This is a genomic window from Pedococcus sp. P5_B7 (genome assembly GCF_054049895.1).
In genome coordinates this window covers 57,672-113,710 of record NZ_JBFULM010000004.1, presented here as the reverse complement: position 1 = coordinate 113,710, position 56,039 = coordinate 57,672, and the positions used below count along the sequence as shown (strand labels likewise).

The window sequence follows — 56,039 nt, the reverse complement described above, 5'->3', positions numbered from 1 at the left end:
CGATGAAGGCGCGGGTCACCCGTCCCGCCCCGACCTCCGCGGACCTGGTCGGCGACGCCGACACCGAGTACGCGGCATACGACGAGGCTCCTGAGCGACGCGTCGCCGGCGCCTGACGCCATGATCGAGATCCTGAGCTCCGCCGAGCTGGTGCGGGCCAAGGAGAGTGGCGCCCTGGTCGCCGACATCCTGCAGGCGGTCAAGAGTCGCGCCACGGTCGGCACGAACCTCCTCGACATCGACCGCTGGACCAAGGCGATGATCCGCGAGGCCGGGGCGCAGTCCTGCTACGTCGACTACGAGCCGTCGTTCGGGCGCGGACCGTTCGGCCACTACATCTGCACGTCGGTCAACGACGCGGTGCTCCACGGCCTGCCCCACGACTACGCGCTGGCCGACGGCGACCTCCTGACCCTTGACCTCGCCGTCCTCAAGGCCGGGGTGGCCGCCGACTCCGCGATCAGCTTCGTGGTGGGTGGGTCGAGCCAGCCGGACAGCGTCGCGTTGATCGAGACCACCCAACGCGCTCTCGCGGCCGGCATCGCGGCGGCCCGTCCCGGCGCGCGCATCGGCGACCTCTCGCACGCCATCGGCACGGTCCTCTCCGAGGCGGGCTACCGGGTCAACACGCAGTTCGGCGGTCACGGCATCGGGTCGACGATGCACCAGGACCCGCACGTGTCCAACACCGGGCGTCCGGGTCGTGGCTACCGGCTGCAACCCGGGCTGCTGCTCGCCCTCGAGCCGTGGATCATGGCCGACACCGACGAGCTCGTCACCGACGACGACGGGTGGACCCTGCGCAGCGCCACCGGGTGTCGCACGGCGCACAGCGAGCACACGATCGCGATCACCGACGACGGGGCCGAGATCCTCACCCTGCCGACGGCGCCCCCCTCTGTTGGAAGCGAAACTGCCGGATAGCCGGTAGTTCTCACTCCGACTCGGGGCTCCTGACCCGCACCGTCTTCCTACCTGCTGCCCCAGACGGCGCGAGCGCCCGAGTCGCCGGTGAGCGCGACGATGGTCGCGGTGCCGATCGCGCTCGCGATCACCAGCACCGCGAGCGCGACCCGCGGCACGGTGGTCGCGCCGCCGCGACGCAGGTAGAGCCACTGAACGAGCGTGGTCACAGCCAGGGCGGTGGCCCAGGGCAGCACCATGCCGCCGAAGTTCTCGTGCTTGTCGATGAAGGGCGGGTTGCCGAGCTTCTTCGCAAGGTCCTCGCCGGCGCGTGTCGTGATGGGCACGGCGAGGGCACCGACCGCCGCTCCCAGGGGGACGAGGAAGGTCAGCTTGCGCTGGGCGGCCGGCCACGCGCTCACGACGATGGCTGCCACGGCGGTCAGCGGCAGCAGCACGACGACGAGGTGCACCAACAGGGCGTGTGCGGGAAGTCCGTTGATCTCCATGTCGGAGGAACGTAGCCGAGGCCACTGTAGTTCACCTGCTGGGCTCACCCGGTGAACCCGGACGGGTCGTGTCTCGTCCTTTACGGAGACTTCCCCGACCGGGGAGGATCGGTCGTGTCGGGATCCGTGGTGTCGGTGCCAGTCGTGGTGTCGGCTTCCGAGGGTCGAAGGAGTGGGTAGTGGCGGCGAGCCAGCGGGAAGCAGCCCTCCAGGGCCTGCACGACCGCCATGCCTCGGAGCTGTGGCGGTTCGCGCTGCGGCTCACCCGAGACCCGCAGGTCGCCGAGGACGTCGTGCAGGAGTCGCTGCTGCGGGCCTGGCGCGACCCCGCGCTCGGCACCCGCTCCGAACCACAGGCCCGCGCCTGGCTGTTCACGGTCGTGCGCAACCTCGTGGTCGACCGCTGGCGCAGCGCAGCGTCCCGTCACGAGGTGGCCGGCATCGACTTCGTCGAGGTGGGCGTGGGGGACCGGTCGGGCGAGGTCCTGGACCGGTGGTTGATCGCGGACGCCCTGGGTTCGGTGTCGCGCGAGCACCGCCAGGTCATTTCAGCCGCGTACTACGAAGGGAGAACGGTGGCCGAGATCGCCGCCGAGCTGAGGGTGCCCGAGGGGACCGTGAAGTCACGGCTCCACTACGGGCTGCGCAGTCTGCGTCTCGTCCTGCAGGAGAAGGGGGTGACGAGCCCATGAGCAGCACCGACGACTACACCGACTGGGACGCCGCCTACGTCCTCGGAGCGTTGCCGGTCGCCGAGCGGCGCGAGTACGAGTCGCACCTCGCCGGTTGCGCCGCCTGCCGGTCTGCGGTCGCCGAGCTGGCCGGCATGCCCGGCCTGCTCGCCCAGCTCCCACCCGGGGAGGTCCTCGCGATGGACCTCGACGGCGGCGCCGACCTGCAGCCGCCCGCGTCACTGATGCCCGTGCTGCCCGTTGTTGCCGCCGAGTCGCGTCGTGAGCGGTGGCTGGCACCACTGGCCGCGGCCGCCGCCGCCCTCCTCATCGGAGGCGTCGGTGGGTATGCCGTGTCGACGGCGGGGCGCGACGGTTCACCTGACCCCGGGGTCACCGCTGGTTCCACTCACACCACTGGGCCCATGACGGCTCCCGGCCGCTTGGCGTTCACGGCAGTCGAGCCGTCCCTCATGACGGCCGTCGTGGATGTCGTGCCGATCGCGAACGGGACCGAGCTGCGGGTGGAGTGCCAGTACGCGCGGCAGACCGGTGGGCCCACCACGTCTGGGCCGACGACGACCAGACCCACGAGCGGTGCTGATCCCGGAGCATCGGGTGGCGACTACCGGATCGACTACGCCATCTGGGTCGTCGACCGCGCGGGCCAGGCCACCGAGCTGCGCGACTGGACGGCCCGGCCGGACCGGATCATGCACCCGGTCGGGGTGTCCGCACTGCGGGTCACCCAGATCGCCTCGGTCGAGATCCGCCAGGTGAACAACGGCCACACCGTGATGCGGGCGAGCCTGACCTGACCGTTTTCCGTCGGGCCCGGTGCTGGTGTTATTGTTTCGTCCGCATCATGGGGCTGTGGCGCAGTTGGTAGCGCGTCTCGTTCGCAATGAGAAGGCCAGGGGTTCGAATCCCCTCAGCTCCACAACGCAGGAGAGGGACCCACACGCTTTTCGTGGGTTCCTCTCCTGCGTTTTCTGGTGACGCGCGGGGATTCGGGCCGAGCCCGTCCGCGCGAAGCGCTCCGTCAGCGACGGCTCGCCTCAGCGCTGAGTGCTGCGGCTCAACTTTCGACGCCGGTGGCGGTGTTCGATGTGCCGACGGGTTTGGACTCCGGCGAGCCGCGTTCGCGCAGATAGATGCTGAGCACGACCATGCTGGCCACCGCGAGGAACTCGGACTGCCAGTTCTGGAAGGTGCGGTTCCAGAAGTCGGGCGCGGCGAGGTACTGGGACCAGGTCAGTGGGTCCTGCAGGTCCTGGAGCTGTTCGGCGTTGTAGGCCGAGCGGCCGGCGATGAACTGGGCGGCCCACGACCCGATGAACACTGCACCCATGGTCAGGCCGAGAGACCGGGAGAACAAAGCCGTGCGCCACCCGCCGACGGCAGCCCAGCGCGGCGAGTCCTTGTCGGCGTACGGGCCGACCTTCTGGTCCTTGTCGGACTCGCGGCCGGCGGAGTCCAGTGGTTTGGACTCCGGGGAGCCCTTCTGCAGCAACCACACGGTGAGAAGGATGTAGAGCAGGAACTGCAGGTACTCGGACTGCCAGTTCTCGGCGACGTCGACAGTGAACTGCGAAGACGTGACGTATTCGAGGATGGTCAGAGCCGGTAGACCGGCGTCGGTGGCAGCTTCGTTGTACGAGGCCTCTCCCGTGAGGGCCTGCCCGACCAGGGCGACCAGGAGCAGGGCGGTGAAGGCGAGTGCGAGGCCGTTCTCGCGCAGGGTCCTTTTCATCGGTGGGCAACACCGATGGCGATGCAGTAGGCGAGGCCGCCCACGATGAACACGAGGTAACTGGCGAACAACGTGCGCATCTCAGTTCCCCCTGATCGTGCAGTCGTAGGGTCGGCCGGGGCGTGGAGTGCAGCCCGCTGCGGTGACGCGCCATCCGGCGGTGAACCTGGCCAGGAAGATGGTGTCTGAGCCGAGGTGGACGATGGCGTCCTTGCCGTAGACCTGCACCGCCGTGGCCGGACCGTCGTTGGGTTGGACCAGCTGGGGGAGGGTCTCGGCGCAGTCGCCGCCGCTGTCATCCAAGGATTTGAGCGTCTCTGGAGCGAGTAGCGCACACGCTCTGGTGGGAGTGGCGGCGACCGATTCTGCGAACTGCTGGGCGGCTGTTTGTGCGTGGTGGTTCTCGACGTTGCCCTGGCCCGCGCACCCGGCCAGGGCGAAGAGCGCTGCGATCGAGGAGACCGCTCGGGGCAGGGGACGCAATCGGAGCACGCTGTGACCTTAGCCATCCCGACGTCGACGCGTTCCATGGGTCTCTGGGTAGGTCAGCGACTCGTGCGCTTCGCGGGTGTTGCATACCCGGACAATTCCGGGGTAGATGTGGACCGAAGCCCAGCCGCACGTGGAGGACATCCTGGTCATGAAACCCATCCCGGAAACACGACTCGTCCTGACGGAGATGTCCCGCTTCCAGGATGAGGACATGACAGAGCGGTTCAACGCGATGGCCAACGTGGTGGCTGGCCTCGCCCCTGAGTGTCTGGGGATGACCCTGTCGTTTCTTCAGGAGGACTTGGCCTTCACGTGGGCGGCTACCAGCCTGGACGTCGCGGCACTCGATGCGGTGCAGTACCTCAGCGACGGGCCATGCGTGCAGGCCATGAAAGAGGGAGCGACCGTCGGGGCCACCCGTGCCGACCCGCTCGACGAGACCCGGTGGCTCGAGTTCTCCCGCGCCGAGAACTCGGCGGGTGTCGAGAGCACCCTGTCCGTCCCGCTGGTGGAGGGCAAGGCGGTGGTGGGTGGGGTCAACTTCTACGGAGGCACCCCCACGACCTTCGATGGCCTGCACTCCGAGCTGGCAGCAGTCTGTGGCGCGTGGCCGGGTGCGGCCGTGACCAACGCCGACCTGTCCCTGTCAGGAGTGCGACGCGCGAAGCGGTCACCCCAGAAGATGCGCGACCGGTTTGCGACCGACCAGGCCATCGGCATGATCATGGCAGCACATCGAGTCGACGCTGACCTCGCGGCACAACGCCTCACGGGGGCCGCGGAGCGAGCCGGCATCCCCGACGCCGACCTCGCCCACCTCCTGGTCAAGACGCGCCTGCTCCGGTCGCCCTGAGCAGAGGCGCACGACGAGCGGGACGAACGCTAGCCCAGGTGATGGGTTGGTCGATCACTCCGGCGTGCTGGTGCGACCTGTCGCCTCGGCCAGGAAGCTGCCCAGGACCTCAGCGAGTTGCTGGGGATTCTCCTCCGCCATGTGGTGCCCAGTGTTGATGCGCGCCGTGTCCATCGGACCGTCGACCCAATCCCTCCATAGGGCGGCGGGGTCGCCGTAGAGCTGCTCCAGGTCGTCATGGATGGACCACGCCACGAGGGTCCTGCACCTGATCCTGTGCCCCCGGTCGCGATCGACCAGGTCGGTGGCGTGGTCCACGGAGAGGCCGGCCCGGTAGTCCTCCAGCATGGCGCGGACCGTGTGAGGGTCGCGCAGGGCGGCCGCGACGTAGTCGAAGTTCTCCGCACCCATCGCGCCGCGTGCCTGGTCGTCGAGCCCGTACCAGGCGACGGGGTCGGCCGTGATCACGCGTTCGGCATGAGGCGAACCGGCGAAGAAGAACCAATGCCACCACTGGGTGGCGAACCGAGCATCGACTCGTTCCACCGCCTCTGCCAACGGCACCCCATCAAGAACCGCCAGCGCGCGCACCCGGGAGGTCGGGACACACGACCAGGTAGCCCTGTGCCGCCAGGAGCGGAGCCACCCTGTGCCACGTCGTGTGGGCGCGAGGGTGGCCGTGCAGCAGCACCACGGCCGGACCGGTGCCTCCCGAGCGCCCGTGCACGCGAATGCCCGTGGAGACGTCTCGGTCCCACTCGTCAAAGCCGGGGAAGAACAGGCCCCGTGAACCGGTCTGAAGCTCCTGGGCAGGTGACGTCTCAGTCAACGTCTTGGTCTCCTCCGCGGGTGGCGCGCAGGCGGCGGCCGCGCTCCACGTCCTCGGCGTCCTTCGCGTCGGCCTTGTCCGTCCCCCGGGTGTCACGGGCCGGCAGGTGCAACGTCTTCTCCGCGGCGATGCCGGACTGCAGCTCCCGTCCGCGCTCCAGCTCGGCGTCCAGCTCGGCGCCGAACAGCAGCGCCAGGTTGGTGATCCACAGCCACAGGAGGAAGACGACGACACCGGCCAGCGCGCCATACGTCTTGTCGTAGCTGGAGAACGTGCTGACGTAGAAGCCGAAGGCCACCGACGCGACGATCCAGACCACGATCGCGACCACCGCGCCCACGCTCACCCAGCGGAAGTGTGGCTGTTTCACGTTGGGGGTGACGTAGTAGAGGATCGCCACGACCACGACGACCACCAGCAGGATGGCCGGCCACTTGGCGATGTTCCAGACCAGCAGGGCGGTGGAGCCCAGCCCGATGGCGTCACCGACGGCCTGCGCGGCGGGACCGGTGAGCACCAGGGCCATGGCCACCAGCGCGACGAGGATGACCGCGACCAGGGTCACCGCCAACATCACGGGGCGCAGCTTCCAGAAGGGGCGACCTTCGCGGATCTCGTAGATCCGGTTCATGGCCCGCCCGAACGAGCCGACGTAGCCCGACGCCGACCAGAGGGCGGTCGCGAGCCCCACGACGAACGCGACCCCAGCGGCTCCGTCCCGCTCCGCCATGGAGGTCAGGGTCGGTCCGAGCGTGTCCGCGGCCGACCCGGCCCCGAGGTCCCGGAGGATCCCCAGCAGCGTGTCGACGGTCTGCTGGCTCTGGCCGAAGAGGCCGACGAGGGACAGGAGGGCGATGACTGCGGGGAAGAGGGCCAGCACGGCGTAGTAGGTCAGGGCCGCCGCGAGGTCGGTGCACTGATCCTTGCTGAACTCGCGTAGCGTCTTGCGCGCGATGTACCGCCACGACTCACGCGTGACCTCCGTCGGCGAATCCGGAGCGTCGGAATCCGGCCCTTGGGGAGAGGTTTCAGGCGCGGTGGTCTCGTGGGTATGGGCCCGTGCGGGCATGGCGCCTCCTTGGTTGGGTCCCTCACTCATGCCCGCTGTGGGTGTCCTTCAACCCTCGGGTCCTTCACGTGTCGAAGAGGGGCACTCTCCACGTGTCGTCCGGGCCGGAGCGCCCGCAGCCGGCCACACACCGGCGGAGGGGGGCCATGGTCGGACGTTTGCGGTGCGGCGACGGTGGGCACGAACAGCGGTGTCAGCAGCGCTGGCCCCGTCATCTCGACCGAAAGGCGTGCTCATGTCTGGTGTCATCACCCTGATCAAGGACGACCACAAGAAACTGGAAGCCGTGTTCAAGCAGCTCGAGTCAGCCGAGCCCTCGGACACCCCGCCCTTGCTGCGGCAGGTCCAGGAACTGTTGGTTCCGCATTCCAAGGCCGAGGAGAAGGTGGTGTACCCCGCCATCAAGTCCACGGCGCCCGACGAAGAGGCGGATGTGGACGACGGAATCGCGGAGCACCACCACGTGGAGGAGACCTTGGAACAGCTGCTCGCCACCGATCCGGAAGAGCCCGGTCTGGACGGGCTGATCGCGGCGATGATCGGCGAGGTACGCCACCACGTCGAGGAGGAGGAGAACGAGATCCTTCCCAAGTTCGCACAGGAGGCCAGCAACCAGCAGCTCAGCGAACTCGGCGAAGCCTTCACGCAGGCCAAGGACCAGGAACTCGCGCGGCTTCGCCAGGACAACACGGGCACGGATAGCTCGTCAGGACTGTCTGGGTGACCGACGGATGGCGTGCTCCCAGGCGAGCAGTCCGGCCGTCCACTGGTCCACCCGGTCTGAACCAGACCGGGTGGACCTCTGGTCATCGAGTTGGCGCGGGGTGACGATGGGCTCATGGCAGCACAAGCAGCGCTCGAGCACGAGCTGGTGGACCGGCCCACCTGTTGGTGTTGCGGCAACACGTTCGACGAGGCGGAACTGAGCCGACTGGGGTCCCACCCAGAGGTGGGGGTGTGCGCCGGGTGCGCGCAGTGGCTGCACCGGCGCGCCCGTTCCGCAACCGAGACCGGCCGCCGCAACCCCGGCTCTGTCCTTCGTCGCGCGGTCGCGGCGGTCCGGCGTCGGGTGATGCGTGCCGGCGCGCAGGACTGGCCTGTCCTCGGGTCGCTGCTGCGCCGTCTCGACCGTCACCTCCCTTGATGTTCTGCGACGTCCCGTGAGCGCGAGGGAGGGCGCCCGGGAAGACGACGCGGCCGCGGGGGCGGACCGGGGCGCCATCGTCGCGGACCTGACCGGGTGCCGCGACGACCTACACCGCCTGCTGGCGACCGCGACCCCTGGCCGGCTGGGCGCGCGGACCACCGGGACCAGGTGGAGCAACGAGCAGCTGCTGTTCCACATGGTGTTTGGCTTCCTGGTCGTGCGTCGACTCCTGCCGCTGGTGCGGCTGATGGCGGTGCTGCCGCCATGGGTCGGTCGCGGCTTCGCCCGGCTGCTGGACGCTGGCCGGGTACCGTTCCACTGGGTGAACTACGCCGGTTCCTGCGGCGGCGCACTCGTGTTCAACCACGCCCGGATGGGCCGACTGTGCGACCACACCATCAACCACCTGGTCGCCAGCCTCGAGCGGGAACCAGAACGGCGGCTGGGTCGGGGGATGCCATTCCCGACCAGCTGGGACCCGTACTTCCAGCCCTTCATGACACTGGCCGAGGTGTACGCCTACCCGGGGCTGCACTACAGGCACCACCGCGCCCAGCTCACGCTGCGCGCGCGCTGACGACGGATGGGTGCCAGCCCGCTGGTGAAACAAAGCCCGGCGCGAAGCACTCGGTCAGCGACGGCCCCCTCAGCTCCCCTCAGGACGCCGGCCACGGTCCTACGGAGCCACGTTCGATGAGCTCGGTCGGCAACCGTCGATGCGCCACCGCCCCCCCTGCTCCCTCAATGCGTGACAACAGCAGGCGGCACGCTGCCACCCCGATCTCGTAGGTCGGCTGGGCGACGACCGTCAACGCCGGGCTGACCAGGTCAGCCCACTCGGTGTCGTCGAAGCCGAGCAGGGACACGTCCTCCGGGCAACGAATCCCCGCGCGCGCTATGGCGTGGAACGCCCCGAGCGACTGCATGGCATCGAAGGCGAGGATCGCCGTGGGCCGGTCCTCCAAGGCGAGCAGTCTGGCCGTCTCAGCCTCGCCGTCCTCGCGCCGGTAGCCACCGGAGGAGATCAGCTCCGGTCGGATTTGGACACCGGCCGCTGTCATCGCGTCGCGGAACCCGGCCGCGCGGGCGCCGACTGTCGTTGCCGAAGCCCGCTCGACGCCTTTCATGTCGGGGCGCAGCATGCGTTCAAGCATCGCGTGCGTTCCACCGGTGAGGATCGCGATGTCGCGGTGGCCATGGGCCAACAGGTGCTCGGTGGCAGCTCGCGCCGCCTTGCGGTTGTCGATACCGACCGTGTCGGCTTGCAGGCCCGCCACGCTCCGGTCCAGCAGGACCACGGGGATGCCAGCTGCAATGACGTCGCGGAGGTGGGACCTGTCGCCACCGTCTGCGGGGCACACGACCAGGCCGTCGACGCGTCGCTCGGTCATCACCCTGACCGCGGTCTCCTCCTTGTCGAGCTCCTCGTCGGTGTTGGCCAGCAGCACCTCGAACCCCTGGGCCCGCGCCGTGTCGGCGATGCCGCGCAGTGAGCGACGGAAGAAGGGATTCTCGATATCGGACATCACCACGCCGAGGGTGCGCGTCGACCCGGTGATCATGCTGCGCGCGAGGCTGTTGGCTCGATAACCAAGCTGTTCCGCCGCGGCCAACACGCGTTCCCGGGTGCTCTCGCGCACCGAGCCGTAGCCGCCGAGCGCCCTGGCCGCGGTGGCAGTGGAGACTCCCGCTTCACGCGCGACATCCGGCACCGTGGCGATGCCGCGCGGTTCAACGCTTCTGCTCACCGTGCTCCTTCAAATGCGTGTCGTACCAACGGTTTTGGCGGTCTGCCGAGCATTTCGGTATGCCGGTCGCTCCCGGCGGGCGCGCGGGTCCCGGGTGACCCGTCGGCGGCTCACGCCCGCCGAGTTCCTGGCCTGACCCTAGCCGGTGTCGGCCTGCTCCGCCGCACCGGATCTGACCAGTTTCCGGGAACCCTCTTGACAGCAGCCCATCAGATTGAGAACGTTCTCACTCATCAGGTTGAGAACGTTATCAAAGCAAGTCACTCGCGGATTGGAACCAGGAGCACCGATGACCGAAACCCTTCCCCTCAAGCCGATCGACGCCGACATCGTCGACAAGCTGACGGCCACCGTCGCGGAGCGTGATGCGATCGCGACCGTGGTACGCGACGTCGTGGAGCGCGGGCTGCGCAACGTGTACTTCGTCGGTGCCGGCGGCTCGATCATCTGCAGCTACCCGGCCCACTACCTGCTCCAGCAGAAGGCGTCGTTCCCGGCCTTCCAGCTGCAGAGCGACGAGCTCAACACCTCGGTCCCGGCCATCATGGGTCCGGGCTCGCTCGTCGTGCTGGCCTCCTACACCGGCACCACCAAGGAGACGGTGGCCGCCGCCAAGACCGCCAAGGCCACGGGCGCGACGGTCATCGCGGCCGCCAAGGCCGGCAGCCCGCTCGCCGAGGCTGTCGACGCCGCGTTCACCGGCAAGAGCGACCTGTTCGAGCTGGTCGTCGCCTTCGAGCTGCTGGCCGCCACCGGCGCTGAGCTGGACACCGACGCGGTCGACCAGGCCCTGGTGGCGCTGCCCACCGCGGTCCGGCACGCGGTCGAGCAGGCTGAGCCGGAGCTCGCTGGCATCGCCGAGGCGTTCAAGGACGAGCCGATCACGTACGTCCTGGGGTCCGGACCCAGTTTTGGCTGGGCCTACGGCCTGGCCATGTGCTTCCTGCAGGAGATGCAGTGGAAGCACGCGGCGGCCTTCAACTCCGGCGAGTTCTTCCAGGGAGCGTTCGAGATGGTCGACCACGACACCGCGGTCCTGCTGTGGGTCGGTGACGACGCCTCGCGGCCCATGGGGGAGCGGGCCAAGAGCTTCCTCGACCAGTACTGCAAGAAGGCCCAGTACGTCGACGTGCGCGACCTCGAGCTGCCCGGCATCCCCGAGTCCGTCCGTGGCGAGGTCTCGCCGATCGTCGTGGGAGCGCTGGCCAACCGGCTCGCCCAGCACTACGAGTCGGTCCGCGGTCACGACCTCGAGACGCGCCGGTACATGTTCAAGGTCGAGTACTGAGCATGACCCCTGACCTGCTCAACTTCGACCCGGCGCGCTACCTGCGCATCCAGTCGGGTGCCGTCGGCCTGGCCGACCAGATCGATGCCGTGGCGGCTGACGCCCTCGGCGCCGGCGTGACCAACGTGGTCTTCGCCGGGGCCGGCGGCGCGGGCATCCTCATGCAGCCCGCGGCCGCCCTGCTCCGCGACCGTTCGACCTTCCGCGCGGACGTCGTGCTGCCGGCCGAGCTCGTCCTGACGGGCTCCGCCACGGTGGGTCGGGACACCTTGGTGGTCATCCCGTCGCTGTCCGGAACCACCGCCGAGAGCATTGCGGCCCTCGAGTTCGTCAAGGCTGCCGGCGCACGGGTGCTGGTCCTCACCGGCCACCCCGACACCCCGCTGGGCATCAAGGCCGACGTCAGCCTGGTGAACTTCGCCGAGGACGACACGTCCTGCGAGTCGTTCTACCTCCAGTCGCTCCTGCTGTCGCTGTCGATCCTGGCGCGCACGGGCGGGCTCGAGGACCACGCAGGGGTCGTCGCCGAGCTGGTGCGCCTGCCCGAGCTCCTCCTCGACGCCAAGGGCGCCTTCGAGCCGCGAGCGCACTCGCTCGCCGAGGCGATCGCGGCGGACCCGTGGCACATCGTCACAGGGTCGGGCACCACGTGGCCCGAGGCCTTCTACTACGGCATGTGCATCCTGGAGGAGATGCAGTGGATCCGGACGCGTCCGGTCCACGCCTCCGACTTCTTCCACGGCACGCTCGAGCTGGTCGAAGCTGACGTCAGCGTGCTCCTCCTCAAGGGCGAGGACGCCACCCGACCCGTCGCCGACCGGGTGGAGCGCTTCGTCTCCGGACTGACCGAGAAGCTGCTCGTCCTCGACACGGCCGATGTGGAGCTGCCCGGGATCTCGCAGACCACCCGCGCCCTCGTGTCGCCGGTGATCCTGTCCGCCCTGCTGGAGCGGGTGAGCGCTCACCTCGAGGTGCTGCGCGACCACCCCCTGACGACCCGTCGCTACTACCGCCGCATGGCGTACTGAAGGACGGCCTCATGAACGTCACCCTGCTCACCCTCGGCGACAACGTCGTCGACCGGTACCTCGAACGGGGGGTGCTCTACCCCGGAGGGAACGCGGTCAACGTGGCCGTCCACGGGCGTCGGTGCGGCGCCGGCGCGGCATACATCGGTGCGGTTGGCACCGACCTCGCCGGGCGCGCCGTCCTCGACGCGCTGGTGGCCGAGGGGGTGGACACCTCGATGCTGAGGATCGTCGAGGGCCCCAACGCCTCGGCGGACGTGCGCGTCGTCGATGGAAACCGCGTGTTCGACCACGGGGACCCGGGGGTGTCGAGGTTCGTGCTGACACCGGCGGACTTCGCAGCCGTCGCAGCGGCGACCATCGTGCACACCGGTGAGTGCTCCATGGTCGAAGACCAGCTGGCCGACGTCTCCGCAGCTGCATCGCGGCTATCGTTCGACTTCTCCGAGCGCCCGCACGCCTACATCGCCGAGTACGCACCGCTCGTCGACATCGCCATCCGCTCAATGCCTTTCGCAACTGTCGACGACGCGGTCCACGAGGCCCGGCGCATTCGGGACCTCGGCCCGAGCCTCGTCGCGGTCACGATGGGCGCCGGCGGGGCGGTGGCGCTCCAGGGTGAGCTGGTCGTGCATGCCCAGGCGCCAGCCACTCCCGTCGTCGACACCCTCGGAGCCGGGGACGCCTTCATCGGCCGACTTCTCACCGGCCTCATCGGCGACACGCCGCTCGCGACGCTCCTCGGCGCCGCGACGGCATACGCCTCAAGCACCTGCGCCACCTTCGGCGCCTTCGGGTACGAGACCTCACTCGAGGGACTCACTGCACCGCTCAACCCCATCCACAAAGGAGTGGACCTCACATGAAGCACACCACGCGCAGCGCATCCTTCGCCGTGCTCGCCACCGCGACCGCGGTGGCCCTGGCCGCCTGCGGCGCGCCCGGGACGGCCAACCCTGGTGCGGGAGGAGCCAGCAGCCAGAGCCTCACGGCACCAGCCGAGAAGTCGGGAACCATCACCATGGTCACCAAGTTCGCCGACCCCAAGTACGCCCCGTACTTCGAGAGCGTGACCAAGGCCTATGAACAGGCCAACCCCAAGGTCACCATCAAGCTCGAGCAGGTCGGCGACCAGCCCTACAAGGACAAGATCCGAGTGCTGTCGGCGTCCAAGCAGCTGCCCGACATCTACTTCTCGTGGGCCGGTGACTTCGCCAACAAGTTCGTCCGTGCCGGTCTGGCCGCCGACCTGACCTCGGTCATCGGGCCTGACACCGAGTGGGGCAAGACCTTCTCGCCGGCCGCCCTCAAGGCGTTCGAGACCAAGGGCAAGAACTTCGGTGTGCCGATCGACCTCGACGCGAAGTACCTGGCCTACAACAAGGCGGCCTTCACCAAGGCCGGGATCAGCGGCGCTCCGGCGTCGCTCGAGGAGCTCCTGGGGGACTGCGACAAGCTGAGGACGGCGGGTTACACACCCATCGCCTTCGGCAACCAGTACGGCTGGCCGGCGATCCACTACATCACCCAGCTCAACGCGTACAACGTCGCACCAGACACCCTCGCCAAGGACTACGACCCGGCCACGGGTGCGTTCACCGATCCCGGCTACACCAAGGCGGTCGACCAGTTCAAGGACATCGTCACGCACTGCTCCAGCAAGGACGCGAACGGTGTCTCGCACGAGGCCGGGCAGGCGAACTTCCTCAACGGCAAGGCCGCCATGCACTACCTGGAGTCGGTCGAGTTCCAGGTGCTGACCGCCAAGGGGGGTGCGCCGAAGGAGCTCGCCGACAACTGGGACTTCATGCGGCTGCCCGCACCCCAGGGCGCGGCCGGTGACGCCGGAGCCCTGACCGGTGCGCCGGACGGGTTCATGGTCAACGCCCAGAGCAAGAACGCGGCGCTCGCCGTGGACGTCCTCAAGTTCATGACCACCCAACAGAATGCCGCGAAGCTCACGGCTGACATCGGCTGGCTGAGTCCCGTCCAGGGCTCGGCGACCTCGGCGAACTCGTTCCCGCAGCTCCAGTCAGCACTCGCCGACATCAGCAAGGCCAACCAGTTCGCGATCTGGCTCGACACGGTGACCAACGCGGAGGTGGCCAACGCCTACCTCTCCGGGATCGAAGGTGTCATCTCCGGCTCGAAGACGAGCAAGGACGTCATGACCGGCGTCCAGGAGGCCGCCGCCAAGGCCAAGAAGCAGGCTGGCTGACCTCACACCCTGGTGGGGCGGGCGGATCATGGGACCTGCCCGCCCCGCCGACCAAGGACCACCCGGTCCGACCTCGACAGGGTCGGTCAGCGTCGACCGACCAACGCCCACCCGAGGAGGGCATGACATATGAGCACCACGTTGATGCGATGGCGGTCGCTGGCCTGGGTCCTGCCCGCACTGGTCCTGCTGCTGGTCTTCGTCTACTACCCCATCGTCGACAACCTGCGGCTGAGCCTGTTCTCCTGGAACGCGTTCTCGGTAGCGCCGACCTTCGTCGGGCTCGACAACTACCGCACGGCGTTCCACGACCCGATCTTCTGGACGGCACTGCGGAACAACACGGTGTTCGCGATCGTGTCGCTCGTCTTCCAGGTCGGGTTCTCGCTCGTCCTGGCGGCCCTGCTCGAGGAGTTCGTGCACGAACGGCTGCGTGGCATCCTCCGCACGATCTACTTCATCCCCGCCGTCATCTCGATCACGGTCGCGGGCATTCTCTTCTCGTTCCTCTACAACCCCGAGATCGGGCTCGTGAACCGCCTGCTCGGAGCAGTGGGGCTGGAGAGCTGGCAGCACTCGTGGCTCGGGGAGCCGGGCACCGCCATGGGCAGCATCATCGCGATGAGCCAGTGGCAGTCCATCGGTTACACCGCGATCTTGTTCGTCGTCGGAATCCAGCGGATCCCCAAGGAGTTCCACGAGGCTGCGAAGGTCGATGGCGCTGGCCCGATCCGGAGATTCTTCTCGGTGACCGTGCCCATGGTCCGCGAGATGACGACGCTCATCATCATCCTCACCGTCTCCGGAGCCTTCCTCGTGTTCAACGAGGTGATGGTCATGACCGCAGGTGGGCCCTCGAACTCCAGCCAGGTGTTGGGCACCTGGCTCTACCGCAACGCCTTCCTCAACGACGACATGGGATATGCGTCCGCCATCGCCACGGTCATCTTCGTGATCACGCTCGCGATCGGCGCCGTCCAGATCGTCGTCAGCCGCCGACGGAGGATCCAATGGTGATGTCCGCCTCCAGCCCCACCCCGACCCCCACCCGCCAGAAGGCGGCAAGTCCGACCCTGGCCCCGTCGGCGAACACCCCGGCAGTCGCGAGGTCGGCACGGGCAGCGCGTCGCGTCGGGGCCCGAACAACGCGCCTGGCAGTGTGGCTCGGGCTCGCACTGCTCGTCGTCGCCGTCCTCTATCCCTTGCTGTGGATGGTCTTCAGCAGCTTCAAGAGCAACCAAGAGGTCTTCGCGAGCCCATGGGGCCTGCCGGGCGACCTGCGCTGGGGCAACTTCAGCAGGGCCGGCAGCGCAGGAGTCGTGCGCTACTTCGTCAACAGCGTTCTGGTGACGTCCGCCTCGATCCTCACCACGGTCCTCTTCAGCGCCTGGGCGGCCTATGGGCTCGTGCGGCTGCGCGTGCCCTTCGGGGGGACGATCCTCGGGCTCCTGCTCGGCGGGCTCATGCTCGCACCGACCGTGGCCCTCATCCCCCTCTTCGGCCTGCTGCAGCAGCTGCACATCTACGACAGCTACTGGGCGCTCATCGTCCTCTACACCGCGTTCCGCATTCCCTTCACGACCTTCCTGATCCGGGCGTACATGATCGACATCCCCCCAGAGGTCGATGAGGCTGCCACGTTGGACGGGTGCTCGCCCACACAGGCCTTCTGGCAGGTCATCCTGCCGATGTGTCGACCGATCCTCGTCTCCGCGGCCCTGCTCCAGGCCCTCTTCGCGTGGAACGAGTTCGTGTTCGCGCTGGTCTTCATCAGCACCGGCGACCTCAAGACGCTGCCTGTGGGACTGATGGACATGCAGAGCCGACTGCTCACCGACTGGCCCGTCCAGTTCGCCGGGCTGACCATGGCCGCACTGCCCATGATCGTCCTGTTCCTCATCGGTCAGCGCCAGTTCCTCAGAGGGCTGACCGACGGCATCGGCAAGTAGCGTCCCCGACACCCCGCGTGCCGTACCGCGCGGTCCTGCGGCAGAAGCGTGTGCGAGCTCAGCGGGTCCCGGGTGCCGTCACCGGTCTCGCCTTCGACCCTTGGAGGGCCGGGAGGTGCAGCGAGAAGCGGCACCCGTCCGTGGTGTTGACGACAGAGACCGTTCCGCCGTGGGCCTTTGCGACACCGGCCACGATGGCCAGCCCGAGACCCGCGCCACCGCCGTCCCCGGGGGTCCGTGCCTCGGTTCCTCGGAACCCGGTCTCGAAGATGCGCGCGGCCAGACCTTCGGGGATACCGCCGCACTGGTCCTGCACCGTGACCAGGACACTTCCGGGCCCGTGTGTCGTGACGGTCGTCTCCACCTCGCCGCCGGACGGCGTGTGCCGGATCCCGTTGACCACCAGGTTCGCCACCGCACGCTGGATCTCGGTCGCGGCTACGGTGGCCCGCACGCCCGGGGTGGCCGACCCGGTGAGCCGAACGTCGCGGGCGCGGGCGAGCGGAACCAAGCCGGCCACCGCGTCCGAGACGAGGTCACCCACGTCGATGTCGCTCATCGTCAGGCCCGGGTCGTCGGCCTGGAGTCGGGACAGCGCGAGCAGGGCATCGACCAGGTCGTCCATGCGCATCACCGAGTCGCGCACCATCGCCATGGCGGTGGGGACATCCGCGGCCACCCCGTCCTCGACCGCCTCGCTGATGGCGCGGATTCCGGCCAGCGGGGTCCGTAGGTCGTGCGAGACCCAGGCGACGAGCTCGCGCCGGTCGGACTCCGAGCGGGCCTCGTGCTCCCTCTGCATTCGCTCTGCGGTGGCGGCCCGGTCGGCGGCGATGACCCGTCGGGCGACGAGGCCGCCCAGGCCGGCGGCGACCGGGACGGCCGCGAGCAGCACGAGGAGGACGGTGGTGGAGTCCTCGGGGCGCAGGAACATGGCACGTGAGCTCGCATAGACCCCGGCGGCGACGGAGATGACGACGACGACCGGTGCGGCGACCGCGGCCGCGCCCAGCGATCGCCGGGTGAGGGCCACCACCACGGCAACCCCTGCCAGCCCGACGGCGAGCGCGACGGCAGCCGACAGCCCTACCGCCGAGAGCTGGGCGGAGCTCATCGGGCGTCCGGGTCTGTGCGGTCCCACCGGTAGCCGACACCGAAGACCGTGACGAGGCGTTGCGGAGTGGAGGGCTCGTCCTCGACCTTCTCGCGCAACCGGCGGACGTGGACGGTGACGGTCGACTTGTCGCCGAACTCCCACTCCCAGACGTCGCGGATGAGCTCCTCGCGCCGGTGCACGATCCCCGGGTGTCGCAGGAACCAGTCGAGGAGGGCGAACTCGCGTGTCGTCAGCGCCAGCGGCGAGCCTGCCCGCGTAACCACGTGCGCGAGCCGGTCAAGGACGAGGTCGCCGTCGGTGACCCGTGCCGGGAGCGGGGCGGCCCTGTCGTCGGGCCGGTCGGCCGCGGACTGGCCAGCGGCCCTGCGGACGATCGCCTGCACGCGGAGGACGAGCTCGCGCGGACTGAATGGCTTCGTCACGTAGTCGTCCGCGCCGAGCTCGAGGCCCTCGATCCGGTCGGTCTCCCCGCCCCGCGCCGTGAGCATCACGACGGGGACCTGTGGCTGGTCACGGCGCAGCCGTCGGCAGACCTCGAGCCCGTCCATCCCGGGGAGCATGAGGTCCAGCACGACGACGTCCGGCGCGGTCCGGGCGGCGAGGTCGAGCGCGGTCACCCCGTCGGAGGCGCGGTGCACGTCGAACCCGGCACGGGCCAGGTACGCACCGACGACGTCGCCACCATCGGGTCATCATCGACGACGAGGGCGCTGACCATGGTTCGAGGATAGGTGCACCCCCACCGTCGGGCGTCACCCTGGAGGGCGCTCGTCAGGACCTCGTAAGGAGGGCGTAACCGCCACGTCATGGCATGTCGGGGCAGTGGCCCGCTTGACTCGACCCAGAGCCGCCACCGTGGCGGTGGGAAGTGAGGAAGTTCCATGAATCGCAAGGCATTCCGCATCGTCGGTGCGATCGCGACGGGTGGTGTCGCGGTGCTGGGCCTGGGGCCGGCGGCATACGCGTCCGGGGTCTCCGGACCGGCGATCTATGTGGACCACGTCCTCTACCGGACGGTGGCGACACCGACCGAGCTGTCCGGGACAGGGGCGCCCGCGCAGAGCTGGGACACCATCTACAACTTCTTCGGCGCGCAGCCCAGCGTGGCCACCGCGGCGCCCGGCGACCCGGGCTTCAACGGCGGCCGGTGGCAGGTGCACAAGGTCTCCACTCCGGACGGGTATGGAGCTGCGCTGGCAGCCGGAGACCTCGACGGCAACGGCGTCCTGGACTCGGCCTCGGAGATCCAGGCAGCCTTGGCGTCCGGTGCCCTCGTCGACGACGGCATCGTGAAGTACTTCGTCTGCACCCTGAACAAGGTGCCCGCCCGCCGCTGAGCGAAGCGCCGCTGGTGCAGCCCGCGTGGCCGTCCCGGTTCACCGCCCAGGCGAACCGGGACGGCTCCGCCCTTCCCCCGTCCGCTCAATACTCGGTATGCCGTGTGGGCAGCTATGCGAGGTCGGGCTTGGTCAGGATCGACCGTTCGTCTGCGGCGTCCACCACGGCACCGATCCGGTCGTACGTCGCCAGTGCCGCTTCGTGCTGGGCGCGGGCCCGATCCAGGTCGCCCCCTGACTCGTAGATGCGTCCGAGCAGCGAGGAGACCCGGGCCGCCTCGTACGTCAGGTCGATCTCGGTGAAGAGCCGGTGCGCGTTGCGTGCCGCCCTCTCGGCGTCGGCGAGGTCGTCCTGGGCGAGGAGGACCGCGGCCTCGCCGGCGTCGGCGACCGCCCGCAGGGCGGGTGTCCCGTGGTGCGACGCGATCTCGGCCAGTTCGGCCGCGGCCGTCCGCGCCGTCGGGAGATCGTCAAGCATCAGGGCGACCTCGAGCTGAGTGGGAAGCAGCTTCGCTCGCTCCAGTGCACCCAGGCCCTGGCTGCCGAGCATCCGCCGCAGGCCTGTGGCGGCGGCCCCCGGGCGACCCCGCTGGACGAGCGCCCGGGCGAGACCCGGCTGCGGCGTCACGCCCATCTCCTCCGCCTGCCGGAAGGCATCCTCCGCCGCGTCGAGCTCACCCAGCTTGAGCCTGACCTCGCCCAGCTCCCGGAAGGCGAGCGCGGAGAAGGTCAGGTTGAAGGAGCCCAGCTCTGTCGTGGCGGTCAGAGCCTCGTCCTCCGCCTCGGCCAGGAACCCTCGCAAGCGGAGGATCTCGGCCCGGTGGACCCGGCAGACACCGGGGAAGCCGTTGATGGCCTGCCGGTTGCACCATCGCGTGGCTGCCTCGGTCCACCGACCCGCGGCCTGCCAGTCGGCGACCTGTGCGTTGACCGCGATCATCATGCAGTAGATCATTCCGGTCGCGCGGGCACCCAGGTCGCCGGCCACGGCGCCTTGCGTCGCCTCCTCCACCATGCGAAGGCCCCGGTCGGGGTCGTCGGAGTACACCAGGCCGATGCCGTGGAAAGCATGTCCCAGTGCGTACAGGTCCTTGTCGCCATGTCGTGCGCCCAGGTCCTCAGCCTTCTTGGCACATTCGACCACCGCACCGAGGTCGCCGATGTCGCGCGCGGCGATGCTGCGCGCGAAGCTGAGCCACCCGTGCTCGGCGTTCTCGGGTTGTCCCTCGAGCAGCCGAGCAGCGTTCTGCAGCCACCCCGTGGCCGTGCCGCGCTCACCGAGGTCGCCGTAGTGCTGGGCGAGGTCGATCGCCACGTGAGCCGCCCGGCTGGGGTTGCCCTGCTTCCGGTGCGTCTCGTAGGCGCGCTCACGAAGCGCCATGCAGTGGCGCATCTTGCCGATCCACCAGGCGCACTCGGCCATCTGGTCGAGCTCGTCGGGACCGAGCGGCGCGACAGCATCCGCCGCCGCGAAGAGCTGAAACGCCTCGCCCCACGCGTAGCGCGACACGGCGTCGCTGGCCTCGGGAAGCGTCGAGGGCTCGGTCATGATGTCAGTGTCCAAGAAAGTCGGGCTCGTCGCTACGAATCCGTGACGTCACAATGGGGGCGTGGCCCCCATCCCGGCTCCGCGAGACGTCGACCCACCCGAGCGACGTCCGGTCATCCTGGCTGTCGACGACGACCCGGACGCCATCGAGCTCCTGGGCGAAGAGCTGAACGACCGTTACGGCCGCGCCTACCAGATACGGACCGCCCGCGCGGCGACCTCGGCGCTGAACCAGCTGACCGCTCTGCGGGAGGCAGGGGAGCGGGTGGCCCTGGTCCTGTCCGACCAGTGGCTGCCCGACGGCACGGGGTGCGAGCTCCTGGCCCAGGCCAGGGAGCTCTTCCCCCACTCCCGCCGGCTCCTCCTGATCTCGTGGGGCGAGTGGGCGATGGATGCCACAGCCCACCCGCTGCGCCGAGGCATCGGCCTCGGACAGATCGACTACTACGCCATCAAGCCGTGGCGGGCAGCCGACGAGCTGTTCCACCGGACGGTGACCGAGAACCTCCACGAGTGGGTCGGCTCAGACGCGTCGCTGTCGCGGGAGCTGTCGATCGTCGCCGAGGCAGGCAACGCCCGGGCCTCAGAGCTGCGCAGCCTGCTCAGCCGAAACCGGGTGCCCTTCGTCTTCCACCCGACAGGGTCGCCAGCGGGCAGGCTGATCCTCGACGAGGTCGGCGAGGCCGACGCCGCCGTTCCCGTCGTCGTCCAGCGCAACGGGCGGGTTCTGGTCGACCCGACCAACATCGAGATCGCCGAAGCGTATGGCGCGCGCACCCGCCTGCAAGGCTCCCGTGAGTACGACGTCACCGTCGTGGGCGCCGGGCCCTCCGGGCTCGCCGCGGCCGTGTACGCCTCGTCGGAAGGGTTGCGCACCCTGGTGATCGAACGCGAGACGATCGGCGGTCAGGCCGGGTCGAGCTCACTGATCCGCAACTACCTCGGCTTCCAGCGTGGAGTCACGGGTGCCGACCTCGCCACCCGGGCGCACCAGCAAGCGTGGGTGTTCGGGACGACGTTCTTACAGATGTGCCAGACCCAGGAGATCCGCAGCGACGCCGACCGGCTGTACCTGACCACGTCGAACTGTGCGGAGATCGCGACTGGCGCCGTCGTCCTCGCCATGGGGGTCAGCTACCGCCGGCTGGGCATCCCATCCCTCGACGACCTGGTCGGACGGGGCGTCTTCTATGGTGCCTCCGCCTCGGAGGCGGAACGGTTCACCGGACGGACCGTCTTCGTCGTGGGGGCCGGCAACTCGGCCGGACAGGCGGCCGTCCACCTGGCCGCGCACGCGCGCAAGGTGACCATCCTGGTGCGACGCACCACGCTCGCCGAAACGATGTCGCGCTACCTCATCGAGGAGATCGAGGGACAGCTCAACATCGACGTTCGCTACCGAACCGAGATCGTCGACGGGACGGGCGACGGAGAACTCGAGAGCCTCACCCTGCAGGACTCCGGGCGAGGTGCCATCGAGACAGTGCCGGCCGATGCTGTCTTCATCCTGATCGGTGCGAAGCCGCACACGGACTGGCTGCCCGAACAGGTCGCCCGCGACCGCTACGGCTTCGTCGTGACGGGGGCCGCAAGCAACGGCTGGTCGCCAGCCCGAGCGCCCTTCGTGTTCGAGTCGTCGATGCCGGGGGTCTTCGCGGTGGGAGACGTGCGTTCGGGGTCAGTCAAGCGCGTGGCATCTGCCGCCGGAGAAGGGTCCGTCGCGATCCAGGAGGTGCATGAGTACCTGCAACAGGTGGACTCTGCAGGGGGTTGACAGCTGCTCACCTCATCCAGAAGCGGTGTGTGTGACGGCGCTGGTACCGCCGTCGCGGTTCGCGTCGCGGGCAGGGGCACCACGGCGCCCATGGGCAAGGCAGGATGGGCGCGGTAGTCGGGCGCCCGCTCGGGGCGACCGTTCGTCGAGCGATGAGGAAGACTGGTGGCGGGACGGCACGCACACCCCCACGCGCACGCCAGCGGACTGAACACGTCACCCAAGGTGCTCCTCGCGGTGGCAGTCGTGCTCTGCGCGGTCGCGCTGGCGATGGTCTGGCTCTGGCCGGACAGCACCGCGGCTGTGGCCGGCGCCCCGGACACAAAGCAGGTCAACGGTGTCGTCACGACGATGGACGTCGAGCCCTGCCCGCCCGCCACGGACCAGCTGCAGCAGTCACAACCCCCAGCGGCGACCACCTTGCCGTGTGGCAGCGCCCAGGTGCGGCTGACGACGGGTGACCAGGCCGGCAACACGTTCACGGTCCCGCTGCCGACCGGCGTCGGGTCACCCACGGTCCACGTCGGTGACAAGGCGGTCCTGACCTACTCGCCCGGCAACGACGCGGCTTCCCGCTACGCGATCATCGACCACGAGCGAGGCACCCAGCTGTGGGCGCTCCTCGCGGCGTTCGTCCTGGCGGTGCTGGCCTTCGGGCGTTGGCGCGGTCTCACCGCGCTGCTCGGGCTGGGCTTCACCTTCACCGTCATCCTCGGGTTCGTGATCCCGGCGATCCTCGACAGCAAACCGCCGTTGCCGGTGGCCATCGTCGGCTGCTCGGCGATCGTGCTGGTCGTCCTCTACCTCACCCACGGGTTGGGACGGACGACCACGGTGGCGCTCGCGGGGACCTTGGCGAGCCTGCTGCTGACGGGACTCCTCTCGACATTGGCCGTCGGGGCCATGAGTCTCTCCGGCGCGGGCGACGAGAGCTCGTTCATCCTCGGCCAGTCCCACGGGGTCGACCTGCGGGGGCTGCTCCTCGCCGGCATCCTGATCGGCTCCCTGGGCGTCCTCGACGACGTCACCGTCACCCAGGCGGTGACGGTGGAGGAGCTCGCCCGGGCCAACCCGGAGCTGGGTGGCAAGCAGCTGTATGCCGCCGCGACGCGAGTCGGGCGGGCCCACATCGCGTCGGTCATCAACACCATCGTGTTGGCCTACGCGGGCGCGTCCCTGCCGCTGCTCGTGCTCATCGTCGCCCTCGACGACCCCCTCGGCCAGGTGCTGTCAGACCAGCTCGTTGCGACCGAGCTGGTCCGTAGTGCTGTCGGCACCATCGGACTCATCGCGGCGGTCCCCATCACGACCGCCGCCGCGGCATACGTCGCCCGCTCGCGCCGGACACCTGCGTGAGGCTTGGTCCGCTGCCGTGACGACCGGGTCCAGCTCGCGCGGGACGCCTTGAGGGCTGGTGCATGACGCGGAGCGCTGGTCAGCCGCGACCACGCCTCCCGCACGGCGTAGGGCCAGTTGAGCGCAATTGAAGCCCGCGCCTCTCCCTGATCTCCCGTCATGCGCGCCCTGGGTGGGGGTCTTCAGTACGTGCCACGACCGGGCGCCAGCACCGCACGAGAGATGGGCTGGCGAGCCGGACCGGGCACGACATCGCAGGTCCATCAGCGGGTGCCCGACAGGGAGCCCCGGGAGGAGAACCCATCATGTTGCAAGCGAAGTCAGCACGAACCGGTGACCACACGGCAGGCATGGTGCGCAAGAGGTTCACCACGCGCGTCGTGGCCATCGTCGCGGCGGCCACCGTCGCAACCACTGGTCCGCTCCTCGTGGGCTCTGCGCAGGCCGCCTCACCTCACGCGGGTGCAGCGAAGGCGGCCCACTCGACGACGAGCGCGGGCAAGGCCTGGAGCTACCAGGGGACGTGGACCGACAAGAAGGGCCGGACCGGGGCCGCCACGGTGGACATCGTGCCGCAGAAGTTCTGGAGCTCCGGCGACAAGCTGATGATGCGCAGTGCCGTCACGACCACGCTGCAGGGCGCCCGTGGCTCGGTGCCGCACACCAAGACGATGAACCTGCCGGTGCAGCAGGCGACCACCGGCGCCATGGGCGCTGGCGTGATGGCCGCAAGCTGCGACATCCTGAACCTGGTGCTCGGCCCACTGGACCTGAACCTCTTGGGGCTTGAGGTCCACCTCGACCAGGTGGTGCTCGACATCATTGCCACGACCGGGGCGGGCAACCTCCTGGGCAACCTTCTCTGCGCGGTCGCCGGCCTCCTCGACGGCGGCGGTCCGCTCGGCCAGATCGCGGGCCTGTTGAACCAGATCCTCGCCATCCTCAACGGACTGGGGGTCTGAGCGCTCCAGCCTCGAACCCTCGCGGGCAGTGGCGCCCTGCGCGCGACGAGCGGCGCCACTGTCGGGCGAGGCGAGACCCGGAGGACCGGCGGGGGCCAGCTCCTCCGGGTTTCGCCCGGCCCGAGCCGGGGTAGGTACCTGGAGGCGGCAGACCCCGCCCCGGGACCGTCACGGAGCACTGGTGCACATCGGCACACGTCCGGACGACGATCTTGTCCAGGCCCCTTTCAAGGAGGCACACATGAGCAGCACGCACGAACCGCGCGGTACCGAGCAGGACGAAAGACGCAGCACTGACCGCGACCTGGCAGACAGCGATCGGCGTGACGGCAGGCAGGCAGAGCGGCTGGACGACCGCGACCGCATGGCCGACCGCGACCGGGTGGCCGACCGCGACCGGGTGGCCGACCGCGACCGGGTGGCCGACCGCGACCGGGTYGSCGACCGCGACCGGGTCGSCGACCGCGACCGGGTCGGCGACCGCGACCGGGTTGCCGACGGCGACCGCCTGGCCGCGGTCCAGGCGGACCGGTTCGGTGGGGTGAAGATCGGCTCGGCCTTCTTCGGCTGGCTCACCGCCATGGGCATGGCCGTCATCCTCACTGCTCTCCTGGCAGCCGCCGGGACGGCGGTGGAGCTGGGCACCGGGACGGACGCGGGCGAGGCTGTCGACGCCGCTTCCGAACAGGTGGCCACCGTGGGAGTCGTGGGTGCCCTTGCCCTCGCGATCATCCTCTTCGTCAGCTACTACTGCGGCGGGTACGTCGCCGGTCGGATGGCTCGGTTCAACGGCGCCAAGCAAGGTTTCGCCGTGTGGCTGTGGGCGCTCGTCGTCGCCGTGGTGGTGGCGGTCGTCGGAGCCGTGGCGGGAAGCAAGTACGACGTCCTCGGACAGCTGAACAGCTTCCCCCGCCTGCCGGTGAGCACGTCAGAGCTGAACACCGCTGGTGTGGTGGCCCTGGTCCTGGCCGCCGTGGCCAGCTTGGTGGGTGCGATCGCCGGCGGTGCCGCCGGCATGCGGTTCCACCGCCGGGTCGACCGGGTCGACCCGATCGACGTCGCTGACTAGATAGGCAGCATCCCCACGGCGCGGTCTCTGACGCAGGAGACCGCGCCGTGGGATGTCGCCGTCACTCGGACGACGTCCGCAGGCGTCGGTGGGCCATGTCGAAGGTGGCGAGCACCTCGAGGAGGAAGTCGCCCGCGGCGGTCGTGACGCGACCGACGTCCTCGCGGGGGGTGTCCGCCAGGACCTCGGCCAGGACGACGTGGTGCACGTGCACCAGGTCGAGCAAGCTGACCCCGTGGACGATGGCGCGGCGCCCGAGGTCGTAGCCGTCGGTGAGGGCGGCTTCGCTGCGCCGCGGGAGATATCGCTGGAACGCCACGCGGTAGTCGAGCGTGACGTCGTCCAGGTCACTCATGACCGTGCTTCCCGGCGCCGTTCACCCGTGCCAGGTAGGCCAGGCCCTCCTCGAGGTCGAGGGACGTCGGCACATCACCCATGTCCATGCCCAGGCGCACCATCGAGAAGGCGACCTCCGGTTGGATCCCCACGATCACCGTCACCGCTCCCCGCAGGCGCGCGATGTCGGCAATCGATCGAAGCGTGCGAGAGGCGAAGCTGTCGATCACGTCCAGGGCAGCCACGTCGATGATGACCCCACGAGCCCGATGCTCGCCGATCCGGCTGACGAGGTCGTTCTGGAACCGGACCATCTCCGAGTCGTCCAGGGCAGTGTGGACCGACGCGACGAGGGTGTCACCCTGACGCAGGATGGAGACGAGGGCCGGTCCTGAGTTCACGAGCCGTCAGTCACCACCTTGCGCGTGACCGTGAAGCCGAGCAGTCGCTCGGCCTCCTCGAGCCCGCCCTGGAGGTCGCCGATCGTGTTCATCTTGCTCAGGTCGACCCCGATCGTGACCAAGGTCTGGGCGATGGTGGGGGACAGCCCGGTGATGATCACGCTCGCCCCCATCAGCCGTGAGGCATCCACCGTCTGGACGAGGTGGTTGGCGACGGTCTCGTCCACCTCCGGTGCGCCGGTGATGTCGATGACGACGACCTTGGCCCGGTGGGTGCGGATGCCGCTGAGCAGCTGCTCGGTCAGCTGGCGAGCCCGCTCGCCGTCCAGGACTCCGATGATCGGGAGGATGAGCAGCCGTTCGCGCACCGGCAGCACTGGCGTCGACAGCTCGCGGATCGCGTCCTGCTGCTGCCTGATGACGCGTTCGCGCTCTTCGACGAAGCTGACCGCCACGGTGTTGGCGATGCGGTTGGCGGCCGGCTCGTACGCGTCGAGGATGCGGTTGAGCAGGCCGAAGTCGCGCTGGTACTTCTCGAAGAGGGAACGAGCCAGGACATCGCGCAGCAGCAGCACGATGCCGACCACCTCGTGGGTCTCGACGCCTCGGGGGATGATGCGTTCGGACAGGTCTCGCGCATAGTGCTGCAACGCCTCGACGCTGCCCGTCTCGAGCACCTCGACGTAGTTGTCGTACACCGAGGTGGTCTCTGCGGACATCTCTTGCGGGGTCATCGCCTCCAGCAGGTGGGCATCGCGGATGCGGGAGGCCCACTCGTCGCGGAGCTTCGCCCGGTGTTCCCGAAGGTGTGCCACCAGCTGGGGGAGCAGCTGGTCGCCGCTCGAGGGTGCGTCGTGAACCGCCTCGATCTCCTGCTCGCCGTCGTCCTGGCTCATGCGCTTCCCTTCTTGTCGAACCACTTGGTCATCGTCACGGTGGTGCCGTGTCCGGGCTCGGAGACGATGTTGAACTCATCCATGAGACGGCGGGCTCCGGGCAGTCCGAGGCCCAGGCCGTCATACGTGCTGAAGCCGTCCTTGAGGGCGACCTCGACATCGGCGATGCCGGGACCCGTGTCGCGGGCCACCACGTGGATCCCAGCCCGTGGTCCCTCCAGCAGCTCGATGGTCACCTCGCCGGTCGACGCGAACCGGACGATGTTCCGCGCGACCTCCGAGACCGCCGTCGCGAGCATGGTCAGGTCTGCCCCCGAGAAGCCCGCGCGGACCGCAAGCTCGCGCGCTGCCTGACGGGCGGCGACGATGTCCGGGTCCGCGCTGATGGGCACGTGGATCTCGTTGTCGCGCAGCGGTCCTCTGCCCAGGAGCGGCTGGCTGAGCTTGGCGCAGAGCTCGCACTCGAGAAGGTGCCTGCCGGCGTCCACCTCGCGCTGGCGGCGCCGGTCCGCGCTCGACAGCGCGAGCAGCACGGGACGGCACTCGGCGGTCGGCGGCTCGGTGCGCTCGAGGGCGAGGAGGTACTCGACCCGCAGACGTGCCCTGGTCCGCTTCAGCTGGGCCGCGACCGCGCCCGCAGTGCTGCCTGACTCCTCGGCCAGGGATCGGGTCGCCTGGCCAGTGATCTCGTGGGCCAGCAGGACCTCACGTTCTCGATCGGTCAACCGGCGTAGGGCCTCGTTGATCGCCGACTGCTCCTCGGACGCGACGACCACGTCCTCGGCCTCGTCGGGCACGCTGGGATCCAGGGCGCGGTGGCGATTGCGAGACTCACTGTCCTTGCGGCGCCACATCGTCGCCATGACGTTCCGGGCCGTGGCGATCGCGTACGGCTCGATCATCCCCGGCTCGATGCGGTCCTCGGCCTCGAGCACCCTGACCAGGGTCTCCTGCACCAGGTCCTCGGCGGCAGGGTGCTCACCCACCCGGGCAGCCACGATCCGCCGCAGCATGGGGATCAGCGCGGCGACGTCGACCGCGCCATCCGGCTGCGGCGGTTCGCCGGGTGCCCGCGCCGTGCTCACGAGTGCGACACTACGCCCAGAACGACCATTGCACGCCCCTGACCTGCGCCGATGTATGCCGTCCGGATGCCATGGCGCCCGCGGCCCGTCAACGCCGCGTGCGCGCAGTGGGATCAGCCTTGCTCCGATGCTTCCCCTTGGACACAACCCTGTGCAGCCTGTGTTGGGCGTGGCGACGGTGGAACTGCCTGGGCCTCGCGGGCAGCGGCCCCCTGCAGCCGACTGATGGTGCGCGGCCTGGTGTCCGTCGCCCAGGACTCCAGCCGTTGCAGGAGGTGCACCATCGCGAGCACGATCACCGGAGCCGCCAGGGCAACGCCTCTCATCGTGCACCACCGCCGAGGTCTCGTACCGGCGGGCGACCAGCTCCGCGCCGTGCGAGTCGGTGCGCCGACGGAAACACCGTGCCGGGCTCGATCGCGAATGGCTCGACGCGCACGGCAATGCCCATCAGGTCCAGCTCCAGTGGTCGGACCACGGGATGCAGCCCCAGGTCATCTCGGACCAGGTCCGCAGGAGCTGTGGTCCGCCTCGAGTCCCGACCCACCACGGTCCCGTCGGGCTCCCGGAGCTCGCCAGTGAGGACGCCCGTCACGAAGGCCCCCCGGGGAACGAGGACCAGGCGCTGCAGCCGAAGGTGCCCGGTCATCACCCCTGCGTTACCGCGCGGGGACCGGAACGTGCCCGTGACGGGGGTGCCGTCACTGTCCGCGGCACGCGCCTCGGCGCTGAGTCGGGGGCGGAAGGCGATCACGGTCATCAGGGACTCCAGTCGTGGGGGTTCTGGCCGATCTTGGTGAGGCGGCAGTGGCGCCCTGCGGGTGAGGGGGACGGGAGGGACGCCACTGCCGGGCCATGGGGTTGGGGGCCTGTGGGTTGGCTGACCCTTCACCCATGAAGACCCCTTCGAGCGTTGACGTGACGCGGAGCTCACGGCAGGAATGGACGGAAATGGGCTCGTTGTGCGCACGGGTGGGAGCCGAGTCCGCGGACGGCTCGCGTCACGAGGTGGATCTCAAGGCGTCAGGCCCACCGTGCGGTCTGGGCGAGGCAGGAGATGACGGTTCCCAGAGTTTGGTTGCAATATCTACGATTTGCTGGCTCTGGTGTGTCGGGGCGCGGATGCGGCATGGTGCGTTGCACGACCCAACGGGTCACTCGCCGGGCGTCGCCCCTGTCGGGCGGCGCCCAGCGAGCGGTTGATCACCGGGGGTGAAGTTCAAGCAGTCCCGAGGTGTGCTCGGGGACCTGACCGGGAGCCTGATCACCACAGGCTTCTTCAACCACAGTGCCGCCGCCTTCCGCTGCATGCAGTGCCGCACGGTGGTCGTCCCTTCGCGATGAGCCCGGGTCGGCGCAGCTCCTGACGCTGGCCGACCCGGCACCGGCTGGTGGCCGGTGCCGGGTCGGCACTGTCACAGTGTGCCCCCGGGACGTGGAGCCACTGTGCTCTGGAGCCCCTGGGGACGTGGGGCACCAGGGACATGGAAGGGGTCCGCGGCCCACCCCCTGGGTCGCGGACCCCTGTGCCATGCGGTCCTGAGGGTCAGCGCTTCTGCGCGACCTTGCGGTAGCCGGCCGAGACGCCGATACCGGCGAGCAGGAAGCCCATACCCAGCCACATCAGCGTCGGGTCCGAGCCGGTGAAGGCGAGCTCGTTGACGGCCGCCGGCTTGACGAGACCGGCCGCAGCCGGGACCGCCGAGGCGGGGTTCGCGGGCTCGGGCACCACGGTGTCGCCGTCACCGGTCACCGGCTTCTCGCAGGCCGGTCCGGCCGGAACGGCGGCGCTGACGAGCACCTGCTCGGACGAGTCCGGCACGGCCGGGGTGTCCTCGACGGTCCGGTACGCGCCGGTCGCGGTCCAACCCTCACCGGGCGAGGTGGCGGCCCAGAGCAGCTGGGTCTCCCCTGCGACCGAGCGGGTCTCGCCGGTGGCCGTCCAGGCCGCACCGGGGGACTCGACCGACCAGGTCTCCTCCCAGTGGCCGACCTCGTCGGTGGCCGGCGTGACCAGCACCTGCTCGTCCCAGGCAGGGGACACCAGCACCTCGGTCGTGGTGTCCGGCGTGGCGGCATGGTGCACGGTCGTGTAGACGGCGTCGTGGTGGACCGTGCCGTAGACCGCGTCGTGGTGCACGGTGGTGTAGACGTCGTCGTGGTGGACGGTGGTGTAGACGTCGTCGTGGTGGACCGTGCCGTAGACCGCGTCGTGGTGCACGGTCTTGTAGACGTCGTCGTGGTGGACGGTGGTGTAGACGGCGTCGTGGTGGACGGTCGTGGACACCGCGTCGTGGTGGACCGTGGTGTACACCGCGTCGTGGTGCACGGTCCGGTAGACGGCGGCGTGGTGGACGGTGGTGTAGACGGCGTCGTGGTGGACGGTGGTGTAGACGGCGTCGTGGTGGACCGTCGTGTAGACCGCCGGCGTGACGAGCGCGCCCTGGCGGGTCTGGTTCGCGGCGACCCAGCCGCCGGAGCTGTCGTTGTTGTTGGCGTTCCAGTTGGGGTCGGCGTCCCAGCGCTCCCGGCCGCTCTTGCTGACGAAGAGGTATTCCGTGACGTACACGGCCGGCGACGTCATGACCTGCTCGTCGTAGGCCGCGGTCTGCAGGACCTGCTCGTCGTAGGCCGCGGTCTGCAGGACCTGCTCGTCGTAGGCCGCGGTCTGCAGGACCTGCTCGTCGTAGGCCGCGGTCTGCAGGACCTGCTCGTCGTAGGCCGGGGTCACGACCTGCTCGTCATACGCCGGGGTCTCGACCTGCTCGTCGTAGGCGGCGGTCTCGAGGACCTGCTCGTCGTACGCCGCGGTCTCGACGACCTGCTCGTCGTAGGCAGCGGTCTGCAGGACCTGCTCGTCGTAGGCGGCGGTCTCGAGGACCTGCTCGTCGTACGCCGCGGTCTCGACGACCTGCTCGTCATAGGCGGCGCTCTCCAGGACCTGCTCGTCGTAGGCGGGCAGGCCGGGGACCGGCACCGTCACGTACTCCGCTGCGTGGTGGACGGTCTCGTACACCGCGTCCATCGCCGCGGAGTCCACCAGCCACTGGTGCCACTGCCGCTCGATGACCGCGGAGACCGAGCTCCACTCGTACTCCTGGTGCGTCACGGCAGCCGTGCCCGGCACGACGACGGTGGAGTAGACCGCCTGCTTGGCAGGAGTCCCACACGCCGGCTGGCTGTTCGCTGCGGACGCCACCCCCGGTGCGATGGCCAAACCCAGTGCTGAGACCGCAACCGCGATCGATACCCGCTTCGTGTTCATCTGTAGAGCCCCTGCCCTCTTGTCCCGAATGTGGTGACGCAGAGGGTGCGGTTCAGTCGTTCGCACCACACCCCTGCGTGCTGCGCTGAGTGTGTGGTGGAGGTCAGGAAATGGTCAAGAGATAGTAAAGAGAGGGTATTGGGAACGTAAAGTGCCCTGCTCGGGAGCCAACGAAGGCAAAGCCTCCCAATCGACTCGGAAAGGGCTATCGGCCTTTGTCGCAACTATGACGATATGTACGAATATCGACGTCCGAGAGGGTGGTCAAGAAATCGTCAGGATCACCCCATTCTCAACCAAACGGCTGATCCCGCGTCTCCGTGATCCGGCTGATGCCTCAGACCCAGCTGGGGAACCACATCCGCAGCGACCACTGGCTCTGGGGGATCACCTGGGCGGTGTAGATCGGCCAGAAGAACGCGAAGATCGCCAGGGTCAGGAGGCAGTAGCCACCCACGACGTAGAGGCCGATCTCCCGTCGGCGCCAGGAGTCGGGGCGGCGGCCGAGGGCCAGCCCAAGCACGAAGACGACGGCGAAGATGATCCACGGCTCGAAGGCGACCGTGTAGAAGGAGTAGATGGTGCGCTCCTCCAGCCCGAACCACGGGAGGTAGCCACCAGCGAGCCCCGCGAGGATCGCGCCGGCCCGCCAGTCGCGCTTGAAGATCCAGTAGAACGCGAGCACGACGATCGCCGCGGCCCCCAGCCACCAGATCGAGACGGTGCCGATCGAGGTGATCGCCTTCGAGCACTGGGCGACCGCGCAGCCGCCGTCGCCCCGCTTGGGGCCCTCGTAGAAGAACGAGGTGGGCCGGCCCTGGATGACCCAGGACCAGGGGTTGGTCCGGTAGGGGTGGTTGTCGTGGAGGTTGACGTGGAACGTGTAGATCTCCTGGTGGTAGTGCCAGAGGGATCTCAGCGCATCCGGCACCCACGGAGTGTCGCGCGAGGGGTGGATCTGTCCCCATGCGCGGTCGTAGCCGAGCGGGGAGCGGAACCACCCCACCCATGACGCGAGGTAGGCCACTACCGCCGTCGAGCACATCACCAGGGCGGCCCAGAGCCCGTCGGTGACGACCGCGGACGTGAACCAGTGCCGCACCCCCACGGCCCGCCGCGCCCCCATGTCCCAGAAGACCGTCATCAGCCCGAAGGCCACGAGGAAGAACAACCCCGACCACTTGGTGCCGGCGCACAGGCCCAGGCTGAGGCCCGCCACCCAGCGCCAGGGTCGCGCCCCGAGCCAGGGCCCGAGCCGCGAGGCGAGGTCGTGGTTCGACCGGCCGGCGGCTCGCTCGGCGAGGATCGCTCGCGAGCGGTCACGGTCGATGAGCAGCGCGCAGAACGCCAGCAGCGCCCAGAACATGACGATCAGGTCGAGCAGCCCGGTCCGCGACTGGACGAAGTGGTGGCCCTCGAAGGCGACGAGGAACGCGGCGATCGTGCCCAGCAACGACGACCCGAACATCCGGCGGGCGGCCCGGCCGATCATGAGGATCGACAGCGTCCCGAGCACGCACACCGAGAAGCGCCACCCGAACGACGACGTCTGCCCGAACAGGTGCTCGCCGGCCGCGATGACCCACTTGCCGACAGGCGGGTGGACGACGAGGTCGCCGTCCGTGCCGAAGACGTCCGGGGTGCCCTGGGTGAACAGCTCGTCGGGCTTCTTGAGGGTGTCCGGCACCCGCATCTCGACGCCGTACTCGAGCATCGAGACGCCCTGCTTGACGTAGTAGGTCTCGTCGAACACGAGCTGGTGGGGGCGACCCAGTGACCAGAACCGCATCCCGCCACCCACGACCGCGAAGAACAACGGTCCGAGCCAGCCCCAGAGCGTGTCGGTGGGCCTGAATCCGAGCAGCCGTGATCGCAGCAGCTCGATCCGGGTCATGCGCGACATCGTATGCACAGCAACTCGGGCACCCCTGACAGGATGGCGCGGTGACCTCCGACCCCGGCGTCCTCGTCCTCGCCGCCACCCCGATCGGCGACCCCCGCGATGCCGCCCCCCGCTTGGCCGAGGAGATCGCGACCGCGGACGTCGTGGCGGCCGAGGACACCCGACGCCTGCGCCGGCTCTGTGCCGACCTCGGCATCACGCCGAGCGGCTCGGTCCTGAGCTACCACGAGCACAACGAGGCGTCGCGGACGCCCGAGCTCGTCGAGCGCCTCCGTGGCGGAGCGCGCGTGGTGGTCGTGACAGACGCCGGTATGCCGTCCGTGTCGGACCCCGGGTACCGCCTGGTCGACGCCGCGGTGGCGGCCGGCATCCGGGTGACCTGCGTGCCCGGCCCCAGCGCCGTCCTCATGGCCCTGGCCGTCTCGGGTCTGCCGGTCGACCGGTTCTGCTTCGAGGGCTTTCTCCCACGCAAGCCCGGCGAGAAGGCCCGGGGCCTGGCGGCGCTGGCCGAGGAGCGGCGGACGATGGTCTTCTTCGAGGCGCCGCACCGCATCGACGCGACGCTCCTGGCCATGGCGGACGCCTTCGGCGCCGACCGACGCGCGGCGGTGTGTCGCGAGCTGACCAAGACCTACGAGGAGGTGCGACGCGGGGGGCTGGCCGAGCTGGCCGCCTGGGCGGCCGACGGGCTGCGTGGCGAGATCACCGTCGTGGTGGCCGGCGCCACCCCGGCGGTGACCACCGTCGAGGAGGCGCTGCCCGGCATACAGGAGCGTGTTCGCGCAGGTGAGCGGCTCAAGGACGTCTGCGCCGACGTCGCCGCAGCCACGGGGCTGTCGAAGAAGATCCTGTACGACGCATCAGTCGAAATGCGACGTTTGCCGCGTTAAGGTGCCTCAGCGGCGACGCGAAGGGGCGTCGCCCGTCTCGGGAGGGGACCTTCACCATGCACGCCATCCACCGGACCCTCGGGGTCCTCACCATCCCGCTGCTCGCCGCGACCGCACTCGCCGGCTGTGGCAGCGACAAGCCCGACCCGGCCACGTCGTCGAGCAGCTCGAGCTCGTCGTCCACCACGACCGAGGCGAAGCCGCCCACGGCCGCCGAGCTGTTCGACCAGGCGCGCAAGACCGCGCTGGCCGCCGACAGCACCCACATCACCGGCTCGGTCACCGACGACGGCAAGCCGATGACGATCGACCTCGCCGGCACCACCGACGGGTCGAACCAGTCGCTCGAGCTCGGGGTCGGCAAGGGGGCGAAGGCGACCATCCTCACCGTCGGCGGCAAGTACTACCTGCTCGGCAACGACGAGTTCTGGACGACCCAGATCTCGAAGGATGCGGCCAAGCTGCTGTCAGGCAAGTACGTGCGGATGCCGGCCGCCGAGGCGAAGGACTTCGGTGACCTGACGATCAAGAGCCTGCTGACCGAGCTGTTCGGCGACAAGGAGATGAAGGCCGCCTTGGCGGCTCCCGACTCCAAGGTCACCAACGCGACGTACGACGGCGCTGCCGCCTACTCCATCACCGACAAGTCGGGCAAGGACAACGGCGAGCTCCTCGTGAGCGCCGACGGCAAGGCGACGATCTACAAGATCGTCGGGCCGGACGACGACACCGGCACGCTCGAGTTCAGCGAGTGGAACACGGTGGCCAAGGTCGCCGCGCCCGACCCGGACAAGGTCATCAACCTGCCCAAGTGATCTCGAAACGCCGAGCTCAGGACCACCTGGCGCGGCTCAGCTGAGCCAGGCCAGGTGGTCCTTGAGCAGGGCGTAACCGACGAAGGCCACCACGTCGAGCAGGGTGTGCGCCACCACGAGTGGCCCCACCCGCCGGGTGCGCGTGTAGACCCACCCGAAGAACAGCCCCATCACCACGTTGCCGAGGAACCCGCCGAAACCCTGGTAGAGGTGGTACGACCCGCGGATCAGGGCTGAGGTGACGACGACGGCCGGCAGCGACCACCCGGCACGCAACCACCGCGTGTATAGGTAGCCGACCATGACGACCTCCTCCAGCACGGCGTTCTGCGCGGCCGCGAGGACGAGCACCGGGATCGTCCACCAGACGTCGGTGAGGTTGGCCGCGGCGATGGTGGTGTTGAGGCCGAGCGCCCTGGCGGCGGCGTAGAGCCCGAGTCCTGGGAGGCCGACCGCGGCAGCGAGGGCCAGTCCGCGCACGAGGTCCCGGCCCGGCTGGCGCAGGTCGAAGCCCATCGCGTGGCGGGCATCCGACCGGTCGCGGGTCAGGAGGTAGAGGGCGAGCGCGACCGGCACGAGGGCGAGCGCGATGCCGACGAGCTGGTACGCCAGGTCGAGCCACGGCCGGTCGGGGGTGACGGACGAGTTCATCGCCGTGGTCTGCTGGTTGAGCGGCACGTTGCGGGTGAGCTTGTTGACCAGGGACAGCAGGGCGTAGATGCCGGACGACCCGAGGCTGACCCCCAGGACCAGCGCGGTCTCGACGACGAGGGCGCGACGCGTGGGCGGCGGGACTGCGGCGACGGTCATGGGGCCATCCTCGCGGTCCCGGCTGGACGAATCATGCGAGCGCGGCGCGTCAGGCCAGCGCTGCGCGGCCGTCCCGTCTCTTGCGCCATCGACGGACCTTGAGCCAGAGCCACACCAACAGCCAGGCCAGCAGGACCAGGAACAGCACGACGAGCACCGGGATGAAGACCGCCACGAGGCTCAGTCCCACCGATGCCCCGTCCTCCACCGTCGAGGCGATCGGGGCGCCGAAGCCCAGCGTCCCGGCGTTGATCGCTGGTCGCGCCACGGTCTTCCCGCCGTGCACCAGCCCCGAGACGATGATGCCGAGGACCACCCCCACCCAGGGGTTCTGGGTCATCCACGTCGAGTTGTCGAGCCCCTCGGCCGCAGAGGTCGCGGCGAAGACCAGGCCGCCCATGCTGGGCCGGATGAACGTCTGCACCGCGTCGTTGACGGTGTCCACCGCGGGGATCTTGTCGAGCACCACCTCGGTGAGCAACAGCACCGCGCCGATGCCGATGGCCCACCACGACTCGATCCACGAGTACGACTGGGGCAGCGTGATGAAGTCGGTGAACCGCGCGATCAGGGCGACGACGAGGAACGGGATGTAGGCGTTGAGGCCCGCTGCTGCGGACAACCCCATGCCGGTCAGTGCGGCGAACATCGGCCACCTCCTGTGCGGGTGCGGTGCACCTGTGAAGACATGTCTACTCGACGCAGGTGGCTGGTGCGCGGTTCCGCCGCTGGTTCCCGCCCGTGGCTCCACACGCAGAGGTATGCCGCGTGCGGAGTCCGCACGCGGCATACCTCGGTGGTGGTGTCAGGCTCCGTGTCGCCTGGTCAGCTGCCGTCCGCCTTCTTGCGGGCGACGACCTGGCCGAGGACGGCGTAGCCGATGACCAGGTGGGCGGCGCCGACCCAGCGGGCCACGCCCTCGCCGAAGATGCCCATCGTCGGCACGGTCACGACGGCCCAGCTCTCGGCGACCAGGGGGTAGAAGCGGGACAGGCCCGTCCAGCGGCCCGCGACGGCGATGCGGATGCCGATGAGGAACATGCCCAGCATCGAGATCGGCCAGAACATGTCGAGCGCCAGCGACGCAGGGTTGTCGAGGTTGGTCAGCCCGAAGAAGTCGGACACGGTGGACGCCATCGCCAGGGCGAGGGCGCCGGCCTCGATCCGGAGCACGGTCCGTGCGACCTTGCCGGCACCGATTGCCTTGCTGCGCCACAGGACCCGCACCAGGCACAGGACCCCGACCTGGAAGAGGAACGAGCTCGCGTTGTGGGCGTACTGGTAGGCGGTCGTGTCGCTGTTGAGCCCGAACACGACGATCATGCTCGACCACGCGAGGGCCCCGACGGTGAGCATCGTGCCGTGGCGGAAGTAGGGACGCTGGGTGAGTGGGACGGCGGGCGTCTCACGGGTGGCGGCGCCGCTGGACAGGTCCGAACGGGCCGGCGCTGAGGTCTTCGTGAGCGACATGGTGGGTCTCCTTGGTCTGTGTCGAGTCGAGTGGTCGGCACCCGGTCGGTGCCGTTGCCGAGAACTCTGCGGCGCCCCCCGACCCGGGCGGCAGGGCCCGGCGTCCCGTTCCCGGTCCTGACGTTGTCCCGCCGGATCGGGACAGCAATCCCCTGACGACGGGACACCGGCGTTGGCACACTGGCGAGGTGACCGTCGTGCCAGCCCTGCATGCCCAGGCCCCGGGCACGGCTGCGCCCGGGGCGGACGCGCGCCAGCGGCACCTCGTCGGGCCCGGGCTGCTCGTGGGGGTCCTTCTCGCCCTCGTCGTCGGGTGCGTCCTGCTCGATGCGAGGTCGACCGACGCCGAGCGGGCGCTCTACGTCTCCGAGCGCGGCGTGGTCAGCGGCGCCATCGGGGCGCTCGTGGGGCTGTGCGGCGCCGCGATCCTGGCCCTCCGTCCACGGCACGTGGTCGGGCTGGTGCTCGCCGGCACCGGCGCCTTCTGGGCGCTCGACGGTTTCTGCGAGTCGTATGCCGTGGTGGGGCTGGGCGCGCAGCCGCCCCTTCCGCTCACGGGGCTTGCCTACTGGGTGGTCTCGGAGGCCGGGTCGCTCCTGCTGGTCGCGCTACCGCTCGTGCTCGTGCTCTATCCGACCGGTCGCCTGCCGTCGGGTCGCTGGCGGCTGGTGGCCCTCGCCGCGCTCGTCATGTCGGTCACCCTGCCGATGAGCCTGATCCTGGCTCCGGACCACGTGATCTACGACGGTCGACTCCCCGACGAGGTGGTGCGGCTGCTCCCGCAGATCAGCCTCCCGCTGTCCGACGGCGGCGCGGCCGTCATCGTCCGCGTCGGCCAGGTGCTGACCCTGCTCGCGATGCCGCTGGCCGCCGCCACGGTGTTCGCCCGGCACTCGCGCTCGACCGGGGTGGAGCGCACCCAGCTGCGCTGGCTGCTGTGGGCCGCGATCGTCTGCCTGCTCGCCGGCGGCGTGATGCTGCTCGACGTCAACGGACCGGTCGGGTTCGGCGCCCTCGTCCTCGCCCTCGTGGCGACCAGCGTCTCGGTCGTCATCGGGGTGGTGCGGCCCGAGACCGGCGACATCGACGCGCTCGTCGGCGGCACGCTCGTCTACGGCGCGATCGCAGCGCTGTTCGTCCTGCTCGACCTCGGCGTCGTCGCCGCCGCGGCGGCCTTGCTCGGCGACCGGTTCCAGGAGCGGCAGGTGACGGTGCTCGTCCTGGTGCTGGCCGTCGCGGCATACGGTCCGCTGCGGTCCTGGCTCACCGCGCAGGTGCGCCGACGGGTGCTGGGGAGGCGGGGGGAGCGGTACGAGGTGGTCTCGGCGCTGGCCGAGCGCCTCGAGGAGTCCGGCGGGCTCGAGGAGCAGCTGCCGGCGCTCGCGGCGAGCGTGGCCGAGGCGTTCCGGGTGTCGTTCGTGCGCGTCGAGGTGCTCGGACCCGCGGGACAGGGACTGGCGGCGACGCACGGCACCGAGCCGTCGGCGAGCCGTTCGTTCCCCATCTCCTACCGCGGTGAGCGGATCGGGTCGATCGAGCTGCCCGACGGGGGCATCCGGGGGATGCTCTCGCGGCGCGACCAGGTGCTGCTCGTGGACGTCGTCCGGCAGGCGGCCATCGCCGTGCGCAGCAGCCTGTTGGCCCGTGAGCTGCAGGAGTCACGCGAGCAGCTGGTGCTGTCGCGTGAGGAGGACCGGCGCCGCATCCGGCGGGACCTGCACGACGGCCTCGGACCGGTCCTCGGCGGGGTCGCCATGCGCCTCGACGCAGCCGGCAACGCCGTCGACTCCGACCCGGCCACGGCGCACCGGCTCGTCGTCCAGTCGCGCGCCGAGATCACCGAGGCGCTCGCCGACGTGCGACGGCTCGTGCACGGCCTGCGCCCGCCGGCCCTCGACGACCTCGGCCTGCTGGCTGCCGTCGAGCAGCAGGCCGACCGCACGCGCGCTGCGGGACTCGAGGTGTCGGTCCGTGCCGACGACGTCGCCGCCCTGCCCGCGGCGGTGGAGGTCGCGGCATACCGGATCGTCTCGGAGGCGCTCGCGAACGTCGCCCGCCACGCCCACGCGAGCTCCTGCACGGTGACGCTCGCGACCGGCCGCGCCGACCTGGCCGTGGAGGTGCGTGACGACGGGCGTGGCATCGCGCCGGACGTCGTCGCCGGGGTCGGGCTCCGGTCGTTGCGCGAGCGCGCCGAGGAGCTCGGGGGACGCTACGAGGTGGTGTGCCCGCCCGGTGGTGGGACGACGGTGCGGGCCTGGCTGCCAGTGGGAGGCAACGGATGACGGACGACGGACCCGGTGCAGGTGCCCGCCCCGTGCGGGTGCTGATCGCCGACGACCACCCGATCTTCCGGGACGGGCTCGCGACGTTGCTCGAACCGCACCCGGGAATCGAGGTCGTCGGCCGCGCCGCCGACGGCGCCGAAGCCGTGGCGCTCGCGTCCGAGCACCGCCCCGACGTCATCGTCATGGACATCCAGATGCCGCACGTCAACGGGATCGAGGCGACGCGGCGGGTGCTGGCGGAGCAGCCGGGTGTCGGGGTCCTGGTCTTCACGATGGGGGAGGACGACGGCACGCTGCTGTCGGCGATGCGCGCCGGCGCGCGGGGCTACCTCGTCAAGGGGGCCGCGCAGGACGAGGTGGTGCGTGCGATCACCGCCGTCGCGGCTGGCGGCGTGGTGTTCGGCGCCTCCCTGGCGGCCCGCATCGGCGAGCTGCTGTCGCCGTCCCCCGCGCGGCAGGCCACGGAGTTCCCGATGCTCACCGAGCGCGAGCGCGAGGTACTCGACCTGATCGCCGCCGGGCGCTCCAACGGACAGATCGCCGCCGAGCTCTTCCTCGCGCCGAAGACGGTCCGCAACAACGTGTCGGCGATCCTGTCGAAGCTCCAGGCGACCGACCGCGCAGAGGTCATCATCCGCGCGCGGGACGCCGGGATGGGCCAACGCGACTGACCGCTCGGAGCCTCCCCGTGCGTCAGCCGAGGAGCGGGCCGACGAGGTCGGCGCAGAAGTCGACCTCGGTGAAGCGGCCGTTCATCCCCGTGATCACTGGGTCACCGATCTGCTCGCCGCCCGGCTGTCCGTCGCCGAGCAGGTCGTACGTCGTGACCATCCGCAGGGTGCCGGAGTCGCGCGTGACGACCGAGCCGGCGCTGTCGCGGACCGTGAACGAGGCGCCCGAGAGCTTGGAGTCGAAGCTCCAGATGTCGCCCTCGATGTGGGTGCCCCTGGTCTCGCGGAAGAGGCTGTGGTTGCTGATCGTGAAGAAGTGACCGTTGGCCGGGTTGGTGAAGGTGTCCACGGCCGACAGCTGCTGCCAGCCGAGGTAGGCCTCGTCAGTGCCCTTGATGGTCCGGATCGAGAAGCCCGCGTGGCCTGCAGCCGTGTGGTCGATGGTGATGCCGCACTCGTCGAAGCTCTCGGCGAAGGTGAAGTCGAACCGGTCGTGGCTGTAGAGCGCGGCGTCAGCGGGCGCGGCCACGACGACGGCGAGGGCTGCGGCTGCGACGGCGGCCTGGGTGATGGTCCTGCGGATCATGGTTCCTCCTCCGGTGGGGTGTGCCGTCCACGCTCCTCGTCCCCGGGGCGTTCGACATCGGGAAAAACCCGTAGTCCCCAGCCGGGTCGTGGAATCGGGGCCAACTGGCCCGGTTTCGCGCCCACGAGGGGCGCAAACCCTGGAAAGGGGGCCACGTGGCCCCCTTTCGGCGCGGCATTGCCCGATGCTCTGAGCGTCAGGCGACCTCCTGGGGCCCGGAGAAGTAGCGGCGCCACTCGCCCCGCAGCCGACGTGGCACCGGGACGCCCCGCTCCCGCATGGCGGCCACGATCCGATCCAGGACGCCCTGTGCTGACCCGTAGAACTGGGTCGAGGTGACCACCACGAAACGCCAGCCGTCCGCCTCGATGTCCTCCCGCCGGATCACGTCCCCCTCCCAGCGCGCCTGCACCGCCACGTGGTGGCGTCCGTCGAACTCGATCGCGAGCATCTGCTCCGGGTACGACAGGTCGAGGCGATATCTGACCCGGCCGTCCTCGTCGCTGAGCTCGAAGTTCACTCGTGGCTCGGCAAGACCGGCCAAGACCATCAGCAGGCGGAGCCGACTCTCCATCGGGGAGTCGACCTTGGCGCGCACCATGGAGGCCGCCCTCCGCGCGAGGGCCGCATGCCGCGCCGGTGACTGCACGGACGCCTCCATCAGGCGCGCGGTCGTGGTCGCCCCTGCCCCGACGAGCGAGTCGCCGAGGATGACGAGCTGGACCAGGTCACAGCTCGCTGCGAGGTCGATGAAGGTCTGCTCTGGCGTGGTCACCGGGAGCCCATGTCGGGTGGCGGGCGCAGGCATGAGCGACCGGCGGTGTGATCGGATCCCGCGGGTCTTTTGCCGGTTGCCATGGGGCATGGAGAGGTGGACGTCACCGGAGTCCGGGGGGATGCCACCCCAGAGCCTGGCTGCGGAATGGTGACTGACGATCGTGCCGACGGGCGCCGCCATCAGGGCTGCCAAGGCGCGCACGACCAAGGTCACGGTCACCGATCTGGCGATGTACACCCCCCAGAACAGCTGCTGATAGTCCCCTCCGGTCAGGTCGGCATCGCTCAGCCCCGCGGTCATGGCCCGCTGCCGGGTGAACGGTGCCTTCGGGTCGAAGGGGATCTCCCCCATGCGTCGACGGGTCACGTCGACAGCGTGCCGGTCGGGCCGCACCCTGGCCGGCGTCATCCACAGGGTCGGCTTCGATTCAGGGCCACGTGGCCCCGAATCGATGGGACACAGGCGAGCTGAAGCCGAATTGGGGCCACCTGGCCCCGTTTCCCGGAGAGGGGCGGGTCGGTATGCCGCGGGGCTGCGTCGGTGCGAAGGCGGCATACCGGCGCGGCCGAAAACCGTGTAGCGGCCACCCCTAGGATTCAGGGGTGAGCAAAGTCCTGTCTGCTGTCGCCTGGCCGTACGCCAACGGCCCCCGGCACCTCGGCCACGTGGCCGGGTTCGCCGTGCCCTCCGACGTCTTCAGCAGGTACATGCGGATGGCCGGCCACGACGTCCTCATGGTCAGCGGCTCCGACGAGCACGGCACCCCGATCCTGGTCCTCGCCGACAAGGAGGGCGTGACGCCGCAACAGCTCGTCGACACCAACCACGCGATCATCGCCTCGGAGCTGGCCGACCTCGGGTGCTCCTACGACCTCTACACGCGCACCACGACGAGCAACCACTACTCGGTCGCGCAGGAGCTGTTCACCCAGGTCTGGAAGAACGGCTACATGGTCGAGCAGACGACGAGCGGGGCCATCTCGCCGTCGACCGGGCGGACACTGCCCGACCGCTACATCGAGGGCACCTGCCCGATCTGCTCGTACCCCGAGGCGCGGGGCGACCAGTGCGACAACTGCGGCAACCAGCTCGAGCCGACCGACCTGATCAACCCGAAGTCCAGGATCAACGGCGAGACCCCGGAGTTCATCGAGACCCAGCACTTCTTCCTCGACCTCCCCGCGCTCGCCGACGCGCTGCGCGAGTGGCTGGCGGGTCGCGAGGAGAGCGGCACCTGGCGTCCGAACGTCATCAAGTTCAGCCTCAACATCCTCGACGACATCCGCCCGCGCGCCATGACCCGCGACATCGACTGGGGCATCCCCGTCCCGCTCGACGGGTGGCGCGACCAGCCGGCCAAGCGGCTCTACGTCTGGTTCGACGCCGTCATCGGCTACCTGTCCGCCTCGGTCGAGTGGGCGCGCCGCCAGGGCGACGCGGAGCGCTGGCGCGAGTGGTGGAACGACCCCGAGGCGCTGTCCTACTACTTCATGGGCAAGGACAACATCACCTTCCACTCCCAGATCTGGCCGGCCGAGCTCCTCGGGTATGCCGGTCACGGAAGCCGTGGGGGCGAGCCCGGTGAGTTCGGGGTGCTCAACCTGCCGACCGAGGTCGTGTCGAGCGAGTACCTCACCATGGAGGGCAAGCAGTTCTCGACGTCGCGCGGCTACGTCATCTACATCCGCGACGTGCTGGAGCGCTACGGCCCCGACGCCATCCGCTACTACATCTGCGCGGCCGGCCCCGAGAACCAGGACGCCAACTTCACCTGGGCCGAGTTCGTCCAGCGCAACAACTCGGAGCTCGTCGCGGGCTGGGGCAACCTGGTGAACCGCACGGCGGCGATGGTTGCGAAGAGCTTCGGCGAGATCCCGCAGCCCGGGCCGCTGGAGCCGGTCGACGAGGCGGTCCGCGCCAAGGTGCTGGCTGCCTTCGACGTGGTGGGCGACCTGCTGGCGAAGCAGCGGATCAAGACCGCGGTGGCCGAGGCGATGCGGACCGTCGGCGAGGTCAACAAGTACGTCACCGACACCGAGCCGTTCAAGCTCAAGGGCGACGACCAGCGTGAGCGGCTGGCCACCGTGCTGCACACGCTCGCGCAGTGCGTGGCTGACCTCAACCGCATCCTGGCGCCGTTCCTGCCGCACTCGTCCAACGCCGTGCACGCGGCGTTCGGCGGTGGCGAGGGCACGTTCATGCCGATGCCGGTGCTCCAGGACGTCTCCGGTCTGGACGAGGGTGACGCCGACCGCAGCTACCCGATCATCACCGGTGAGTACTCAGGGACCCCCCGCTGGGAGTCCCAACCCGTGGTCATCGGGGCGACTGTGGTGAAGCCCACTCCGATCTTCACCAAGCTCGACGAGGCCGTCGTCGAGGAGGAGCTCGCCCGCCTGCGCGGCGACGCCCCGGCTGATGGTGACACCGCTGGTGATGGCGAAGGCTGACCCGGGGAAAGGCGGGCACCACCGGGTGCCCGATGCCCCCGACCCCCTGCCGATCGCGGTCGTGGACAACCACACGCACCTCGACATCGCCCGGGATGGCGAAGGGGCGCCCGACGTGGCAGCCGCGATCGCTGCCGCCAAGGCGGTCGGGGTCGACCGGCTGGTGCAGATCGGCTGCGACCTGCCGGGGGCGCGGTTCACCGTCGACATGGTCGACCGGCACCCGGCGATGCTGGGCGGTGTCGCCCTGCACCCCAACGAGGCACCCAGGCTCGCCGAGGCTGGGACCCTTGACGCGGCATACGCGGAGATCGAGGAGCTGGCTGCGCATCCGAGGGTGCGGGTCATCGGCGAGACCGGGCTTGACTACTACCGCACCGGCCCCGATGGCGTTGGGGCACAACAGGACTCGTTCCGCTGGCACATCGACCTCGCCAAGCGCACCGGCAAGGCCCTGCAGATCCACGACCGCGACTCCCACGACGACGTGCTGCGCATCCTCGAGGAGGAGGGGGCGCCCGAGCGGACCGTCATGCACTGCTTCTCCGGCGACGTCTCGATGGCGCGCACCTGCGCCGACCGCGGCTACTACCTGTCGTTCGCCGGCACGGTCACCTTCAAGAACGCCCGCGGACTGCGTGACGCGCTGTCGGTGACCCCGCTCGACCGGGTCATGGTCGAGACCGACGCGCCCTACCTGACGCCTGCGCCGTGGCGCGGGGCGACCAACGCGCCCTACCTCGTGCCGCTCACCATCCGGGCGATGGCGGGGGTCCTGGGCGTCGCCGTGCCGACCCTCTGCCAGGCCGTGAGCGACAACGCGGAGGCCGTCTACGGCCCGTGGTGACCCCTCGCGGACGCCCCGCGGACGCCCCCAGACGCCCCCCGCGAATCACATCGGTGTGGCTTGGCGAAACCCCGACTCTTCCGTTACCAAAATTTGACCTTTGCCGAAAAGGTGGTCATGGTGGATGACTGTTGGCCGGGGTTCAGATCCTCCCGGTGACGCGATGAGGGGTTGTTCAACCGCCACGACGGCGGGTCAGAGCGACCCCTATGCCTTTGCCCCAGGGCACAGGAACCCAGCCCCCAGACACCACCAGGGGCACGGGACGCGACACCGCTCTGATGCCCGGGGAGTACGAACTCTGGAGCATTGTGATCACCCGTCCCGTTCGACGCATCGCCCAAGCCGCGGTCGTCACCAGCCTCGTTGCTGGCGCCGTCGGCGTCTCGCACCTTGACAAGTCCGTCACCCTCTCGGTGGACGGCAAGGCCTCGACCGTGCACGCCTTCGGCAGCACTGTCGGTGACATCCTCAAGAAGCAGGACATCTCGATTCGTGAGCACGACGTGGTCGTCCCGGCACCTGGCACCCAGGTCGCCGATGGCCAGAAGATCGTGGTCCGCTACGGCCGCAAGCTGACCGTCACCATCGACGGACGCACGCGTGACTACTGGACCACCGCCACCACCGTCTCGGCCGCACTGCAGGAGCTCGGCATCCGCGCCGACTCCGCCAAGCTGTCGGCCTCCCGTTCGATGTCGCTCGGCCGCCAGGGCCTGGTCCTCTCCGTGACCACCCCCAAGCAGGTCGTCGTCCGCGTCGACGGCAAGAACCGCACCGCGACCACCACCGGCGCCACCGTCGCCGACGTGCTGTCCGAGCTGAACGTCACCAAGGACGCCGACGACCGGGTCAAGCCCGGCGCGACGACCGCGGTCACGGCCGGCCTGAAGATCGCCGTCCTGCGGGTCACCTCCAAGAACGTCAAGGAGACCAAGGCCATCGCGCCGCCGGTCACCAAGAAGTCGGACTCGAGCCTCTACATGGGCCAGACCAAGACGCTCAAGGCCGGCTCCGCTGGCGCCAAGATCGTCACGTACAAGGTGACCAAGGTCGACGGCAAGGTCGAGAGCAAGAAGGTCATCTCCGCCACCGTGACGCAGAGGCCGGTCGACCGGATCGTCGCCGTCGGCACGAAGTCCCGTCCGACGCCCGACGCGGGCAACACCTCCGGCGCCGGCATCAACCTGTCCAACGCCGCCATGTGGGACCGGATCGCCCAGTGTGAGTCCGGCGGCAACTGGTCGATCAACACCGGCAACGGCTACTACGGCGGCCTGCAGTTCAACATCAGCTCGTGGCTGGCCAATGGTGGAGACGACTTCGCGTCGCGCCCCGACCTGGCCTCGCGTGCGGAGCAGATCACGGTCGCCAACCGCTACTACGCCAAGTCGGGTCTCGGCCCGTGGGGTTGCGCGCACGCTGCCTGACCCGGCATCGACGTCCCCGGCTTCGCTCGGGAAGGTTGCGCTTCACCCGACTTCGCTTGTCGGGTGGAGCGCAACTTTGTCCCTGGACCCGATAAAGGTGGGGTGGGGGGTGGTCCCCTAGAGTCGGCGCCATGGTCGAGCAGAGCGGGTTCCTCGGAGCTGCGCAGATCCGGGAGATCGCGGCAGACCTCGGCCTCCGCCCGACCAAGCAGTGGGGCCAGAACTTCGTCGTCGACGCCAACACCGTCAAGCGGATCGTGCGCCTGGCCGGGGTGACCGCCGCCGACTCCGTGGTCGAGGTGGGCCCGGGGCTGGGTTCGCTCACCCTCGCACTGCTGCCCGAGGTCGGGCACGTCACCGCAGTGGAGGTGGACCCGAAGCTCGCGAAGGCGCTACCGGGCACCGTGAGCCGGCTCGCACCGGCATACGCAGACCGCTTGACGCTCGTGCAGGCCGACGCGATGCAGGTGCGCGAGCTGCCCGACCCGCAACCCACCGCGCTCGTCGCGAACCTGCCGTACAACGTCTCCGTGCCCGTCGTGCTCAACTTCCTCGAGGCGTTCCCCACCCTCGAACGCGTGCTGGTCATGGTCCAGCTCGAGGTCGCCGAGCGACTCGCCGCCAAGCCCGGCTCGAAGGCCTACGGGGTCCCGAGCGTCAAAGCCGCCTGGTATGCCGCGGTGCGGCTCGCGGGGAGCGTGCCCCGCAGCGTGTTCTGGCCGGTGCCGAACGTCGAGTCCGGCCTGGTGCTGCTCGAACGACGGGCCGCCCCCATCACCACGGCGAGCCGACGCGACACCTTCACCTGCATCGACGCGGCGTTCGCGCAGCGGCGCAAGACCCTGCGCGCCGCCCTGGCCGGGTGGGCGGGGTCAGCGCCTCGGGCCGAGGAGTGCCTGCGCGCGGCGGGGATCGACCACCGGACGCGGGGCGAGCAGCTCGGCATCGACGAGTTCGCCGCCATCGCCGCTGCCCGGTCGGCCCTCGCGCCATCCCCTTGACCCCTGCTGGCCCGGCTTGCCTCACTCGGCTGAGGGTGCTGGATAGGGCTCGGGGTCAGCGGGTCGGGTGGCAGACGTCGCCGGTGGGCTCGCTGGTGGCGATCGGCCGCTCGGCCAGCAGGCCACGGGCCCGAGCCCGACCGAGGTTCCACTCCAGCCAGTCGTCGCCCGTGGGCTTGGACAGCTCGCCCGTCCCGGTGACGCACGCGAACGCGTCCTGGGGCAGCTTCCAGATCGCCGGGTAGGCGTCTGCCGACAGGTTGGCCAGGTAGACGTAGTCGGTCCCGATGGTCGAGTCGGTCCGGGCGAGGTTCTGCTCGGCGATGTAGAGGTCGGGGTTGACGACGGCGAGCCCCAGGAGGCCGACCGCGCCAAGTCGCACGGCCATCGGCACCAGCCAGCCGCGCGCCGCCACGACACCGGACGCCATCACCAGCAGCACCACCACACCGAGCCAGCCCTCGAAGACCGAGACGAGCAGGCGCAGCCGGGTGAAGCCGTAGGCCTCTTCGTAGAGGTGCATCCGGTGGAGGGCGGAGACCACCACGACGATGGTCATGAGGCAGAGGACGCCGAGGGCCAGGTCGCGAGTGCGGCCCGGCGTGGCCTTGCGGGCCGCCCACGCGACCACCGTCAGGGTGAGGATCGTGGCCACGGTCAGCTGGCCGAACCCCTCGTGCACGTAGTCGGCGTAGGTGAGGCCGGTCGTGCGCTGCAGGTAGTCGTGGCCGCCGAACAGGGCCGTGGCCTGGGCGACGAGGAAGAGCAGGAACACCGCGTTGACGACCGAGACCGGCGCGAGCCACTCGAACTGCCGGCGGCTGGGTCGCAGCGGCAGCTGCAGTCGGTCGACCGCCGGCGGAGCCATGCTGACGTATGCCGCGGCAAGAGTCCCAGCCGCGATGAAGAGGGCCAGGACCACGCGGGCCGGCAGGTCGTTCCAGGTGATGTCGGGGGTGATGCTGTCGACCCACGAGGCGAACAGCGCGTCGGCCGAGGCGAAGAGTGCACCGAACACGAGCAGCAGCACCAGCGAGACGAGGGCGGTCCGGGCGGCCGGGAGCCAGGCCGCGATGCTGGTGCGCGGCTTCAGGGTGCGCCCCAGCCACGGCATCCCGCGCAGGCTCGCGAGGGGGACGGCTGCGGCGGTCGCCAGCAGCCCCACCACGCTGCGGGCCCGGGTCGAGTTCACGGCGACGAGCGCGAGGCCGGCGAGCAGGCAGAGGATGGTGATCCACTCCGCGTCGCGGAGCACCAGGGTCGCCAGCAGCAGGGCCACGATCCCGGCGTCGAGACCGTCGCGCCAGGACCAGCGTGGCGCTGCACCGACGGTGGTCCGAGCCGCGAAGACTGTCCCCACGACCGCGGCGAACACCAGGGCCGTGCCGAGTCCCTCACTCCGGTTGGGGATGACCAGCGCGGCGGCAGCTCCGGTGACCAGCGCGGCGGTGACGATCGCCGGCCGGCGGCGCGGTGCGTCGGGCCACCACGCGGCGAGCGAGTCGCGCGGCGGCGTGGGCGGGCTCTCCGGGAGCGGGGCGGGTGGGGTGAGGGTGCTCATGACGGGCTCCTTCGTGGTGGTCGGACGGTCCGCGTCCGTCGGAAGCAGGACGTTGATGCGGCAGCCCCGGTCGCTGTCGGCGACGGCGATGCTGCCGCCGTGCAGCTGGGCGACCCAGCGCGAGATGGCCAGGCCCAAGCCGGTGCCGCTGTTGTGGGCAGCGCTGGTGGTGAAGCGCTCGAAGACCGCCCGCCGGTCCGAGGCCGCGATGCCGGGTCCTTCGTCGGCGACGGCGACCAGGACGTCGCTCCCTGCAGCCGCGGCGCTGACCTGGACCAGACCACCCGACGGGCTGTGGCGCGAGGCGTTGTCGATGAGGTTCGCGAGCAGCTGGTGCAGGCGGTCGGGGTCGGCGGGCACGGTCAGGGTCTCGGGCTCGACCGTCACGGCATAGCGCAGCCCGTCGACCCTTGCCTGCGCAACCGCCTCCGTCAGGAAGTCCGACAAGCGAATCTCCTTGACCCGCAGCGGTGTCACGCCCTCCTCGACGCGCGAGAGGTCGAGCAGGTCGTTCACGAGCCGGCCGAGGCGCTCGGTCTGGGCCAGGGCGAGGCGCAGCTCCTCGGGTCCCGGCTCGGACACTCCGTCGACGAGGTTCTCGAGCACCGCCTGGAGGGCGGAGATGGGGGTGCGCAGCTCGTGCGAGACGTTGGCCACGAGGTCGCGACGCTGGCGGTCGACGAGCTCGAGCGTGGCAGCCATCCGGTTGAAGGCCCTGGCCAGCTCGCCGACCTCGTCGCGAGAGGTGGCGCGCACCCGTTGGGAGTAGTCGCCCGTCGCCATCCGTTGGGCGGCATTCGTCATCTCGCGCAGTGGTGACGTCATGCCTCGGGCCAGCAGCTGGGTGACACCGAGCGCGGCCAGGACGGCGACCGGCACGGTGGCCCACGGGGACAGCCCCGCGCGCGTCCCGACGACGGCCAGGACGGACGCGACCGTGACCGTGACCGCGACGAGCAGACCGAGCTTGACCTTGATCGACCGGATGCTGTCGAGGGGGCGCACGTCGTACCTCACCGACCCACCTCCAGGGCGTAGCCGACACCGTGCACGGTGCGCAGGAGGTCGGCGCCGAGCTTGCGGCGCAACGACTTCACGTGGCTGTCGACGGTGCGGGTGCCGGAGGCGTCGGCCCAGCCCCAGACCTCGGCGAGCAGCGCCTCACGGGTCAGCACCGTGCCGGGCCGGGCAGCGAGGCAGGCGAGCAGGTCGAACTCGGTGGGGGTCAGGTGCACCTCGTCGTCGCGCGACCAGACGCGCCGCTGGGCGCCGTCGATCCGCAGCCCGTCCATGTCGACCGTGGGCGCGACCGCCCCGGCGCTCCCTCCAGCGCCGGCGGCGGCCGCGCGCTCGACCCGTCGCAGCAGGGCTCGGATCCTGGCCACCAGCTCTCGCATGGAGAAGGGCTTGGTCATGTAGTCGTCGGCGCCGATCCCCAACCCCACCAGCAGGTCGGTCTCGTCGTCACGCGCGGTGAGCATCAGCACCGGCACCGGACGCTCGGCCTGGAGCCGGCGGCATACCTCGTGGCCGTCGAGGCCGGGGAGCATCACGTCGAGCACCACGAGCGCGGGATCCCACGCCGCGGCGCGGTCGAGGGCGACGAGTCCGTCGTGCACCTGCTCGACGTCGAAGCCCTCGGCGACGAGCCGGGCAGCGATCGCCTCGGCGATGGTGGGTTCGTCCTCGACGACCAGGACGCGGGGCTTGGTGCTCACATTCCGAGAGTAGGAGAGTGACCGCACAGGGGAGGCGGAGATGGTGTGAAGGTTCTGTGCAGATGTCCGGATCCGCGCCGCGTCGTCGGGCACCGCCGCAGGGCGCAGGAGCCGATCCGCGCGGTGACGCACACCCCGTTAGGGTGGCGGCCATGACCTCTGCAGCACTGCCGCCGTCGTCGGTGACGGTGCGCGTCCCTGCGAAGGTCAACCTCGAGCTCCTCGTCGGCGCACCTCGCGAGGACGGCTACCACCCGCTCTCGACGATCTTCCACGCCGTCAACCTCTTCGACGAGGTGACGGTGATGAGCGCGCCCGAGTGGGGCATCGCCGTGTCGGGCCCCCAGTCCTTCGGGGTCCCGGTCGACGGCACCAACCTCGCCGCGCGCGCGGCGCAGCGGCTCGCCGAGGTCGGCGGCATCGACGAGCCCGTGCACATCACCATCCGCAAGGACATCCCCGTCGCGGGTGGAATGGCCGGGGGGTCGGCCGACGCTGCCGCCACCCTGGTCGCGTGCGACCACCTCTGGGGCACCGGCCTGAGCCGGCCCGAGCTCGAGGAGATCGCCGCGAGCATCGGGAGCGACGTCCCCTTCCTGCTCGGCGGCGGCACCGCCATGGGCTCGGGGCGCGGTGAGGTGCTGGCGCCGGTGCTCGCGCGGGGCAGCTACCACTGGGTCTTCGCCCTCAGCGAGGGCGGGCTCTCCACGCCCGCGGTGTATGCCGAGTGCGACCGGCTGCGTGGTGACCGTCCGGTCCCGGAGCCCTCACCGAGCGCCGAGATGATGACCGCCCTGCGCTCCGGCGACGCCCGAGCCCTGGGCGCGGCCCTGGCCAACGACCTGCAGGCCGCCGCGATCTCGTTGATGCCTGCACTGGGCGACGTGCTCGACGCCGGTCTGGAGTTCGGCGCCCTCGGTGGGGTGGTGTCCGGATCCGGCCCGACCGTCGCCTTCGTCGCGGAGTCCAACGAGGCGGCCCTCGACCTGGCCGTGTCCCTCACCGCCTCCGGCGCCGTGCAGGACGTGCGTCGGGCGACGGGACCGGCCCACGGCGCCCACGTCATCAGCGCCCCGCGGCCGGGCTGACCGATGGCGAACCTCATCAGTGTCGAGCGCGCCTCCTTGGCCCTCGGCACCGCACAGGTGCTCGACGAGGTCTCGCTCGGCGTGCTCGGCGGCGACCGCATCGGTGTCGTGGGTCGCAACGGTGGCGGCAAGACCACGCTGCTGCGCGTGCTCGCCGGACAGCGCGCCGTCGACACCGGTCGAGTGACGCGAGCGGGCGTCTCGAGCGTCGGCGTGCTCGCCCAGGAGGACATCCTCGACCCGGACCACACGGTCCGCGAGGCCGTGCTCGGTGACCTCGCCGAGCACGTCTGGGCCGGGGACCCACGGGTCCGTGACGTCCTGACGGGTCTGCTCGGCGGGATCGAGGCCGAGTCCGTCGGCGGTTTCGACGCGCTCGTGGGGCCGTTGTCGGGCGGGGAGCGCAGACGCCTCGGGCTGGCCCGGCTGCTCGTCCAGGACCCGACGGTGCTGTTCCTCGACGAGCCGACCAACCACCTCGACGTCGAGGGGGTGGCCTGGCTGGCCGAGCACCTCGTGCGGCACCGCGCGCGCCCCGACAACGCGGTCGTGGCGATCACCCACGACCGCTGGTTCCTCGATGCCATCGCCACTGCCACGTGGGAGGTCGTCGACGGCAAGGTCAACGCCTTCGAAGGTGGCTACGCGGCATACGTGCTGGCGAAGGCCGAGCGCGAGCGGATGGCCGCGGTCACCGCCGAGCGCCGCGACAACCTGCTCCGCAAGGAGCTCGCCTGGCTGCGCCGCGGTCCGCCGGCACGCACGTCGAAACCGAAGTTCCGCATCGACGCGGCCAACACCCTCATCGCCGACGAGCCGCCCCCGCGCGACGACGTCGAGCTGATGCGCTTCGCCACGACCCGGCTCGGCAAGGACGTGGTCGACCTCATGGATGCCTCCGTGACCCTCGGCGACCGGCTGCTGCTCGACCGGGTCACCTGGCACCTCGCGCCGGGCGAGCGAGTCGGCATCGTCGGCGTCAACGGCGCCGGCAAGTCGACGTTGTTGCGCGCCATCGCCGGCTCGGTCCCGCTGTCGTCCGGGAAGCGCAAGCAGGGCGTGACGGTGCGGCTCGCCTACCTCACGCAGGAGGTGCGTGAGCTGGAGCGGTATGCCGACTGGCGCGTCATCGAGGCGATCGAGGACGTCCGCAAGTACATCCGTCTGGGCAAGAAGGAGGTCAGCGCCTCGCAGCTCGCGCAGCGGCTGGGCTTCACCGGTGGTCGTCAGCAGACGCGGGTGTCGGACCTGTCCGGTGGTGAGCGCCGTCGGCTGCAGCTGACGCGCCTGCTCATGGACGAGCCCAACGTGCTGCTCCTCGACGAGCCCACCAACGACCTCGACATCGAGACGCTGACGTCGCTGGAAGACGTCCTCGACGGCTGGGCGGGCACGCTGCTCGTCGTGTCGCACGACCGCTACCTGCTCGAGCGCGCGTGCGACAAGCAGGTGGCCCTGATGGGGGACGGCAAGATCCGCGAGCTGCCCGGTGGCGTCGAGCAGTACCTCGAGCTGCGGCACGCGCAGCCGGCACCCACTCTCGCGCCTCGTGCGTCGGCGGGAGGGTCGGCGTCATCGGCACCCGGCGACACGTCCACGCCTGCGGCTGCCGCAGCCGCACCGGCGCACAGCCCCGCTGAGCTGCGCGACGCTCGCAAGGACATGGCGCGGGTCGAGAAGCAGCTCGCCCGGCTGGCCCAGCGCGAGGAGCGGATCCACGCCGAGATGGCCGAGTCGGCCACCGACCACGCGAAGGTGCTCACCCTCAACGGCCAGCTGCGCGAGATCGTCGACGAGCGTGAGGGGCTCGAGCTCGAGTGGCTCGCGGCCGCCGAGATCGTCGGCTGAGACCCAGGCAGGCCTCCCAGCGTCGCTCACTCATGCAAAAGGCGAGTTAGCGCCGGTCCCGGGCGGCGCTAACTCGCCTTTTGCATGGGTTGGCTCCGCGGGGAGATCAGGTCTCGAAGGGGGAGAGCAGCCGGCGAAGCATCGCGGCGAGCTCGTCGCGGTCGTCGGTGGACAGCTCCGCGAGCAGGTCGCGCTCGCGGGCGAGCAGGTCGGCCATCGCGTCGTCGACGGTGCGCTGACCCGTGGGCGTGAGGCGCACGATGACGCCGCGGCGGTCGGACGGGTCGGGGCTTCGGCTGACCAGGCCGCGTCGCTCGAGGCGGTCGACCCGGTTGGTCATCGTGCCGCTGGTGACGAGGGTCTGGCGGATGAGCTGTCCGGGGGAGAGCTGGTAGGGGGAGCCGGCCCGCCGCAGCGCCGAGAGGACGTCGAACTCCCAGCCCTCCAGCTGGTGGCTGGCGAACGCCTGCACGCGGTCGAGGTCGAGCCTGCGGGCGAGGCGCGACACGCGGGACAGGACCTGGAGCGGGGCGACATCGAGGTCGGGCCGCTCGCGGTGCCACGCCTGGACGATGCGGTCGACGTCGTCGGGCGGAGGAGTCGACATGGTGACAACTCTACCCTCCATCAAGTATCTTGACATCAAGATAACTGTCACGAGGTCGTCGAGAGGTCGCCGTCATGAGCACCACGTGGGATCCCCAGCAGTACGCCAAGTTCTCCGACCACCGGACCCGTCCGTTCGGGGACCTGATGGCGCGGGTGGGCGCGACGGCCCCCCGCCTCGTGGTCGACCTCGGCTGTGGCAACGGCCCCCTGACGCTCTCGCTCGCCGAACGCTGGCCCGACGCCCGCATCGTCGGCGTCGACCACTCGCCCCAGATGCTCGACGCCGCGCGGTCGCTGGACGCCGACGGTCGGGTCGAGTGGGTGGAATCCGATGTGGCGCAATGGGATCCGGCCACCCTCGGCGGCGCCCCCGATGTCATCGTCACCAACGCCACCCTGCAGTGGGTGCCCGGCCACCTCGACCTGCTGACCCACTGGGCCGGCGCCCTGGCGCCCGGCGGATGGCTCGCGATGCAGGTGCCGGGCAACCTCGACGCCCCCTCCCACGCCCTGATGCGTGCGGTGGCCCGCGACCACCCCGACGCCGACCTCCTGCGGCCCGCGCTCGAGCGCCTGCAGGTCGAGCAGCCCTCGGCCTACGTCGAGCTGCTCGGGAGTGTCGGCCTCGACGTCGACGGCTGGGAGACGACCTACCAGCACGTCCTCGATCCCGAGGCGCGACAGGCGAACCCGGTGCTCGAGTGGGTCCGCGGCACCGGTCTGCGGCCGGTGCTCGAGGCCCTGACGGACGAGGCCCGGCGCGACGCCTTCCTGGAGGACTACGACGCGAGGCTGCGCGCGGCATACCCGCGGACGCCGATAGGCGTGATCTTCCCGTTCCGCAGGATCTTCCTCGTGGCCCACCGACGGGACGGTCGCCGAGTGGAGCACTGACCCGGCGGCGACGACGGTGACGGACTGAACCGCAGACCCGGTCGTCCGCGACGACGCCGCGGTACCACAACTCGGTCGCGACTCGGGCAGGTGCGTCCTACCGTCTGTCCATGACCTCCTTCGTGAAATCCGTGACCTTCGACTGCTCGAGCGCCCTGCTGCTCGCGGGCTTCTGGGCCGCAGCGCTCGGGTCCAACGTCGACGAGGACAGCACCGACGACCGCGCCTGGGTGGAGCCCGCGGGATGGGGCGGACCCAACCTGTGGTTCCAGCGGGTCCCGGAGGGCAAGACCGCGAAGAACCGCCAGCACTTCGACCTGCGAGCCATCGGCTCGGTCCAGGACGAGGTCGAACGACTTGTCGCGCTGGGTGCTTCGGTCCTCCGCGGGGGCGAGGACCTCGTGGTGATGGCCGATCCCGAGGGCAACGAGTTCTGCGTCGAGTCCTGACAACCCGACGTCGGGTGCCTGAGGCGGCGCGAGGAGGCCGCCCCAGGCGCCCGACTCGCGAGCTCAGAGCTTGCGGGCGATGGTCAGTCCGTCGAAGGCGGTCAGCACGACCACCTCGACCCGCTCGTCCGCGGCGACCAGGTCGTTGAAGGCCCGCAGCGCCTCGAGGTTGTCGCCCGACTTCCCGTCGTCGGCGATCTCGCCGCTCCACAACACGTTGTCGGCCAGTAGCAGGCCACCGGGCCGCACCCGCGGCACCAGCTCCGACCAGTAGTCGGCGTAGCCGCCCTTGTCGGCGTCGATGAAGACGAGGTCGACCGCGAGGTCGG

56 protein-coding genes and 1 tRNA gene (2 of these 57 cut by a window edge) are annotated in these 56,039 nt (G+C 70.0%); 32 read left to right on the top strand and 25 right to left on the bottom strand.

Translation table 11 applies throughout. The annotated features are described in order from the left end of the window. Positions 1–116, top strand: the 3' end of a protein-coding gene (locus ACXJKD_RS11135; protein ID WP_457254613.1) for a hypothetical protein. It extends 856 nt beyond the left edge of the window; the window shows 116 of its 972 coding nt (coding positions 857–972); the start codon falls outside the window, past its left edge; the stop codon is at positions 114–116. A gap of 4 nt (positions 117–120) precedes the next feature. Continuing rightward, positions 121–924 carry a type I methionyl aminopeptidase gene (map, locus tag ACXJKD_RS11130; protein WP_457254612.1) on the top strand — a complete coding sequence of 268 codons (804 nt, stop codon included), beginning with the start codon at positions 121–123 and terminating at the stop codon, positions 922–924. Between the two features lie 47 nt (positions 925–971). Here the strand turns inward: map and ACXJKD_RS11125 are convergent, their stop codons facing one another. Continuing rightward, positions 972–1,412, bottom strand: coding sequence for a DUF2231 domain-containing protein (locus tag ACXJKD_RS11125; protein ID WP_457254611.1), 441 nt, complete (start codon positions 1,410–1,412; stop codon positions 972–974). A 179-nt stretch (positions 1,413–1,591) separates the two neighbouring features. On the opposite strand from ACXJKD_RS11125, the gene ACXJKD_RS11120 reads away from it, so the two are divergent. The 3 genes from ACXJKD_RS11120 to ACXJKD_RS11110 all read left to right on the top strand — a co-directional run bounded on the left by ACXJKD_RS11120 (position 1,592) and on the right by ACXJKD_RS11110 (position 3,023). After that, positions 1,592–2,104: a sigma-70 family RNA polymerase sigma factor gene (locus ACXJKD_RS11120; protein ID WP_457254610.1), complete on the top strand. Its 513-nt coding sequence runs from the start codon at positions 1,592–1,594 to the stop codon at positions 2,102–2,104. Beyond that, the gene (locus ACXJKD_RS11115) at positions 2,101–2,901 is read left to right on the top strand and encodes an anti-sigma factor family protein (protein ID WP_457254609.1); all 801 of its coding nucleotides are present in this window, start codon (positions 2,101–2,103) and stop codon (positions 2,899–2,901) included. Before ACXJKD_RS11120 ends, ACXJKD_RS11115 begins: the two co-directional genes overlap by 4 nt. A 49-nt stretch (positions 2,902–2,950) precedes the next feature. Then, a tRNA-Ala gene (locus tag ACXJKD_RS11110) sits at positions 2,951–3,023 on the top strand. Positions 3,024–3,161: 138 nt separating this feature from the next. On the opposite strand, the gene ACXJKD_RS11105 is transcribed toward ACXJKD_RS11110, so the two are convergent. Further along, on the bottom strand, positions 3,162–3,836 hold the full coding sequence (locus ACXJKD_RS11105) for a DUF6766 family protein (RefSeq protein WP_457254608.1): 675 nt from the start codon (positions 3,834–3,836) through the stop codon (positions 3,162–3,164). 81 nt (positions 3,837–3,917) lie between these two features. Continuing rightward, positions 3,918–4,139 (bottom strand): hypothetical protein, encoded by a 222-nt coding sequence (locus ACXJKD_RS11100; RefSeq protein WP_457254607.1) that lies wholly within the window; start codon positions 4,137–4,139, stop codon positions 3,918–3,920. Positions 4,140–4,539: 400 nt separating this feature from the next. On the opposite strand from ACXJKD_RS11100, the gene ACXJKD_RS11095 reads away from it, so the two are divergent. Beyond that, complete coding sequence (locus ACXJKD_RS11095; protein ID WP_457254606.1) at positions 4,540–5,181, top strand: GAF and ANTAR domain-containing protein; 642 nt, start codon at positions 4,540–4,542, stop codon at positions 5,179–5,181. Between the two features lie 54 nt (positions 5,182–5,235). On the opposite strand, the gene ACXJKD_RS11090 is transcribed toward ACXJKD_RS11095, so the two are convergent. The 3 genes from ACXJKD_RS11090 to ACXJKD_RS11080 are packed head-to-tail and all read right to left on the bottom strand — an operon-like array spanning position 5,236 to position 7,079. Further along, positions 5,236–5,772, bottom strand: coding sequence for an alpha/beta fold hydrolase (locus ACXJKD_RS11090; protein ID WP_457254605.1), 537 nt, complete (start codon positions 5,770–5,772; stop codon positions 5,236–5,238). Continuing rightward, positions 5,750–6,010 carry an alpha/beta fold hydrolase gene (locus tag ACXJKD_RS11085; RefSeq protein ID WP_457254604.1) on the bottom strand — a complete coding sequence of 87 codons (261 nt, stop codon included), beginning with the start codon at positions 6,008–6,010 and terminating at the stop codon, positions 5,750–5,752. The genes ACXJKD_RS11090 and ACXJKD_RS11085 overlap by 23 nt, the downstream gene beginning before the upstream one ends. Next, positions 6,003–7,079, bottom strand: a complete 1,077-nt coding sequence (locus ACXJKD_RS11080; protein ID WP_457254603.1) for a YihY/virulence factor BrkB family protein — start codon at positions 7,077–7,079, stop codon at positions 6,003–6,005. The genes ACXJKD_RS11085 and ACXJKD_RS11080 overlap by 8 nt, the downstream gene beginning before the upstream one ends. 235 nt (positions 7,080–7,314) lie before the next feature. Here ACXJKD_RS11080 and ACXJKD_RS11075 point away from each other — a divergent pair, with 235 nt between their 5' ends. The 3 genes from ACXJKD_RS11075 to ACXJKD_RS11065 all read left to right on the top strand — a co-directional run bounded on the left by ACXJKD_RS11075 (position 7,315) and on the right by ACXJKD_RS11065 (position 8,803). Further along, entirely contained in the window at positions 7,315–7,803 is a 489-nt protein-coding gene (locus tag ACXJKD_RS11075; RefSeq protein WP_457254601.1) for a hemerythrin domain-containing protein, read from the top strand. Positions 7,804–7,917: 114 nt separating this feature from the next. Beyond that, entirely contained in the window at positions 7,918–8,223 is a 306-nt protein-coding gene (locus ACXJKD_RS11070) for a hypothetical protein (RefSeq protein WP_457254599.1), read from the top strand. 16 nt (positions 8,224–8,239) lie between these two features. After that, positions 8,240–8,803, top strand: a complete 564-nt coding sequence (locus ACXJKD_RS11065; protein WP_457254598.1) for a DinB family protein — start codon at positions 8,240–8,242, stop codon at positions 8,801–8,803. A 79-nt stretch (positions 8,804–8,882) separates the two neighbouring features. Here the strand turns inward: ACXJKD_RS11065 and ACXJKD_RS11060 are convergent, their stop codons facing one another. After that, complete coding sequence (locus tag ACXJKD_RS11060; protein WP_457254597.1) at positions 8,883–9,974, bottom strand: LacI family DNA-binding transcriptional regulator; 1,092 nt, start codon at positions 9,972–9,974, stop codon at positions 8,883–8,885. Positions 9,975–10,263: 289 nt separating this feature from the next. Between ACXJKD_RS11060 and ACXJKD_RS11055 the strand changes: the two genes are divergently transcribed. The 6 genes from ACXJKD_RS11055 (at position 10,264) to ACXJKD_RS11030 (ending at position 16,457) form a co-directional block, all read left to right on the top strand. Further along, on the top strand, positions 10,264–11,262 hold the full coding sequence (locus ACXJKD_RS11055) for an SIS domain-containing protein (RefSeq protein ID WP_457254596.1): 999 nt from the start codon (positions 10,264–10,266) through the stop codon (positions 11,260–11,262). A gap of 2 nt (positions 11,263–11,264) precedes the next feature. After that, entirely contained in the window at positions 11,265–12,290 is a 1,026-nt protein-coding gene (locus ACXJKD_RS11050; RefSeq protein ID WP_457254595.1) for an SIS domain-containing protein, read from the top strand. Positions 12,291–12,301: 11 nt separating this feature from the next. Next, on the top strand, positions 12,302–13,156 hold the full coding sequence (locus ACXJKD_RS11045) for a PfkB family carbohydrate kinase (protein ID WP_457254594.1): 855 nt from the start codon (positions 12,302–12,304) through the stop codon (positions 13,154–13,156). Next, positions 13,153–14,508, top strand: coding sequence for an ABC transporter substrate-binding protein (locus tag ACXJKD_RS11040; RefSeq protein WP_457254593.1), 1,356 nt, complete (start codon positions 13,153–13,155; stop codon positions 14,506–14,508). Before ACXJKD_RS11045 ends, ACXJKD_RS11040 begins: the two co-directional genes overlap by 4 nt. Before the next feature lie 129 nt (positions 14,509–14,637). Beyond that, positions 14,638–15,525 carry a carbohydrate ABC transporter permease gene (locus ACXJKD_RS11035; RefSeq protein ID WP_457254592.1) on the top strand — a complete coding sequence of 296 codons (888 nt, stop codon included), beginning with the start codon at positions 14,638–14,640 and terminating at the stop codon, positions 15,523–15,525. Then, entirely contained in the window at positions 15,525–16,457 is a 933-nt protein-coding gene (locus ACXJKD_RS11030) for a carbohydrate ABC transporter permease (RefSeq protein WP_457254591.1), read from the top strand. The genes ACXJKD_RS11035 and ACXJKD_RS11030 overlap by 1 nt, the downstream gene beginning before the upstream one ends. Positions 16,458–16,515: 58 nt before the next feature. Here ACXJKD_RS11030 and ACXJKD_RS11025 read toward each other — a convergent pair whose 3' ends face one another. Beyond that, a complete protein-coding gene (locus ACXJKD_RS11025) occupies positions 16,516–17,571 on the bottom strand; it encodes a sensor histidine kinase (RefSeq protein WP_457254590.1) in 1,056 nt (351 codons plus the stop codon). Then, positions 17,568–18,212, bottom strand: coding sequence for a response regulator transcription factor (locus ACXJKD_RS11020; protein ID WP_457254589.1), 645 nt, complete (start codon positions 18,210–18,212; stop codon positions 17,568–17,570). The genes ACXJKD_RS11025 and ACXJKD_RS11020 overlap by 4 nt, the downstream gene beginning before the upstream one ends. 243 nt (positions 18,213–18,455) lie before the next feature. Here ACXJKD_RS11020 and ACXJKD_RS11015 point away from each other — a divergent pair, with 243 nt between their 5' ends. Then, positions 18,456–18,911 (top strand): hypothetical protein, encoded by a 456-nt coding sequence (locus tag ACXJKD_RS11015; protein ID WP_457254588.1) that lies wholly within the window; start codon positions 18,456–18,458, stop codon positions 18,909–18,911. A gap of 112 nt (positions 18,912–19,023) precedes the next feature. Here ACXJKD_RS11015 and ACXJKD_RS11010 read toward each other — a convergent pair whose 3' ends face one another. Further along, positions 19,024–20,460, bottom strand: coding sequence for a tetratricopeptide repeat protein (locus ACXJKD_RS11010; RefSeq protein ID WP_457254587.1), 1,437 nt, complete (start codon positions 20,458–20,460; stop codon positions 19,024–19,026). 61 nt (positions 20,461–20,521) lie between these two features. Between ACXJKD_RS11010 and ACXJKD_RS11005 the strand changes: the two genes are divergently transcribed. The 4 genes from ACXJKD_RS11005 (at position 20,522) to ACXJKD_RS10990 (ending at position 25,621) form a co-directional block, all read left to right on the top strand. After that, positions 20,522–22,234, top strand: coding sequence for an FAD-dependent oxidoreductase (locus tag ACXJKD_RS11005; protein WP_457254586.1), 1,713 nt, complete (start codon positions 20,522–20,524; stop codon positions 22,232–22,234). Positions 22,235–22,399: 165 nt separating this feature from the next. Further along, positions 22,400–23,590 (top strand): YibE/F family protein, encoded by a 1,191-nt coding sequence (locus ACXJKD_RS11000; protein WP_457254585.1) that lies wholly within the window; start codon positions 22,400–22,402, stop codon positions 23,588–23,590. A gap of 350 nt (positions 23,591–23,940) precedes the next feature. Then, positions 23,941–24,552, top strand: coding sequence for an ABC transporter substrate-binding protein (locus ACXJKD_RS10995; RefSeq protein WP_457254583.1), 612 nt, complete (start codon positions 23,941–23,943; stop codon positions 24,550–24,552). 241 nt (positions 24,553–24,793) lie between these two features. Beyond that, entirely contained in the window at positions 24,794–25,621 is an 828-nt protein-coding gene (locus ACXJKD_RS10990) for a hypothetical protein (protein ID WP_457254582.1), read from the top strand. A gap of 61 nt (positions 25,622–25,682) precedes the next feature. Here the strand turns inward: ACXJKD_RS10990 and ACXJKD_RS10985 are convergent, their stop codons facing one another. The 6 genes from ACXJKD_RS10985 to ACXJKD_RS10960 all read right to left on the bottom strand — a co-directional run bounded on the left by ACXJKD_RS10985 (position 25,683) and on the right by ACXJKD_RS10960 (position 33,498). Then, complete coding sequence (locus ACXJKD_RS10985) at positions 25,683–25,976, bottom strand: phosphatase RsbU N-terminal domain-containing protein (RefSeq protein ID WP_457254581.1); 294 nt, start codon at positions 25,974–25,976, stop codon at positions 25,683–25,685. Further along, positions 25,969–26,358, bottom strand: coding sequence for an STAS domain-containing protein (locus tag ACXJKD_RS10980; RefSeq protein WP_457254580.1), 390 nt, complete (start codon positions 26,356–26,358; stop codon positions 25,969–25,971). The genes ACXJKD_RS10985 and ACXJKD_RS10980 overlap by 8 nt, the downstream gene beginning before the upstream one ends. Then, entirely contained in the window at positions 26,355–27,254 is a 900-nt protein-coding gene (locus ACXJKD_RS10975) for an STAS domain-containing protein (protein ID WP_457254579.1), read from the bottom strand. Before ACXJKD_RS10975 ends, ACXJKD_RS10980 begins: the two co-directional genes overlap by 4 nt. Beyond that, a complete protein-coding gene (locus tag ACXJKD_RS10970) occupies positions 27,251–28,339 on the bottom strand; it encodes a sigma-70 family RNA polymerase sigma factor (RefSeq protein ID WP_457254578.1) in 1,089 nt (362 codons plus the stop codon). Before ACXJKD_RS10970 ends, ACXJKD_RS10975 begins: the two co-directional genes overlap by 4 nt. 1,546 nt (positions 28,340–29,885) lie before the next feature. Continuing rightward, positions 29,886–31,538, bottom strand: coding sequence for a hypothetical protein (locus ACXJKD_RS10965; RefSeq protein WP_457254577.1), 1,653 nt, complete (start codon positions 31,536–31,538; stop codon positions 29,886–29,888). Positions 31,539–31,941: 403 nt separating this feature from the next. Next, on the bottom strand, positions 31,942–33,498 hold the full coding sequence (locus tag ACXJKD_RS10960; RefSeq protein ID WP_457254576.1) for a dolichyl-phosphate-mannose--protein mannosyltransferase: 1,557 nt from the start codon (positions 33,496–33,498) through the stop codon (positions 31,942–31,944). A 50-nt stretch (positions 33,499–33,548) separates the two neighbouring features. On the opposite strand from ACXJKD_RS10960, the gene rsmI reads away from it, so the two are divergent. Beyond that, complete coding sequence (rsmI, locus tag ACXJKD_RS10955; protein ID WP_457254574.1) at positions 33,549–34,397, top strand: 16S rRNA (cytidine(1402)-2'-O)-methyltransferase; 849 nt, start codon at positions 33,549–33,551, stop codon at positions 34,395–34,397. A gap of 56 nt (positions 34,398–34,453) precedes the next feature. After that, a complete protein-coding gene (locus ACXJKD_RS10950) occupies positions 34,454–35,212 on the top strand; it encodes a hypothetical protein (RefSeq protein ID WP_457254573.1) in 759 nt (252 codons plus the stop codon). Between the two features lie 36 nt (positions 35,213–35,248). Here ACXJKD_RS10950 and ACXJKD_RS10945 read toward each other — a convergent pair whose 3' ends face one another. The 3 genes from ACXJKD_RS10945 to ACXJKD_RS10935 form a co-directional block, all read right to left on the bottom strand. Continuing rightward, positions 35,249–36,022: a CPBP family intramembrane glutamic endopeptidase gene (locus ACXJKD_RS10945; protein ID WP_457254572.1), complete on the bottom strand. Its 774-nt coding sequence runs from the start codon at positions 36,020–36,022 to the stop codon at positions 35,249–35,251. Positions 36,023–36,071: 49 nt separating this feature from the next. Continuing rightward, entirely contained in the window at positions 36,072–36,671 is a 600-nt protein-coding gene (locus ACXJKD_RS10940) for a DUF4126 domain-containing protein (protein WP_457254570.1), read from the bottom strand. Between the two features lie 176 nt (positions 36,672–36,847). Beyond that, positions 36,848–37,492: a hypothetical protein gene (locus ACXJKD_RS10935; RefSeq protein WP_457254569.1), complete on the bottom strand. Its 645-nt coding sequence runs from the start codon at positions 37,490–37,492 to the stop codon at positions 36,848–36,850. A gap of 188 nt (positions 37,493–37,680) precedes the next feature. Between ACXJKD_RS10935 and ACXJKD_RS10930 the strand changes: the two genes are divergently transcribed. Both ACXJKD_RS10930 and ACXJKD_RS10925 read left to right on the top strand, forming a co-directional pair. Further along, complete coding sequence (locus ACXJKD_RS10930) at positions 37,681–39,777, top strand: sensor histidine kinase (protein ID WP_457254568.1); 2,097 nt, start codon at positions 37,681–37,683, stop codon at positions 39,775–39,777. Beyond that, positions 39,774–40,451 (top strand): response regulator, encoded by a 678-nt coding sequence (locus tag ACXJKD_RS10925; protein WP_457254567.1) that lies wholly within the window; start codon positions 39,774–39,776, stop codon positions 40,449–40,451. Before ACXJKD_RS10930 ends, ACXJKD_RS10925 begins: the two co-directional genes overlap by 4 nt. 22 nt (positions 40,452–40,473) lie before the next feature. Here the strand turns inward: ACXJKD_RS10925 and ACXJKD_RS10920 are convergent, their stop codons facing one another. After that, on the bottom strand, positions 40,474–41,037 hold the full coding sequence (locus tag ACXJKD_RS10920) for a hypothetical protein (RefSeq protein ID WP_457254566.1): 564 nt from the start codon (positions 41,035–41,037) through the stop codon (positions 40,474–40,476). Positions 41,038–41,233: 196 nt separating this feature from the next. Further along, positions 41,234–42,181 carry an endonuclease domain-containing protein gene (locus ACXJKD_RS10915; RefSeq protein ID WP_457254565.1) on the bottom strand — a complete coding sequence of 316 codons (948 nt, stop codon included), beginning with the start codon at positions 42,179–42,181 and terminating at the stop codon, positions 41,234–41,236. 236 nt (positions 42,182–42,417) lie between these two features. On the opposite strand from ACXJKD_RS10915, the gene metG reads away from it, so the two are divergent. From metG to rsmA, 4 genes are all read left to right on the top strand, one after another. Continuing rightward, positions 42,418–44,265 (top strand): methionine--tRNA ligase, encoded by a 1,848-nt coding sequence (metG, locus tag ACXJKD_RS10910; protein WP_457254564.1) that lies wholly within the window; start codon positions 42,418–42,420, stop codon positions 44,263–44,265. After that, positions 44,252–45,112, top strand: a complete 861-nt coding sequence (locus ACXJKD_RS10905; RefSeq protein ID WP_457254563.1) for a TatD family hydrolase — start codon at positions 44,252–44,254, stop codon at positions 45,110–45,112. The genes metG and ACXJKD_RS10905 overlap by 14 nt, the downstream gene beginning before the upstream one ends. 311 nt (positions 45,113–45,423) lie before the next feature. Next, on the top strand, positions 45,424–46,542 hold the full coding sequence (locus ACXJKD_RS10900; RefSeq protein WP_457254562.1) for a ubiquitin-like domain-containing protein: 1,119 nt from the start codon (positions 45,424–45,426) through the stop codon (positions 46,540–46,542). A 131-nt stretch (positions 46,543–46,673) separates the two neighbouring features. Then, the gene (gene rsmA, locus ACXJKD_RS10895) at positions 46,674–47,543 is read left to right on the top strand and encodes a 16S rRNA (adenine(1518)-N(6)/adenine(1519)-N(6))-dimethyltransferase RsmA (protein WP_457254561.1); all 870 of its coding nucleotides are present in this window, start codon (positions 46,674–46,676) and stop codon (positions 47,541–47,543) included. Between the two features lie 55 nt (positions 47,544–47,598). Here rsmA and ACXJKD_RS10890 read toward each other — a convergent pair whose 3' ends face one another. Together ACXJKD_RS10890 and ACXJKD_RS10885 are read right to left on the bottom strand one after the other, a co-directional pair. Next, positions 47,599–50,121, bottom strand: coding sequence for a DUF4153 domain-containing protein (locus ACXJKD_RS10890; protein ID WP_457254560.1), 2,523 nt, complete (start codon positions 50,119–50,121; stop codon positions 47,599–47,601). Further along, complete coding sequence (locus ACXJKD_RS10885) at positions 50,118–50,822, bottom strand: response regulator transcription factor (RefSeq protein ID WP_457254559.1); 705 nt, start codon at positions 50,820–50,822, stop codon at positions 50,118–50,120. Before ACXJKD_RS10885 ends, ACXJKD_RS10890 begins: the two co-directional genes overlap by 4 nt. Positions 50,823–50,974: 152 nt before the next feature. Here ACXJKD_RS10885 and ACXJKD_RS10880 point away from each other — a divergent pair, with 152 nt between their 5' ends. Next, positions 50,975–51,910 (top strand): 4-(cytidine 5'-diphospho)-2-C-methyl-D-erythritol kinase, encoded by a 936-nt coding sequence (locus tag ACXJKD_RS10880; protein WP_457254557.1) that lies wholly within the window; start codon positions 50,975–50,977, stop codon positions 51,908–51,910. Between the two features lie 3 nt (positions 51,911–51,913). Then, positions 51,914–53,758, top strand: a complete 1,845-nt coding sequence (locus tag ACXJKD_RS10875) for an ABC-F family ATP-binding cassette domain-containing protein (RefSeq protein ID WP_457254556.1) — start codon at positions 51,914–51,916, stop codon at positions 53,756–53,758. 106 nt (positions 53,759–53,864) lie between these two features. Here ACXJKD_RS10875 and ACXJKD_RS10870 read toward each other — a convergent pair whose 3' ends face one another. Beyond that, positions 53,865–54,365, bottom strand: coding sequence for a MarR family winged helix-turn-helix transcriptional regulator (locus ACXJKD_RS10870; RefSeq protein WP_457254554.1), 501 nt, complete (start codon positions 54,363–54,365; stop codon positions 53,865–53,867). Between the two features lie 74 nt (positions 54,366–54,439). Here ACXJKD_RS10870 and ACXJKD_RS10865 point away from each other — a divergent pair, with 74 nt between their 5' ends. Continuing rightward, positions 54,440–55,261, top strand: a complete 822-nt coding sequence (locus ACXJKD_RS10865) for a methyltransferase domain-containing protein (protein WP_457254553.1) — start codon at positions 54,440–54,442, stop codon at positions 55,259–55,261. Positions 55,262–55,371: 110 nt separating this feature from the next. Continuing rightward, positions 55,372–55,710 carry a VOC family protein gene (locus ACXJKD_RS10860; RefSeq protein WP_457254552.1) on the top strand — a complete coding sequence of 113 codons (339 nt, stop codon included), beginning with the start codon at positions 55,372–55,374 and terminating at the stop codon, positions 55,708–55,710. Between the two features lie 63 nt (positions 55,711–55,773). Here the strand turns inward: ACXJKD_RS10860 and ACXJKD_RS10855 are convergent, their stop codons facing one another. After that, positions 55,774–56,039, bottom strand: the 3' portion of a protein-coding gene (locus ACXJKD_RS10855) for an O-methyltransferase (protein ID WP_457254551.1). 388 nt of this gene lie beyond the right edge of the window; 266 of the gene's 654 nt are visible here — the last part of the coding sequence; its start codon lies off the right edge, out of view; its stop codon occupies positions 55,774–55,776.

Excerpts from the sequence above, each read along its gene's own strand:
- map (WP_457254612.1), top strand. The coding sequence starts at position 121 with ATGATCGAGATCCTGAGCTCCGCCGAGCTGGTGCGGGCCAAGGAGAGT.
- ACXJKD_RS11035 (WP_457254592.1), top strand. The coding sequence starts at position 14,638 with ATGAGCACCACGTTGATGCGATGGCGGTCGCTGGCCTGGGTCCTGCCC.
- ACXJKD_RS10865 (WP_457254553.1), top strand. The coding sequence starts at position 54,440 with ATGAGCACCACGTGGGATCCCCAGCAGTACGCCAAGTTCTCCGACCAC.
- ACXJKD_RS10870 (WP_457254554.1), bottom strand. The coding sequence starts at position 54,365 with ATGTCGACTCCTCCGCCCGACGACGTCGACCGCATCGTCCAGGCGTGG.
- ACXJKD_RS11095 (WP_457254606.1), top strand. The coding sequence starts at position 4,540 with ATGACAGAGCGGTTCAACGCGATGGCCAACGTGGTGGCTGGCCTCGCC.
- ACXJKD_RS11025 (WP_457254590.1), bottom strand. The coding sequence starts at position 17,571 with ATGAGCTCCGCCCAGCTCTCGGCGGTAGGGCTGTCGGCTGCCGTCGCG.
- ACXJKD_RS10960 (WP_457254576.1), bottom strand. The coding sequence starts at position 33,498 with ATGACCCGGATCGAGCTGCTGCGATCACGGCTGCTCGGATTCAGGCCC.
- ACXJKD_RS10905 (WP_457254563.1), top strand. The coding sequence starts at position 44,252 with ATGGCGAAGGCTGACCCGGGGAAAGGCGGGCACCACCGGGTGCCCGAT.
- rsmA (WP_457254561.1), top strand. The coding sequence starts at position 46,674 with ATGGTCGAGCAGAGCGGGTTCCTCGGAGCTGCGCAGATCCGGGAGATC.
- ACXJKD_RS11030 (WP_457254591.1), top strand. The coding sequence starts at position 15,525 with ATGTCCGCCTCCAGCCCCACCCCGACCCCCACCCGCCAGAAGGCGGCA.
- ACXJKD_RS11040 (WP_457254593.1), top strand. The coding sequence starts at position 13,153 with ATGAAGCACACCACGCGCAGCGCATCCTTCGCCGTGCTCGCCACCGCG.
- ACXJKD_RS11055 (WP_457254596.1), top strand. The coding sequence starts at position 10,264 with ATGACCGAAACCCTTCCCCTCAAGCCGATCGACGCCGACATCGTCGAC.
- ACXJKD_RS10995 (WP_457254583.1), top strand. The coding sequence starts at position 23,941 with ATGGTGCGCAAGAGGTTCACCACGCGCGTCGTGGCCATCGTCGCGGCG.
- ACXJKD_RS10925 (WP_457254567.1), top strand. The coding sequence starts at position 39,774 with ATGACGGACGACGGACCCGGTGCAGGTGCCCGCCCCGTGCGGGTGCTG.
- ACXJKD_RS10880 (WP_457254557.1), top strand. The coding sequence starts at position 50,975 with ATGACCTCTGCAGCACTGCCGCCGTCGTCGGTGACGGTGCGCGTCCCT.
- ACXJKD_RS11045 (WP_457254594.1), top strand. The coding sequence starts at position 12,302 with ATGAACGTCACCCTGCTCACCCTCGGCGACAACGTCGTCGACCGGTAC.
- ACXJKD_RS10935 (WP_457254569.1), bottom strand. The coding sequence starts at position 37,492 with ATGTCGCTCACGAAGACCTCAGCGCCGGCCCGTTCGGACCTGTCCAGC.
- ACXJKD_RS10975 (WP_457254579.1), bottom strand. The coding sequence starts at position 27,254 with ATGAGCCAGGACGACGGCGAGCAGGAGATCGAGGCGGTTCACGACGCA.
- ACXJKD_RS10875 (WP_457254556.1), top strand. The coding sequence starts at position 51,914 with ATGGCGAACCTCATCAGTGTCGAGCGCGCCTCCTTGGCCCTCGGCACC.
- ACXJKD_RS11125 (WP_457254611.1), bottom strand. The coding sequence starts at position 1,412 with ATGGAGATCAACGGACTTCCCGCACACGCCCTGTTGGTGCACCTCGTC.
- ACXJKD_RS10940 (WP_457254570.1), bottom strand. The coding sequence starts at position 36,671 with ATGTTCGCCGCACTGACCGGCATGGGGTTGTCCGCAGCAGCGGGCCTC.
- ACXJKD_RS11080 (WP_457254603.1), bottom strand. The coding sequence starts at position 7,079 with ATGCCCGCACGGGCCCATACCCACGAGACCACCGCGCCTGAAACCTCT.
- ACXJKD_RS11105 (WP_457254608.1), bottom strand. The coding sequence starts at position 3,836 with ATGAAAAGGACCCTGCGCGAGAACGGCCTCGCACTCGCCTTCACCGCC.
- ACXJKD_RS10860 (WP_457254552.1), top strand. The coding sequence starts at position 55,372 with ATGACCTCCTTCGTGAAATCCGTGACCTTCGACTGCTCGAGCGCCCTG.
- ACXJKD_RS11115 (WP_457254609.1), top strand. The coding sequence starts at position 2,101 with ATGAGCAGCACCGACGACTACACCGACTGGGACGCCGCCTACGTCCTC.
- ACXJKD_RS11070 (WP_457254599.1), top strand. The coding sequence starts at position 7,918 with ATGGCAGCACAAGCAGCGCTCGAGCACGAGCTGGTGGACCGGCCCACC.
- ACXJKD_RS10985 (WP_457254581.1), bottom strand. The coding sequence starts at position 25,976 with ATGAGTGACCTGGACGACGTCACGCTCGACTACCGCGTGGCGTTCCAG.
- ACXJKD_RS11075 (WP_457254601.1), top strand. The coding sequence starts at position 7,315 with ATGTCTGGTGTCATCACCCTGATCAAGGACGACCACAAGAAACTGGAA.
- ACXJKD_RS11015 (WP_457254588.1), top strand. The coding sequence starts at position 18,456 with ATGAATCGCAAGGCATTCCGCATCGTCGGTGCGATCGCGACGGGTGGT.
- ACXJKD_RS10920 (WP_457254566.1), bottom strand. The coding sequence starts at position 41,037 with ATGATCCGCAGGACCATCACCCAGGCCGCCGTCGCAGCCGCAGCCCTC.
- ACXJKD_RS11010 (WP_457254587.1), bottom strand. The coding sequence starts at position 20,460 with ATGACCGAGCCCTCGACGCTTCCCGAGGCCAGCGACGCCGTGTCGCGC.
- ACXJKD_RS10945 (WP_457254572.1), bottom strand. The coding sequence starts at position 36,022 with ATGACCGTCGCCGCAGTCCCGCCGCCCACGCGTCGCGCCCTCGTCGTC.
- ACXJKD_RS11050 (WP_457254595.1), top strand. The coding sequence starts at position 11,265 with ATGACCCCTGACCTGCTCAACTTCGACCCGGCGCGCTACCTGCGCATC.
- ACXJKD_RS10950 (WP_457254573.1), top strand. The coding sequence starts at position 34,454 with ATGCACGCCATCCACCGGACCCTCGGGGTCCTCACCATCCCGCTGCTC.